The organism is Sphingomonas metalli (assembly GCF_014641735.1).
GTDB classification, from domain to species: domain Bacteria; phylum Pseudomonadota; class Alphaproteobacteria; order Sphingomonadales; family Sphingomonadaceae; genus Sphingomonas; species Sphingomonas metalli.
This window is the reverse complement of record NZ_BMIH01000002.1, coordinates 1-55,033: the sequence shown is the minus strand read 5'-3', so window position 1 is coordinate 55,033 and position 55,033 is coordinate 1. Positions and strand designations below refer to the sequence as shown.

The 55,033-nt window shown below is 68.4% G+C and carries 56 protein-coding genes and 2 tRNA genes; 33 read left to right on the top strand and 25 right to left on the bottom strand.

Annotated features, from left to right (window positions below; genetic code table 11):
• Nucleotides 1-73 precede the first annotated feature (73 nt).
• Both IEX18_RS06430 and IEX18_RS06425 read right to left on the bottom strand, forming a co-directional pair.
• Nucleotides 74-1,375, bottom strand: coding sequence for an Nramp family divalent metal transporter (locus IEX18_RS06430; RefSeq protein WP_188657927.1), 1,302 nt, complete (start codon nt 1,373-1,375; stop codon nt 74-76).
• Between the two features lie 108 nt (nt 1,376-1,483).
• Complete coding sequence (locus tag IEX18_RS06425) at nt 1,484-2,113, bottom strand: DNA-3-methyladenine glycosylase family protein (protein WP_188657926.1); 630 nt, start codon at nt 2,111-2,113, stop codon at nt 1,484-1,486.
• Between the two features lie 60 nt (nt 2,114-2,173).
• Between IEX18_RS06425 and IEX18_RS06420 the strand changes: the two genes are divergently transcribed.
• Nucleotides 2,174-2,491 carry a 2Fe-2S iron-sulfur cluster-binding protein gene (locus tag IEX18_RS06420; protein ID WP_188658613.1) on the top strand — a complete coding sequence of 106 codons (318 nt, stop codon included), beginning with the start codon at nt 2,174-2,176 and terminating at the stop codon, nt 2,489-2,491.
• 53 nt (nt 2,492-2,544) lie between these two features.
• Here the strand turns inward: IEX18_RS06420 and rlmB are convergent, their stop codons facing one another.
• Entirely contained in the window at nt 2,545-3,291 is a 747-nt protein-coding gene (rlmB, locus tag IEX18_RS06415; protein ID WP_188657925.1) for a 23S rRNA (guanosine(2251)-2'-O)-methyltransferase RlmB, read from the bottom strand.
• 138 nt (nt 3,292-3,429) lie between these two features.
• On the opposite strand from rlmB, the gene IEX18_RS06410 reads away from it, so the two are divergent.
• A tRNA-Tyr gene (locus tag IEX18_RS06410) sits at nt 3,430-3,515 on the top strand.
• 44 nt (nt 3,516-3,559) lie between these two features.
• Nucleotides 3,560-3,633, top strand: a tRNA-Gly gene (locus IEX18_RS06405).
• A gap of 27 nt (nt 3,634-3,660) precedes the next feature.
• Here IEX18_RS06405 and IEX18_RS06400 read toward each other — a convergent pair.
• From IEX18_RS06400 to IEX18_RS06390, 3 genes are read right to left on the bottom strand one after another with little or no spacing between them, the layout of a single operon-like run.
• Nucleotides 3,661-5,034 (bottom strand): glutamate--cysteine ligase, encoded by a 1,374-nt coding sequence (locus tag IEX18_RS06400; protein WP_188657924.1) that lies wholly within the window; start codon nt 5,032-5,034, stop codon nt 3,661-3,663.
• Between the two features lie 56 nt (nt 5,035-5,090).
• A complete protein-coding gene (locus tag IEX18_RS06395; RefSeq protein WP_188657923.1) occupies nt 5,091-5,849 on the bottom strand; it encodes a 16S rRNA (uracil(1498)-N(3))-methyltransferase in 759 nt (252 codons plus the stop codon).
• The gene (locus IEX18_RS06390; protein ID WP_188658695.1) at nt 5,846-6,082 is read right to left on the bottom strand and encodes a hypothetical protein; all 237 of its coding nucleotides are present in this window, start codon (nt 6,080-6,082) and stop codon (nt 5,846-5,848) included. Before IEX18_RS06390 ends, IEX18_RS06395 begins: the two co-directional genes overlap by 4 nt.
• A gap of 62 nt (nt 6,083-6,144) precedes the next feature.
• On the opposite strand from IEX18_RS06390, the gene ubiA reads away from it, so the two are divergent.
• Genes ubiA through IEX18_RS06375 form a run of 3 tightly spaced genes read left to right on the top strand, consistent with a single transcriptional unit; the run spans nt 6,145 to nt 9,229 of the window.
• Nucleotides 6,145-7,059, top strand: a complete 915-nt coding sequence (ubiA, locus tag IEX18_RS06385) for a 4-hydroxybenzoate octaprenyltransferase (protein WP_188657922.1) — start codon at nt 6,145-6,147, stop codon at nt 7,057-7,059.
• Between the two features lie 42 nt (nt 7,060-7,101).
• Complete coding sequence (locus IEX18_RS06380; protein WP_188657921.1) at nt 7,102-8,460, top strand: TldD/PmbA family protein; 1,359 nt, start codon at nt 7,102-7,104, stop codon at nt 8,458-8,460.
• Nucleotides 8,447-9,229 (top strand): 3'(2'),5'-bisphosphate nucleotidase CysQ, encoded by a 783-nt coding sequence (locus IEX18_RS06375; RefSeq protein WP_268234941.1) that lies wholly within the window; start codon nt 8,447-8,449, stop codon nt 9,227-9,229. Before IEX18_RS06380 ends, IEX18_RS06375 begins: the two co-directional genes overlap by 14 nt.
• A 52-nt stretch (nt 9,230-9,281) precedes the next feature.
• Here the strand turns inward: IEX18_RS06375 and IEX18_RS06370 are convergent, their stop codons facing one another.
• From IEX18_RS06370 to rpmG, 7 genes are all read right to left on the bottom strand, one after another.
• On the bottom strand, nt 9,282-10,088 hold the full coding sequence (locus IEX18_RS06370) for a LytR/AlgR family response regulator transcription factor (protein WP_188657920.1): 807 nt from the start codon (nt 10,086-10,088) through the stop codon (nt 9,282-9,284).
• Nucleotides 10,085-11,245 (bottom strand): sensor histidine kinase, encoded by a 1,161-nt coding sequence (locus IEX18_RS06365; RefSeq protein ID WP_188657919.1) that lies wholly within the window; start codon nt 11,243-11,245, stop codon nt 10,085-10,087. The genes IEX18_RS06370 and IEX18_RS06365 overlap by 4 nt, the downstream gene beginning before the upstream one ends.
• Before the next feature lie 127 nt (nt 11,246-11,372).
• Entirely contained in the window at nt 11,373-13,994 is a 2,622-nt protein-coding gene (locus IEX18_RS06360; RefSeq protein ID WP_229664412.1) for a TonB-dependent receptor, read from the bottom strand.
• A gap of 164 nt (nt 13,995-14,158) precedes the next feature.
• Nucleotides 14,159-16,294 (bottom strand): NAD-dependent DNA ligase LigA, encoded by a 2,136-nt coding sequence (gene ligA, locus IEX18_RS06355; RefSeq protein ID WP_188657918.1) that lies wholly within the window; start codon nt 16,292-16,294, stop codon nt 14,159-14,161.
• 10 nt (nt 16,295-16,304) lie between these two features.
• Nucleotides 16,305-16,598: a hypothetical protein gene (locus IEX18_RS06350; protein WP_188657917.1), complete on the bottom strand. Its 294-nt coding sequence runs from the start codon at nt 16,596-16,598 to the stop codon at nt 16,305-16,307.
• Between the two features lie 5 nt (nt 16,599-16,603).
• Nucleotides 16,604-17,041, bottom strand: coding sequence for a DMT family transporter (locus tag IEX18_RS06345; protein WP_188657916.1), 438 nt, complete (start codon nt 17,039-17,041; stop codon nt 16,604-16,606).
• Nucleotides 17,042-17,250: 209 nt separating this feature from the next.
• The gene (gene rpmG / locus IEX18_RS06340) at nt 17,251-17,418 is read right to left on the bottom strand and encodes a 50S ribosomal protein L33 (RefSeq protein WP_055844439.1); all 168 of its coding nucleotides are present in this window, start codon (nt 17,416-17,418) and stop codon (nt 17,251-17,253) included.
• Between the two features lie 180 nt (nt 17,419-17,598).
• Here rpmG and IEX18_RS06335 point away from each other — a divergent pair, with 180 nt between their 5' ends.
• The 3 genes from IEX18_RS06335 to IEX18_RS06325 all read left to right on the top strand — a co-directional run bounded on the left by IEX18_RS06335 (nt 17,599) and on the right by IEX18_RS06325 (nt 18,687).
• Nucleotides 17,599-17,907 (top strand): hypothetical protein, encoded by a 309-nt coding sequence (locus IEX18_RS06335; protein ID WP_229664499.1) that lies wholly within the window; start codon nt 17,599-17,601, stop codon nt 17,905-17,907.
• Between the two features lie 69 nt (nt 17,908-17,976).
• On the top strand, nt 17,977-18,474 hold the full coding sequence (locus tag IEX18_RS06330) for a Dps family protein (protein WP_188657914.1): 498 nt from the start codon (nt 17,977-17,979) through the stop codon (nt 18,472-18,474).
• Between the two features lie 27 nt (nt 18,475-18,501).
• A complete protein-coding gene (locus IEX18_RS06325) occupies nt 18,502-18,687 on the top strand; it encodes a DUF1328 family protein (protein ID WP_188657913.1) in 186 nt (61 codons plus the stop codon).
• On the opposite strand, the gene IEX18_RS06320 is transcribed toward IEX18_RS06325, so the two are convergent.
• Nucleotides 18,688-19,545: a metallophosphoesterase gene (locus tag IEX18_RS06320; RefSeq protein WP_188657912.1), complete on the bottom strand. Its 858-nt coding sequence runs from the start codon at nt 19,543-19,545 to the stop codon at nt 18,688-18,690.
• Between the two features lie 101 nt (nt 19,546-19,646).
• On the opposite strand from IEX18_RS06320, the gene IEX18_RS06315 reads away from it, so the two are divergent.
• Nucleotides 19,647-21,239, top strand: coding sequence for a cisplatin damage response ATP-dependent DNA ligase (locus IEX18_RS06315; protein ID WP_188658610.1), 1,593 nt, complete (start codon nt 19,647-19,649; stop codon nt 21,237-21,239).
• 4 nt (nt 21,240-21,243) lie between these two features.
• Here the strand turns inward: IEX18_RS06315 and IEX18_RS06310 are convergent, their stop codons facing one another.
• Both IEX18_RS06310 and IEX18_RS18805 read right to left on the bottom strand, forming a co-directional pair.
• Entirely contained in the window at nt 21,244-22,017 is a 774-nt protein-coding gene (locus IEX18_RS06310) for a glutaminyl-peptide cyclotransferase (RefSeq protein WP_188657911.1), read from the bottom strand.
• A gap of 191 nt (nt 22,018-22,208) precedes the next feature.
• The gene (locus tag IEX18_RS18805; RefSeq protein WP_188657910.1) at nt 22,209-23,033 is read right to left on the bottom strand and encodes a cold-shock protein; all 825 of its coding nucleotides are present in this window, start codon (nt 23,031-23,033) and stop codon (nt 22,209-22,211) included.
• Nucleotides 23,034-23,348: 315 nt separating this feature from the next.
• Here IEX18_RS18805 and IEX18_RS06300 point away from each other — a divergent pair, with 315 nt between their 5' ends.
• The 7 genes from IEX18_RS06300 (at nt 23,349) to IEX18_RS06270 (ending at nt 29,493) form a co-directional block, all read left to right on the top strand.
• Nucleotides 23,349-23,969 carry a ribonuclease D gene (locus IEX18_RS06300; protein WP_188657909.1) on the top strand — a complete coding sequence of 207 codons (621 nt, stop codon included), beginning with the start codon at nt 23,349-23,351 and terminating at the stop codon, nt 23,967-23,969.
• Nucleotides 23,962-24,600, top strand: a complete 639-nt coding sequence (gene lptC, locus IEX18_RS06295) for an LPS export ABC transporter periplasmic protein LptC (protein WP_188657908.1) — start codon at nt 23,962-23,964, stop codon at nt 24,598-24,600. The genes IEX18_RS06300 and lptC overlap by 8 nt, the downstream gene beginning before the upstream one ends.
• A gap of 6 nt (nt 24,601-24,606) precedes the next feature.
• Nucleotides 24,607-25,164, top strand: coding sequence for an LptA/OstA family protein (locus tag IEX18_RS06290; protein ID WP_188657907.1), 558 nt, complete (start codon nt 24,607-24,609; stop codon nt 25,162-25,164).
• Between the two features lie 149 nt (nt 25,165-25,313).
• Nucleotides 25,314-26,093: an LPS export ABC transporter ATP-binding protein gene (gene lptB / locus IEX18_RS06285; RefSeq protein WP_188657906.1), complete on the top strand. Its 780-nt coding sequence runs from the start codon at nt 25,314-25,316 to the stop codon at nt 26,091-26,093.
• Nucleotides 26,094-26,258: 165 nt separating this feature from the next.
• Entirely contained in the window at nt 26,259-27,722 is a 1,464-nt protein-coding gene (gene rpoN, locus IEX18_RS06280) for an RNA polymerase factor sigma-54 (protein WP_188657905.1), read from the top strand.
• Nucleotides 27,719-28,573, top strand: coding sequence for an endonuclease/exonuclease/phosphatase family protein (locus IEX18_RS06275; protein WP_229664411.1), 855 nt, complete (start codon nt 27,719-27,721; stop codon nt 28,571-28,573). The genes rpoN and IEX18_RS06275 overlap by 4 nt, the downstream gene beginning before the upstream one ends.
• A gap of 98 nt (nt 28,574-28,671) precedes the next feature.
• Nucleotides 28,672-29,493 (top strand): PEPxxWA-CTERM sorting domain-containing protein, encoded by an 822-nt coding sequence (locus IEX18_RS06270; RefSeq protein WP_188657904.1) that lies wholly within the window; start codon nt 28,672-28,674, stop codon nt 29,491-29,493.
• 51 nt (nt 29,494-29,544) lie between these two features.
• On the opposite strand, the gene IEX18_RS06265 is transcribed toward IEX18_RS06270, so the two are convergent.
• The 3 genes from IEX18_RS06265 to IEX18_RS06255 all read right to left on the bottom strand — a co-directional run bounded on the left by IEX18_RS06265 (nt 29,545) and on the right by IEX18_RS06255 (nt 32,588).
• Entirely contained in the window at nt 29,545-31,179 is a 1,635-nt protein-coding gene (locus IEX18_RS06265) for a S10 family peptidase (protein WP_188657903.1), read from the bottom strand.
• Nucleotides 31,180-31,249: 70 nt separating this feature from the next.
• Nucleotides 31,250-31,522: a DUF1488 family protein gene (locus IEX18_RS06260; RefSeq protein ID WP_188657902.1), complete on the bottom strand. Its 273-nt coding sequence runs from the start codon at nt 31,520-31,522 to the stop codon at nt 31,250-31,252.
• A 67-nt stretch (nt 31,523-31,589) separates the two neighbouring features.
• Complete coding sequence (locus tag IEX18_RS06255) at nt 31,590-32,588, bottom strand: ligase-associated DNA damage response exonuclease (RefSeq protein ID WP_188658608.1); 999 nt, start codon at nt 32,586-32,588, stop codon at nt 31,590-31,592.
• Between the two features lie 100 nt (nt 32,589-32,688).
• On the opposite strand from IEX18_RS06255, the gene IEX18_RS06250 reads away from it, so the two are divergent.
• The 4 genes from IEX18_RS06250 to IEX18_RS06235 all read left to right on the top strand — a co-directional run bounded on the left by IEX18_RS06250 (nt 32,689) and on the right by IEX18_RS06235 (nt 37,817).
• Nucleotides 32,689-32,901: a hypothetical protein gene (locus IEX18_RS06250; RefSeq protein WP_188658694.1), complete on the top strand. Its 213-nt coding sequence runs from the start codon at nt 32,689-32,691 to the stop codon at nt 32,899-32,901.
• Nucleotides 32,898-35,303, top strand: coding sequence for a ligase-associated DNA damage response DEXH box helicase (locus IEX18_RS06245; RefSeq protein ID WP_188658607.1), 2,406 nt, complete (start codon nt 32,898-32,900; stop codon nt 35,301-35,303). The genes IEX18_RS06250 and IEX18_RS06245 overlap by 4 nt, the downstream gene beginning before the upstream one ends.
• Before the next feature lie 66 nt (nt 35,304-35,369).
• Nucleotides 35,370-36,347: an aspartyl protease family protein gene (locus tag IEX18_RS06240; RefSeq protein ID WP_188657901.1), complete on the top strand. Its 978-nt coding sequence runs from the start codon at nt 35,370-35,372 to the stop codon at nt 36,345-36,347.
• A 72-nt stretch (nt 36,348-36,419) separates the two neighbouring features.
• Nucleotides 36,420-37,817: a M20/M25/M40 family metallo-hydrolase gene (locus tag IEX18_RS06235; RefSeq protein ID WP_188657900.1), complete on the top strand. Its 1,398-nt coding sequence runs from the start codon at nt 36,420-36,422 to the stop codon at nt 37,815-37,817.
• Here the strand turns inward: IEX18_RS06235 and IEX18_RS06230 are convergent.
• The gene (locus tag IEX18_RS06230; protein WP_188657899.1) at nt 37,798-38,145 is read right to left on the bottom strand and encodes a hypothetical protein; all 348 of its coding nucleotides are present in this window, start codon (nt 38,143-38,145) and stop codon (nt 37,798-37,800) included. The genes IEX18_RS06235 and IEX18_RS06230 overlap by 20 nt on opposite strands.
• Nucleotides 38,146-38,253: 108 nt before the next feature.
• On the opposite strand from IEX18_RS06230, the gene pdeM reads away from it, so the two are divergent.
• Entirely contained in the window at nt 38,254-38,916 is a 663-nt protein-coding gene (gene pdeM, locus IEX18_RS06225) for a ligase-associated DNA damage response endonuclease PdeM (protein WP_188657898.1), read from the top strand.
• Between the two features lie 90 nt (nt 38,917-39,006).
• Here the strand turns inward: pdeM and IEX18_RS06220 are convergent, their stop codons facing one another.
• Nucleotides 39,007-39,528, bottom strand: coding sequence for a retropepsin-like aspartic protease family protein (locus IEX18_RS06220; RefSeq protein WP_188657897.1), 522 nt, complete (start codon nt 39,526-39,528; stop codon nt 39,007-39,009).
• Nucleotides 39,529-39,579: 51 nt separating this feature from the next.
• Entirely contained in the window at nt 39,580-40,500 is a 921-nt protein-coding gene (locus tag IEX18_RS06215; protein ID WP_188657896.1) for a hypothetical protein, read from the bottom strand.
• 522 nt (nt 40,501-41,022) lie between these two features.
• Between IEX18_RS06215 and xrtV the strand changes: the two genes are divergently transcribed.
• Both xrtV and epsI read left to right on the top strand, forming a co-directional pair.
• Nucleotides 41,023-41,886 (top strand): exosortase V, encoded by an 864-nt coding sequence (xrtV, locus tag IEX18_RS06210; RefSeq protein ID WP_188657895.1) that lies wholly within the window; start codon nt 41,023-41,025, stop codon nt 41,884-41,886.
• Nucleotides 41,883-42,614, top strand: coding sequence for an exosortase-associated protein EpsI, V-type (gene epsI / locus IEX18_RS06205; RefSeq protein ID WP_188657894.1), 732 nt, complete (start codon nt 41,883-41,885; stop codon nt 42,612-42,614). Before xrtV ends, epsI begins: the two co-directional genes overlap by 4 nt.
• 24 nt (nt 42,615-42,638) lie before the next feature.
• Here epsI and IEX18_RS06200 read toward each other — a convergent pair whose 3' ends face one another.
• The gene (locus IEX18_RS06200) at nt 42,639-42,881 is read right to left on the bottom strand and encodes an XrtV sorting system accessory protein (protein ID WP_188658606.1); all 243 of its coding nucleotides are present in this window, start codon (nt 42,879-42,881) and stop codon (nt 42,639-42,641) included.
• Nucleotides 42,882-43,014: 133 nt separating this feature from the next.
• On the opposite strand from IEX18_RS06200, the gene IEX18_RS06195 reads away from it, so the two are divergent.
• Complete coding sequence (locus IEX18_RS06195) at nt 43,015-43,830, top strand: EpsD family peptidyl-prolyl cis-trans isomerase (RefSeq protein WP_188657893.1); 816 nt, start codon at nt 43,015-43,017, stop codon at nt 43,828-43,830.
• Between the two features lie 237 nt (nt 43,831-44,067).
• Here IEX18_RS06195 and IEX18_RS06190 read toward each other — a convergent pair whose 3' ends face one another.
• Both IEX18_RS06190 and IEX18_RS06185 read right to left on the bottom strand, forming a co-directional pair.
• Nucleotides 44,068-44,832 (bottom strand): WecB/TagA/CpsF family glycosyltransferase, encoded by a 765-nt coding sequence (locus tag IEX18_RS06190; protein WP_188657892.1) that lies wholly within the window; start codon nt 44,830-44,832, stop codon nt 44,068-44,070.
• A complete protein-coding gene (locus IEX18_RS06185; RefSeq protein ID WP_188657891.1) occupies nt 44,829-46,478 on the bottom strand; it encodes a tetratricopeptide repeat protein in 1,650 nt (549 codons plus the stop codon). The genes IEX18_RS06190 and IEX18_RS06185 overlap by 4 nt, the downstream gene beginning before the upstream one ends.
• Nucleotides 46,479-46,599: 121 nt before the next feature.
• On the opposite strand from IEX18_RS06185, the gene IEX18_RS06180 reads away from it, so the two are divergent.
• From IEX18_RS06180 to IEX18_RS06145, 8 genes are all read left to right on the top strand, one after another.
• Nucleotides 46,600-47,250, top strand: coding sequence for a polysaccharide biosynthesis/export family protein (locus tag IEX18_RS06180; RefSeq protein ID WP_229664409.1), 651 nt, complete (start codon nt 46,600-46,602; stop codon nt 47,248-47,250).
• The gene (locus tag IEX18_RS06175; RefSeq protein ID WP_188657890.1) at nt 47,250-48,614 is read left to right on the top strand and encodes a porin family protein; all 1,365 of its coding nucleotides are present in this window, start codon (nt 47,250-47,252) and stop codon (nt 48,612-48,614) included. The genes IEX18_RS06180 and IEX18_RS06175 overlap by 1 nt, the downstream gene beginning before the upstream one ends.
• A complete protein-coding gene (locus IEX18_RS06170; RefSeq protein ID WP_188657889.1) occupies nt 48,611-50,185 on the top strand; it encodes a GumC family protein in 1,575 nt (524 codons plus the stop codon). The genes IEX18_RS06175 and IEX18_RS06170 overlap by 4 nt, the downstream gene beginning before the upstream one ends.
• Before the next feature lie 18 nt (nt 50,186-50,203).
• The gene (locus IEX18_RS06165) at nt 50,204-50,977 is read left to right on the top strand and encodes a CpsD/CapB family tyrosine-protein kinase (protein ID WP_188657888.1); all 774 of its coding nucleotides are present in this window, start codon (nt 50,204-50,206) and stop codon (nt 50,975-50,977) included.
• Complete coding sequence (locus IEX18_RS06160; protein ID WP_188657887.1) at nt 50,974-51,963, top strand: hypothetical protein; 990 nt, start codon at nt 50,974-50,976, stop codon at nt 51,961-51,963. Before IEX18_RS06165 ends, IEX18_RS06160 begins: the two co-directional genes overlap by 4 nt.
• A complete protein-coding gene (locus IEX18_RS06155) occupies nt 51,963-53,219 on the top strand; it encodes a glycosyltransferase family 4 protein (protein WP_188657886.1) in 1,257 nt (418 codons plus the stop codon). Before IEX18_RS06160 ends, IEX18_RS06155 begins: the two co-directional genes overlap by 1 nt.
• 54 nt (nt 53,220-53,273) lie before the next feature.
• Nucleotides 53,274-54,599: an oligosaccharide flippase family protein gene (locus tag IEX18_RS06150; protein ID WP_188657885.1), complete on the top strand. Its 1,326-nt coding sequence runs from the start codon at nt 53,274-53,276 to the stop codon at nt 54,597-54,599.
• 169 nt (nt 54,600-54,768) lie between these two features.
• Nucleotides 54,769-55,033 (top strand): hypothetical protein (locus IEX18_RS06145; RefSeq protein WP_188657884.1); only part of this gene is annotated, 265 nt, incomplete at its 3' end.

Genomic DNA, 55,033 nt, shown 5'->3' with positions numbered 1-55,033 from the left:
CGATGAAGGTTGATGCAAGTGAGGGTGTAACCGCGGCGGGGCCGTTGTCACCCCGGAAAGATAGCGAGGCGGTTCACAACATTCCGTAAAGCAGCGTCGCGTTGAGGACGATGATCACGGCCGCCACCGTCCAGGCGAGCGCCGCCAGCCAGCGCGGGCTGGCGAAATCGCCCATGATCCGGCGCGAGCCGGTGAACCAGACGAGCGGCACGACCGCGAAGGGCAGCTGCAGGCTGAGAATGACCTGGCTCAGGACCAGCAGCCGCGTCGCGCCGCTGTCGCCTGCCGCACCGACCACCAGCACCGCCGGCACGATCGCCAGCATCCGGGTAATGAGACGACGCAGCCAGCTGGGCAGGCGCAGCTCGAGAAAGCCCTCCATCACGATCTGGCCGGCGAGCGTGCCCGTGACCGTGGAATTCTGTCCGGACGCGAGCAGGGCCACGGCGAAGACGACGCTGGCCGCCCCGACCCCGAGCGATGGCGCGAGCAGGCGATAGGCCTCTTCGATCTCCGCCACGTCGGTGCGGCCCGCGGTGTGGAAGGTGGCGGCCGCCAGGATCAGGATCGCCGCGTTGATGAAGAAGGCGAGGCCGAGCGCCACGGTGCCGTCCACGGTCGCCATCCGCGCCGCCTCGCGCCGCCCGATCCCGTCGCGATCGAAGGCGCGGGTCTGGACGATCGAGGAGTGGAGATAGAGATTGTGCGGCATCACCGTCGCGCCGAGAATGCCGATGGCGATGTAGAGCATCGCCGGATTGGTCACGATCTCGCTCGTCGGCACGAGCCCGCGAAGGATCGCGCCCGCGTCCGGCCGAGCCAGCGCCAGCTCGAAGGCGAAGCAGGCGGCGATGATCGCGAGCAGCGCGATGATGAAGGCTTCCAGCCGGCGGAAGCCGAACCGCTGGAGGGCGAGGATCAGGAACACGTCGACCGCGGTGACGATCACGCCCCAGACCAGCGGCAGGCCGAACAGCAGCTTGAGCGCGATCGCGGTGCCCAGCACCTCGGCGAGGTCGCAGGCCACGATCGCAATCTCGCAGAGCAGCCAGAGGACGAGAGACACGGAACGCGGGAAATGAGCGCGGCAGGCTTGGGCGAGGTCCAGCCCCGCCGCCACGCCGAGCCGCGCCGCCAGCGCCTGAAGCACGATGGCCATCAGATTGGACAGGAGGATGACCGACAGAAGCGTGTAGCCGAAGGCCGAACCGCCGGCGATGTCGGTCGCCCAATTGCCCGGATCCATATAGCCGACGGCGACGAGATAGCCCGGCCCGGCAAAGGCGAGGAACCGGCGCCACCGCCCCGCGCCGACCGGCAGGGACACGCTGCTGTGGCTTTCGGCGAGCGAGCGGCGGGTGTCGGTCGGCGGCATCGCTGGCGGTCCTGCCGGAAGCCTGCCGCCGCGACAAGCGCTCAAAGCGGAAGGTTGCGAAGTGCAAGCCCTTGCAGGCGGAGGGCGAAGCCCGAGCGTTATCCTGCGTCAGACCGGTGCGGCGTCGGGTCCCGCGCCATAATGGTGCCAGGTGAAGATCGCGAGCGCCCCCCGATGGGGCCGCCAGGCCTCCGCCAGGGCACGGGTCAGCTTCTCCGACGGTCGCGTATCGTGCCCCAATATGCGGCCGATCTCCAGCTGGACCGCCAGATCGCCCGCCGGCCAGATATCGGGCCGACCTTCGGCAAAGAGCAGATAGACCTCCGCCGACCAGCGGCCGATCCCCTTGACGCGCATCAGCTGGGCGATCGCCTCTTCGTCGTCTTCCGGCAGACGGTCGAGATCCAGCCGCCCGCTCGTAACTTCCTCGGCGAGGCTTCGGGCATAACCGGTCTTCTGGCGGGAAAAGCCGGCGGCGCGCAGCGTCTCGTCGCTGGCCGCGGCGATGACATGCGGATCGGCGGGATCGCCGACCAGCGTCTCCAGCTTGCGCCATACCGCATTGGCGGCGTGGACGCTCACCTGCTGGCCGACGATCGTCCGCAGCAGCGTCGCATAGCCCCGCTCGCGGATGCGCGGATCCGGGTAGCCGACGCGGGCGATCGCCGCGGCGATGGCGGGCTCGTTCGCGGCGAGCGCGTCCAGGCCGGCGCGCAGCTGTTCGGCACTCATCCCCATGATGCTTGATCCGGGCGTCGGTGCCCGCCATGGCGGACGGCAAATAGCGGAGATTGCATGATGCCCAGGCTTATCGTCACGACGCGCGAAGGGGAAGAACGCGAGCTGGAAGGAGAAGCCGGCCTGTCCGTGATGGAGGTGATCCGCGACGGGGGCATCGACGAGCTGCTGGCGCTGTGCGGCGGCTGTTGCAGCTGCGCGACCTGCCATGTCCATGTCGATCCGGCCTTTGTCGACAGCCTGCCGAAGATGGGGCCGGACGAGGACGACCTGCTCGATTCGACCAGCGACCGCGACGCGACCAGCCGCCTGTCGTGCCAGATCCCGTTCGGCCCGGCGCTGGACGGACTGAAGGTCCGCATCGCCGCGGAGGACTGAGGCTCTTTTAGGAGCGAGCTGACTCGAGCTTGAGCCAGCGCGGGCCGCTCGCCCTAGCTCCGCGCCGCCACCGCATAGAGCGCGATCGCGGCGGCATTGGAGACGTTCAGGCTTTCGACCTTCGGGCTGATCGGCAGCTTCGCCAGCTCGTCGCAATGCGCTTCGGTGTTCTGGCGCATGCCTTCACCCTCGGCGCCGAGCACGATGCAGATACGCTGGCTGCCCATCGTCTCGGCCAGGGTCGCGGGGGCATGGCCGGTGAGGCCGATCCGCCAGAAGCCGGCCTCCGCGATCTCGTCGAGTGCGCGCGCGAGATTGACGACCCGCACCCAGGGCACCGTCTCCAACGCGCCCGACGCCGCCCGTGCGACCGTGCCCGACTCGGGCGGGGCATGCCGATCCTGCGTGACGATCCCGAGCGCGTCGAAGGCCGCGGCCGACCGCAGGATCGCGCCGACATTGTGCGGGTCGGTGACCTGGTCCAGCACGACGAGCGGACGACGATCGTCCCGCCCTTCGTCCAGCAGGTCGGCGAGCCAGATCTCCTCCAGCGGCTCGACCTCCGCCACCACGCCCTGATGCGGCGCATCGGAGGGGACCAGCCGACCCAGATCGGCGACGTCGGCATAGGTGACCGGAATGACCGGCGGGATCTCGAGCGCGGCAGCGGCCTCGCGCGTCATCCACAGCTTGCGGACCGTGCGGTTGGGGTTGGCGAGCGCCGCGGTGACCGGGTGGCGACCCCAAAGCCGCGGACGGTTGCTCGTGCCGGTCGAAGGACGGTGGCCGCGCCGCGCCATCAGCGAGCGCTCCGGTTCGGGGAGTCGGGGAAAGCGTTCGTCATGCGCCGCGGGCTATGCGGGCAAAGAGTTGAGCGCAAGCGTTGACACGCCGCCCGCGCTTCGCCATGGAGCCGCCTCGCCGTTGGCGGCCCATCTGGACAGGTGGCCGAGTGGTTAAAGGCAGCAGACTGTAAATCTGCCCGTGCAAGCGTACGCTGGTTCGAATCCAGCCCTGTCCACCATCCTCCGCCGGCCAGGAGGATCAGGCTCCGCTGCGGCAGGGTGCGCGGGTATAGCACAATGGTAGTGCAGCAGCCTTCCAAGCTGAATACACGGGTTCGATTCCCGTTACCCGCTCCATCCCCTTCCCGGTGATACGCCCGCCGGTCAGAAGCTCGCCTCGTCATAGATGCGCGATACGTCGCCGCCCCATGCCCCGTGATAGCGGTCGAGCAGCGCCGCCGCCGGCACCCGTCCGGTCCGGACGATGTCGCGCAGGGGCTCCAGAAAGCCCGTCTCGTCGTCACCGGCCGCGTTCGTCCGCGCCCGTGCGGCCAGGCCCGCATGCGCGATGTCGAGCACGGCGGCGGCGATGTCGGCCAGCCGTCCGCCGCCGGGAATGGGGGCGTCGAGCGCCTGCCGCGGTACGGCGTCGCGCAGCGCCTGCCGCTCGTCCAGCGTCCAGCCCTTCACCAGATCCCAGGCGGCATCGAGCGCGCCCTCGTCGTAGAGCAGGCCGACCCAGAGCGCCGGCAGCGCGCAGATCCGGTTCCAGGGGCCGCCATCGGCGCCGCGCATTTCGAGGAAGGTCTTGAGGCGCACTTCGGGAAAGGCGGTGGAGAGATGGTCGTTCCAGTCGTCCAGAGTCGGCTTCTCGCCGGGCAGGACGCTGAGTTCGCCCTTCAGAAAGTCGCGGAACGACAGGCCGGCGGCGTCGATGTACCGACCGTCGCGGTAGACGAAGTACATCGGCACATCGAGCATGTAGTCGGCATAGCGTTGATAGCCGAAGCCGTCCTCGAACACGAAGGGCAGCATGCCGGTGCGGGCGGCATCGGTGTCCGACCAGATATGGCTGCGGAAGGAGAGGAAGCCGTTGGGCTTGCCCTCGGTGAACGGCGAATTCGCGAACAGCGCGGTCGCGAGCGGCTGGAGCGCGAGACCGACGCGGAACTTCTTCACCATGTCCGCCTCCGACCCATAGTCGAGGTTCACCTGGATGGTGCAGGTCCGCAGCATCATGTCGAGGCCGAGGCTGCCGACGCGCGGCATGTGGCGGCGCATGATGTCGTAGCGACCCTTGGGCATCACCGGCAGTTCGGCACGTGTCTTGTCGGGCCACATGCCGAGGCCGAGAAAGCCGAGGCCGAGCCGTTCGCCCGCTTCCTTGACCTGCCGCAGATGCCGGCCGGTCTCCGCGCAGGTCTGGTGCAGATTCTCGAGCGGCGCGCCCGACAGCTCGAACTGGCCGGCGGGCTCCAGGCTGACGCTGCCGTCCGCGCCCGTCAGCGCGATGACGTGATCGCCCTCGGTCACCGGCTGCCAGCCATGGCGGGTCAGGTCGGCGAGCAGGTCGCGGATGCCGCCCGGTTCGTCATAGCTCGGCGCGCGATGATCGTCGGTGCGGTAGACGAATTTCTCATGCTCCGTGCCGATCCGCCACCGCTCCGCCGGCTTCTCGCCGCGCGCGAAGCTGGCGATCAGCTGGTCGCGCGACTCGATGATCGGGGAGGCGGCCTTGAGGGCGGTCTTGGTGGTCATGGCCGCGCCTTACGCGGGCGGGAACGGCCGCGCCAGCGCAGCGTGGCTGACGCCGGCTAAAGTCCCGTTGCGCTACGCCAGTCGCCGGCCGCCGCCATCCAGAGCGCCACCGCGGCCGCAGCCGCGGTATCGGCCCGCAGGATGCGCGGCCCCAGCGTGATCGCGACGCCCGCGGGATGGGCGCGGATCGCCTCGCGCTCCGCCTCGTCGAATCCACCCTCGGGTCCGATCAGGATCGCGGCGGGGCCCGGGCGCGCGGTCATCGCCGCCAGTGCGTCGCTGCCGCCCTGTTCGTCGGCGAAGAACAGCACGCGATCCGCCGGCCAGTCGCGCAGCAACGCCGGCAGCTTCACCGGCTCGGCCAATTCGGGCAGGGCGGTGCGGTCGCATTGCTCGGCCGCCTCAATCATGTGGGCGCGCAGCCGTTCGCCATTGGGCTTGTCGACCACCGTCCGCCGGGTGACGACGGGCACCAGCCGCGCGACGCCCAGTTCGCAGCCCTTCTCGGCCAGCCAGTCGACCCGACCTTTTTTGAGCGGCGCAGCGCAAAGCCAGAGGTCCGGCACCGGCTCGCGCGGGCGGAGACGTTCGCCGATATCGAGCGAGACGTCCCGCCGGCCCTGCGCCGCCACCGTCGCCAGCCACTCGCCGGTCCGGTCGTCGAACAGCTTGACGGGGTCGCCGGGCTTTGCGCGCATCACCGTGGCGAGATAGTGCGCCGCCGGGCCTTCCAGCGTCAGCGGCCCGGCGGCAAGGGCGCGGTCGACAAAGAGGCGCGGCGTGGAGCGCGGCGGCCAGGCGGGGGTGGCGATCATCGCCGCCTCCTGTGCCGCAGCCAGCGGCGCACGAAAACCCCTACGACGAGCAGGACCGCAAGCCCCAGTATGACGGCGACCGCGACCGTTCCCGCGACACGGAAGATCGCCCAGACCAATGCCTCGACGAAGCGGCCGATCGCGACCGACAGGCCGATCATCGAGGACGTGTTCCGGGCATCCGAACGTGGATAGGCGCTGGCGCCGCGATAGGACAGTGGCGATCGCGGCATGGCGCAGCGGCCGGCCGGGAAAGCGCGTGACCCGCTTCCTGACGGGCGATAGATGCTCGTCCATGACTTCGCCCTCCGACACCATCGTGCCCGACAGCGAGCATCGCGGACTCGTCGCCCGTCTGCCCGGGCGTCTGCGGGGGCTCGCACTGCTGGCGCGGCTGGACCGCCCGATCGGCTGGTGGCTGCTCTTCTGGCCGGGGGCATGGGGCGTGGCGCTGGCCGGCGGAGCGTTCCAGCGCTGGCCGTTGATCCTGTGGCTGCTGGTCGGCAGCATCGCCATGCGCGGTGCGGGATGCGTCTATAACGATATCGTCGATCGCGACCTTGACGCGAAGGTCGCCCGCACCGCGGCCCGTCCGATCCCGGCGGGCCTGATCTCGGTGCGGGGTGCGTGGCTGTGGCTGGTGGCGCTCAGCCTGGTCGGCCTCGTCGTCTTGCTGCAACTCCATTTGCTCGCGGCCGGCGTCGCGCTGGCCAGCCTCGCGCCGGTCGCCGCCTATCCCTTCATGAAGCGCATCACCTGGTGGCCGCAGGCATGGCTCGGCCTCGTCTTCAGCTGGGCCGCGCTGGTGGGATGGAGCGAGACGGCGGGCGACCTCTCCGCGCCGCTCTGGTGGCTCTATGCCGGATCGATCGCCTGGGTGATCGGCTACGACACCATCTATGCGCTGCAGGATCGCGAGGACGATGCGCTGATCGGTGTCCGCTCCTCGGCTTTGGCGCTGGGCGGGCGCGTGCGGGGAGGGGTCGCGGGCTTCTATACGGCGGCGGTGCTGCTGTGGGGCATGGCGATCTGGACGGTGCGCCCGGACCCGCTGGCACTCGCCGCCCTGCTGCCGGCGGCCGTCCATCTGCTGTGGCAGGTCGCGACGTTGCGACCAGACGACGGTGCGGGTGCACTTCACCGGTTTCGGTCCAACCGCTTCACCGGCTTCCTCCTGTTCCTCGGCTTCCTCGTCGTCGGAAACAGCTGACCGGCGTTGTGCCAGCGCGCCGGGCTCCCTAAGTCGACCGCCATGCTGACTGTCGATCAGGCGCGCGAGCGGGCGCAGACCATCGTGGAGCAAGCCCGCCGGGCCGGTGCCGACGCGGCCGACGCGGTTTTCGCCGCCGATGCCGCGCTGGAGGTGTCGGTCAGGCTCGGCAAGCTGGAGGATGTGGGCCGGTCGGAGAGTGCCGATCTCGGCCTGCGGGTGTTCGTCGGCAAACGTTCGGCGAGCGTGTCCACGTCCGACCTGTCCGACACGGCGCTCGCGACCCTGGTCGAGCGAGCCGTCGCGATGGCGCGGGAAGCGCCCGAGGATGACTGGGCCGGCCTCGCCCCGACCGAGCGGCTGCTGCATGGCGCACCGCCGCTGCTCGATCTCGACGACACTGCTTGTGGCACCGCACCGCCGACGCCCGAAGCTTTGCGCGATCTGGCGCTGGCGGCCGAGGCGGCGGCTCTCGACGTTCCGGGCGTGACCAACAGCGAAGGCGGCGGCGCATCGGCGGCGCAGAGCGTCTGGGCGCTGGCGACGTCGCACGGCTTCGCCGGCGCCTATTCGACGACCAGCTATGGCGTGTCGGCGAGTGTCCTGGCGGGCGAGGGCGGGGGCATGCAGCGCGACTATGCGCATCACGCCGCCCGTCGCCGCGACAAGCTCGACGCGGCGGCCGCGATCGGGCGGCAGGCCGGCGAGCGGGCGGTCCGCCGCCTGTCGCCCGGGCGGCTGACCAGCGGATCGATGCCGATCGTCTTCGATCCCCGCGTCGGCGGATCGCTGATCGGGCATCTGGTCGGCGCGATCGGCGGTGGTGCGATCACGCGCCGGACCAGCTTCCTGCTGGATGCGCTCGGCTCCCAGATCCTGCCATCGAACCTGTCCGTCCGCGACGATCCGCACCGTCCCCATGGCCTGCGCTCGCGCCCGTTCGACGGCGAGGGCCTCGCCGTGTCGCCGGCCGCGATCGTCGAGAACGGGATGCTGGAGACCTGGCTGCTCGACTCGGCGGCGGCGCGTCAGCTGGGGCTGGAGCCGACCGGTCACGCGGCGCGGGGTATCGGCGGCGCTCCCGGTGTCACCACCGGCAATCTCTATCTCGACGGCGGCAAGGTGCCGCTGGCGACCCTGCTCGCCGAGGTGGGCGAAGGCGTCTACGTCACCGAGCTGATCGGACAGGGGGTCAACTCCGTGACCGGCGACTATAGCCGCGGCGCTGCCGGTTTCCGCATTGTCGGCGGCGAGATCGCCGAGCCGGTGGCGGAGTTCACCATCGCCGGCAATCTGAAGGACATGTACCGCAACATGACCGCCGCCAACGATCTGGTCTTCCGGTACGGCGTCAACGTACCGACGCTGCGCGTTGATGGGATGACCGTTGCCGGCGGCTGACATCTCCGCCGCCGCCGCGCAGATCGTCGCCGAGGCCGCTCAGATGGCGCTCGCGCGGTGGCGCACCGACTTCCGGCGTTGGGAAAAGGAGGGCGGCAGCCCGGTATGCGAGGTCGATCTCGACGTCAACCGCATGCTCCGTGCGCGCCTATCCGCGCTGTTGCCCGAGGCGGGCTGGCTGTCCGAAGAGACGGCCGACGCCCCGGATCGCCTGCACCATCGCCGGATCTGGGTCGTCGATCCGATCGACGGGACGCGGGACTATATCCGCGGCCGACCCGGCTGGGCCGTCTCCGTCGCGCTCGTCGAGGACGGTGCGGTGGTGCTCGCCCTGCTCGACGCGCCGGCCCGCAAGGAACGCTGGTGGGCGCGGCGGGGAAGCGGGGCTCGGCGCAACGGCGTGGCGCTGCATGCCGGCACCCGCGCCGAGATCGTCGGTGCGCGGGTGCCGGCAGACGTCCTGCCCCGAAGCGATCGCGACTTCGTGGCGGTCGCCAAGCCCAACTCGATCGCGCTGCGCATCGCCATGGTGGCGGCCGACGAGGCCGATCTGGTGGCGACGCTGCGATGGGGCTCCGAATGGGATGTCGCCGCGGCGGTGCTGATCGCAGCGGAGGCGGGCGCCGGGGTAAGCGACGCCTTCGGCCAGCCGCTCGCCTTCAACAAGCCTGATCCGCGGGCCTTCGGCATCCTCGCCACGGCCCCGGCGATCCACGGCGCCGCGGTCTCGCGGCTGGCGGAGCGCGCCCGGGTCTTGGCGGCCGGCTGAACTTGCGAGGCGCGGCATCCGGGATTGCGCCCGGATACCCGCCCCCAGGATATCAGTGCACGAAGCGCGCCACCACGTCGCGATAGGAGCGGCTGACCTTCACCTGCGCGCCCGAGCCGAGCACCAGGAAGCATTCACCGTTGGTGTGCGGCTTGACCTGCTTGACGAGGTCCAGATTGACGATCGTCGAGCGGTGGATGCGCTGGAACCGGCGGGGATCGAGCCGCTTTTCCAGATCCTTCATCGTCTCGCGCAGGATCAGGTTCCGGTCGCCGGTGTAGATGACCATATAGTCGCCGGCGGCATCGATCCGCTCGATCGTGTCGACGTCGACGCGGAAGATCTGCCCCTGATCCTTGATGTTGATGAGCTTTTCGTAGCGATTGGCCGAAAGGTCGGCACCGGCCCCGCCATCGGCGATGTCGGCCGCGGCCTCCGGCGCGACCTCGGCCAGGACTTCCTTCAGCCGGTCGACCTCTTCCACCCCGCGCTTCTCGGCGAGCCGCTGGCGCACGCGGTCGAGCGTGTCGGCCAGCCGGCTCTCCTCGACGGGCTTCATCAGATAGTCGACCGCCTGCGCCTCGAACGCCCGCAGCGCATGGTCCGAATAGGCGGTGACGAAGACGAAGAGCGGCGGCTCGACTTCCATCAGGCCCTGTACGACCGAGAAGCCGTCGAAGCCGGGCATCTGGATGTCGAGGAAGACGAGGTCGGGCTTGTGGGTCTTGATCGCGCGGATCGCCTCGCGTCCGTTGACGCACTTCTCGATGATCTCGACATCGTCATGCGCCTGGAGCCGTAGCTCGAGCCCCTGGATGGCGAGCGGCTCATCGTCGACGAGGATAGTGCGGATGGTCATGCAGCCTCTTTGTTCAAGTCATTCAGCTGGAACGGGATCTCGATCTCGACCGAAAAGCCGCCCGCCGGCGTCGAGCGGGTCTCGAACCGGTGGTCCGGGCCATAGGCCTGGGCCAGCCGCTCCCTGATATTGGTAAGCCCGACGCCGGTTGAAAGGCTTGGACTGATCCGCGCTTCGTTCAAGCCGGGGCCGGTATCCGATACGCCGATCTGCACCCGATCCCCGGCGAACCGCACACGGACGGCGATGTCGGCACCGTCCTCCTGCGGACTCACCGCATATTTGATCGCATTTTCGATCAGTGGCTGGAGCAGCAGCGAGGGCAGCAGTGCCCGTTCCGCACGCGGATCGATGTCGAAGCTGGGCCGCAAACGCTGCTCGAAGCGCATCTTCTCGATCTCGAGATACAGCTTCAGCGTCTCCACCTCCTGCGCGACCGTGACGTGCGCGGTAGGCTCGTTGGCGAGCGTGTAGCGCAGGAACGACGACAGGCGGCTCAGCATCGCGTTGGCCCGCTCCGTCTGCCTCAGCAGCACCAGCGTCGAGATCGAGTTGAGCGTGTTAAACAGGAAATGGGGATTGAGCTGGTAGCGCAGCATCGCCAGCTGCGCCGAGGAGGCCTGGAGTTCCAGTGCGCGCATCTCCGCCAGCTGGTCTTCCACGACCAGATAGAAGTTGATCGCGTAATAGAGCGCCGACCAGCTCGCCAGCATGACGAAGGTCAGGAACAGCGCCGCCGCGACCCCGGTCAGGGTGATGCCCGGCACATTGTTGCGGATGAACGAAAAGGAAAAGGCGATCAGCGCCGCATAGAGAAGCGTCGCCGCGAGCAGCGTCACGATCGCCAGCGGAACTTCGGCAATGCGGGGGAGGCGCCGGTAATAGCCGTAGCAGGCCGACAGGATCAGGGTGATGCAATAGCCGACGATCGCCTCGACGATGATCGGGATGATGACCTCCAGGCGGAAGCCGTTGGAGATCGCGGTGACGCCGCGCAGCAGCAGATAGCCGCCCCAGCCGACCGCCTGGAGCGTCCAGAAGGCGCGGGCCTTGTTCTCGAAGAACGGCCGCACGTTCCAGGGCGGCCGCCGCGCGGAGGGCGTGGTGGCGGTCGGCGCGCGCACGGCGCCGCTGGCGGAGGCAGGAAGCGTGGCCATCGTCCCGCCGCCCTTACACCCGCCCGGCGCCGGGGGCAAAAGCGGAGCGGGCGAGAGCCATGAAAAAGGCCGCCGTTCCCGAGGGAGCGGCGGCCCGTTTCGTGCCAGCGCGGCGGCTGGCGCGGGATCAGAACTCGAAGTGGATCGAGCCGATGAAGGTCCGCGGCGCACCGAAGGTGACGCGCGGGCCGGCCGCGGCCGTGGTGGTCGTGCCGACCACGAACGGGAAGGCGTTGGTCACCGTCGACAGGTTGCCGAAGTAACGCTCCTTCAGCAGGTTGGAGACGTTGAGCTGAAGGAAGGTGCGCTCCAGACCGACGCCACCCAGACCAAGGCGAGCATCGAGGTCGACCAGCGTGTAGCCGGCGGACTTCAGGTCGTTGATGTCGCTGATCCAGCGGTCACCGGTGTGCTTCGCCTGGATGCCGATCGAGATCGGGTTGAAATCGATCTGCGCGCGGCCGCCATACTGCCACTTCGGCGTCTCCACCACGAACTTGCCAGCGGTCGGAGCGAGCACGCGACCCGACAACGGATCGGTCGCATCGTCCTGCAGACGGGCGATCGTGTACGAACCGAAGCCGTAGATGGAGAACCACTGCAGCGGCTTGATGGCGACGCTCGCGTCGACGCCATGGCTCTTCACGCTGCCGACGTTGCGGTCGACGCTGAGCGTGCCACCGCCCTCGAGCAGGACGGTCGAGCTGATGATCCGGTTCTTGAAGCCGATGTACCAGCCACCGATCTGCGCCTGGATCAGACGGTTCGTGTAGCGCAGGCCGAGGTCGAACGAGTCGGTGGACTCGGGCTTCACTGCAGCGACGGGGCTGATCGATACGTCGTCGAACCCGTAGAGATTGTCGGTGCGCGGCAGCGACAGGCCCTTCGAGTAGCTGCCGAACATGCTGATGGCCGGCGTGAAGTTGTAGGTGAAGCCGGCGCTCGGCAGCAGACGGTTATAGGTCTTGATGCGGTTGCGGTACGGCGCGCCGAGGGTGACCGACGTATTGGCGGCGTCGAAGGCGGCAACCTGCGCGGCCGTCTGCGAGGTGCAGTAGGCGTCGTTCGACTGACCGGCGATCGTGTAGCAGAAGTTGTTCAGGTTGCGGCGGAAGAAGGGCGCGCGAACACCGAGCGTCACCTTGAACATGTTCTCGAAGAAGCCGCCGCGATACTCAGCCGAAAGCTGATGGAGGATCGCGTAGGAGAGACGGTTGCGCTTCTGGAAGACGTTGCCGGCCGCGTCGAGGATTGGCGACTTGCCTTCGCCGTCGAGCGCGCTGAACGGCGACTGCGGACGACCGGCATCGGTCAGCAGCGACGCTTCACCGGTCTGGCGATGGCGGGCGCGGTCCCAGGTGTAGGCGACGCGGATCAGGTTGTCCCGATCGATCTGGTAACGCAGGCCGGCGATCGCGGTGAAGCGCTGGGTGCGGGTGTTCGATGGGAAGTAGACGCGGACGAAGTCGCGCAGGTCGCCGTCACCGTTGAGGTCGACGCCAGCCGCGGTGCCCGCGCCGAGCCGGCCCGAGGTCTGCGCATATTGCTGCGTGTAGGCTCCGTTGGCGCTGGTCGCGCTGGCATCCGTCTCCGCCAGCAGGGTCGAGCCGCCGCCGTTGGCGCGGGTCCAGCTATAGGCGCCGTCGAAGGTGAAGAGCAGCTTCTCGGTCAGATCGAAACGCGAGTTGATGCGGACATTGCCCGTGTTCGACGGATTGAAGGCCGTCGCATAGACGTTGTTGCAGCTGTTACGATCGGTCTGCGAACCGGCGCCGCCGGGGTTCGACTGGAGATCGCAGGTATAATCGTAGCGATAGGTCGACGACGTATCGTCGAAGACATAATCGAAGTCGCGATTGTTCAGATCGAGCGTGTAGGGGTTCGCGGCCGAAGCGCTGGTGCCGGTGGTGTTGTTCGGCAGGCTGCTGTTGAGAGCGGCCAGACGCGTGCGGATGTTCGCATAGGTCGGGTTCGAGTAGAAATAGCTGCGATTCTGGTTGTAGTGCGCGGCAACCGAGATGAAGTCGTTGCCGCCACCGATCGGCTGATAGATCTTGCCGTTATACTGCTGCTTGTAGATCGTACCCGGGCCACGGAACTGGTCGTACTTCTGGGTCGAGGCCGAAACCCATGCCTTTGTGCCGAACGAGGTCAGCGTACCGAGGTTCAGCAGCCCGAAGGCGCGGTTCATGCGGTTGGTGCCGTGCGAATAGACACCGATGGCACCCATCTCGTCGGTCGGAACCAGCGAACGATAGTTCACCGTGCCGCCCGAGGCCGCTGCGGTCGGCGAGTCGACGTCGGCCGAGCCGAAGTTGACGTTGACCTGCTCGATCAGCTCCGGGTCGAGCTGCTGGTTCGAATAGATGGCGTAGTTGCCCGAGTCATTCAGCGGGATGCCGTCAAAGGTCAGGGCGATGCGGTTGCCGTCGAAGCCGCGGATGCGGATCTGGCCGCCCGACGAGCCATAGGCGTCCGAGTTGGTGAAGCTGACGCCGGGGATCAGGTTGATGGTGTCGAGGATCGTCTGGCCGGGGGCGCGACGCTCGATCAGCTCCTGGGTCAGCACCGCGCGCGCCTTGGGCGAGTCGGGGATCTGGATGCCGTCGACGGTGGCGGGACCGCGCGCGCCGGTGACGACGATCTCGCTGCCCTCTTCGGCCTCCACGGTACCGGTCGACTGCGCCAGCGCGGCGCCCGGGATCATGAGCGCGGCAAAGGCCACGCCACAGGCAAAGTTCATACGCATCTATCTGGTTCCCCTTGAGCTTCTTACGCTCTGGACTCAGCGGCTCGACGTCCGCTCTGGCAGCGCCCCTGCCGCGAGATTATGTCTGTTCCGTGACAGGTTCCACATCTCGGGCGATTACAAACAAATCTTAATGGTGCGTTGCAAAAGGGCAACGATCCTGCTCAATCCACCGCGCCGACGATCGCCGCCCATCCGGCCTCGTCGATGACGCGGATGCCGAGCTCCGCCGCCTTCTTCAGCTTGGACCCCGCGCCGGGTCCCGCCACGACCAGATCGGTCTTCTTCGACACCGAACCTGAAACATGCACGCCGAGCGATTCGGCCTGCGTCTTGGCCTCGTCGCGGCTCATCGTCTCCAGGGTCCCGGTGAACACCACCGTCTTGCCGGAGACTTCGGAAGTACGCGTCTCGTGCACCACGTCGGTCACGGTCACCTGGCGCAGCAGGTCGTAGACCACATCGCGATTGTGCCGCTCGGCAGCGAAGCCGATCAGCGCATGCCCGACCTCCGGTCCGATCCCGGCGGTGTCGATCCGCGCGACCAGCAGCCGGTCGCGCCGGAGCACGAACTTGCGTTCGGGCTCGCCGATCTGCGGCTGGGTCGTGCGGAACAGATGGACCGCGCTGCGGAGCATCGCGCCCAGTGCCCGCGCCGAGCGGTAGCGGCGCGCCAGATCGCGCGCCGTGACCTCACCGATATGGCGGATGCCGAGCGAGAAGAGGAACCGGTCGAGCGGCACCCGCCGTCGCTCGTCGATCGCGCGCACGAGGTTGCCGGCCCAGACGCGGCCGTCCTTCTTGCGTGCGGCGAGCTGCTCCTCGCTCAGCCGGAAGATGTCGGCCGGCGAGGCGATCAGCCCGTCATGGAAAAAGGCCTCGATCAAGGTCTGGCCGAGACCGCCGATATCGAGCGCATGGCGCGATACGAAGTGGCTCAGCCGCTCGACACGCTGCGCCGGGCAGATCAGCCCGCCGGTGCAGCGATAGACGACCTCGCCCTCCTCGCGATCCGCGGCCGAACCGCAGGCGGGGCAGAGCCAATCGAAGACATAGGGTGGGCGGTCGGCGTCCGGCGTCAGGTTCTCGACGATCTGCGGGATGACGTCGCCGGCGCGCTGCACGAGCACGCGGTCGCCCGGCCGTACCCCCAGCCGCGCGATCTCGTCGAAATTGTGGAGCGTCGCATTGGTGACGACGACGCCGCCGACCGTCACCGGCTCCAGCCGCGCCACCGGGGTCAGCGCGCCGGTACGGCCGACCTGGATGTCGATCGCCTGCAGGCTCGTCTGCGCGCGTTCGGCCGGGAACTTGTGCGCAAGTCCCCAGCGCGGTGCCCGGCCGACGATGCCGAGGCGCGCCTGCCAGTCGAGCCGATCGACCTTGTAGACGACGCCGTCGATGTCGAAGGGCAGGTCGGCGCGCACCGCCTCGATCCGGCGGTAGACGGCCAGCGCATCGTTCACCGTCTCGGCGCGCGCGAACAGGTCGGACACCGGAAAGCCCCAGTGGCGCAGCGCGGCGACGACTTCTGCCTGGGTGTCGCCCGGCACCGCGCTCGTCTCGCCCCAGCCATGCGCCAGGAAGCGGAGCGGCCGGTCGGCGGTCACCGACGCATCCTTCTGGCGCAGCGATCCCGCCGCCGCATTGCGCGGATTGGCGAACTGGCGCGCCTCCTTGCCCACCTCCGCCGCCTCGGCCGCGAGCCGGGCGTTGAGCGCGGCGAAGTCGGCCTTGGCCATATAGACCTCACCGCGCACCTCGAAGATCGCGGGGGCGCCGGCGGGCAGGCGGCGGGGGATGTCGTCGATCGTCAGGACGTTGGCGGTCACGTCCTCGCCGACCTGACCGTCGCCGCGGGTCAGCGCGCGGACCAGTGCGCCCCGTTCGTAGCGCAACGAGCAGGACAGGCCGTCGATCTTCGGTTCCGCGGTCAGGGCGACGACCTCGTCGGCGGACAGGCGCAGGAAGCGACGGATCCGGTCGACGAACTCGGTCACCTCCTCGTCGGCAAAGGCGTTGTCGAGACTGGTCATCGGCCGCGCATGGGCGACCTTGGCGAGGTGCCCCGCCGGCGCGGCCCCGACCTGACGGCTGGGCGAGTCGGTGCGGATCAGTTGCGGAAAGGCCGCCTCGATCGCGGCATTGCGACGGACCAGCGCGTCATAGTCCGCATCGCTGATCTCAGGCGCATCGTCGTGATGATAGAGGTGGTTGTGGTGCGCGATCTCGGCCGCGAGCCGAGCCAGCTCGGCCGCGGCGGCGTCTTCGGTCGCGGGCAGGGCGGATGGGGTGGTCATGAGCTCCGATCTACCACCAGCCGGGCCATGCGACGACCGTCGCCAGCCACAGGGCGAGCGCCAGCGGTAGCGGGCGCCAGTCGAACGCACTCATCACCTCGATGCCGACCACGGTGTTGCGCAGCCCGACCAGCGCCGCGCCGGCATGCCAGGCGACCAGCGGCCAGCCCTGTCCCAGGAACGGACCGAGCAGCGCAAGGACGGCGAACGCGACGGCGGCGACGAACGAGCCGATCGTCAGCGCGATGCCCGTCGGCAGCATCGCCAGCGCGATCCGCGCCTCCTGCCGCTGCGACCGGTCCATGCCGGTCATCCGCGCCGCACCAGCAGGACCCCGCCGATCACCAGCGCCGCGCCGGCCAGCTTGATCGGCGTCAACGGGTCGACCCGCAGCCCGAGGGCGCCGAAATGGTCGAGCGCCAGAGCCGCCGCCAACTGGCTGGCGATCGCGATGGTCAGGGCGGTGGCCAGCCCCAGCCGCGGCGCACCATAGGCCATCGCCGCCACGAAGCCCGCGCCATAGAAGCCGCCGAGCCAGGCTGCCGTGGGTGCGCCCTTCAGCGCGGCGGGCGGGGTCCGGTCGATCGCCAGGTAGAGGATCGCCAGCACGCCGGTGCCGACGACGAACGACACCAGCGCGGCCAGGAGCACCGAGCCGGAGGCCTTGGCAAGCAGGGCATTGGTCGGCGGCTGGACCGCCAGGCCGATGCCGGCCAGCAGAATGACGACGAGAGGCAGGAAGGCCATGGCGCTTGCGGTTAGCCGGGGGCAGGCGGGGGAGCAATGGGCTCTGCGCGGGGCGGGCGGACCTGCGGCTCCGGCGTGGCGTCGCGCTTGCCCGCGCGACGGGCGGCCCGGGACCCCGACACGCGAAAGGCCGCGGGCGTCGCCACCCGCGGCCTTTCGTGCAGGTCGATCGGTCGAGCCGGCGCCAAGGGCGCAGGCTCGCGCGATGCTTACTTGATCTTGGCTTCCTTGAAGTCGACATGCTTGCGCACGACGGGATCATACTTCTTGAAGCTCAGCTTCTCCGTCTTCGTGCGCGGGTTCTTCTTGGTCACGTAGAAGAAGCCGGTATCGGCAGAGCTGACGAGCTTGATCTTGACGGTAGTCGGCTTGGCCATGGCCCTCGGTCCTGAAAAAGAAAGAGAGCGGCCGGCCGCGAGGCCCCCGCTCGATCAGTCGCGGCGCATGGCGCATCGGACGGCCGAAGTCAACCGCCGGTACGCGCGCAACTATGGCTTTACCCGGCATTCACCATCGCTACACCAGGATCGGCGAAGAGGGGGTATGCCTTGGCAGCTGTGGATGACAGGCCGGCGACGCACGCCGCACTGATCGCCCGGATCGCGGCGCTGGATGTGCGTGCGCCCTATTGCGATGCTTCCGTCCTGACGCGCGAGGTCGAGGCGCTCCGCCATGCGTCGCATCTGGCCGGGTTCGACGCCGCCGTCACCGTCGCCCACTTCATCGGCACGGCCTTGTTGCGCGGGGGCAATCCCGGCGTCCACGGCTGGCTGTCGCTGCTGGCGCAGGCGATCGACTGCGAGACGCAGGACCTCGCGGCGTGCGATCTCTGGGCGACTGCCTGTGCGGAGCGGCTGGCGGCGTAGAGGCGGGAGCGAAATCGATCGCGGGTCGTTACGTTGGCGAACCCGAATCTACGCCAACCGGAGCTTGTCATGGCAGACGTCAACCCGAAGCTGTCCACCCCCACCGACCTCAATCGCAACGATACGCGGTCGGCGGCGGACGCGCTCAATATCGCGCTCGCGGACTGCTACGCGCTCTACATCAAGACCAAGAATTTCCACTGGCATGTCTCCGGTCCGCACTTTCGCGACTATCACCTGCTGCTCGACGACCAGGCGACGCAGATCCTCGAAGTGACGGACGCCATCGCGGAGCGGGTGCGCAAGACCGGCAACACCACGCTGCGCTCGATCGGCGACATCGCCCGCCGCCAGCAGATCGCCGACAACGATGCCGACTTCGTCGCGCCCGACCAGATGCTGGCCGAACTGCGCGAGGACAATCTGAAGCTTGTCGAGGCACTGCGCGACGCCCGCGAGCGCGCCGAAGCGGCGAACGACACCGCCACATCGAGCCTGGCTGACGACTGGATCGATCAGGCCGAGGAGCGCGCCTGGTTCCTGTTCGAGGCGAGCCGCAAGGCTTGATCCTCGTCGCGTGAAAGGCGCCGTGCGATGCTTCGGCTTGCGCTCCTTTTCCTGGTTGCCGGACTGATACTCGGCGCCCTGGGGTTCGGGGGCATCGGCGGTGCCTTTGTCGGGATCGCCAAGATCCTGTTCTTCATCGTCGCGGCCCTGTTCGCGATCTTCCTCGTGCTCGGTTTAACGGCAGGGAAAGCGGTGCGCGACCGGCTCGACTGATCAGTCGGGCGAGGTCGCGGCAGGGCTCAGCGTCAGCAGCCAGATGTCCGGCGGCGCACCGATCCGCAGTGGCACGCGGCTTGTGCCGAGCCCGGCGGTGATCACGCTCGTGCGGCCCGGGTCGCGCACGATGCCGCAGCGATAATGGGGTGCGAACAACGGCTCGCCCGTATCGATCGCCCGGTCGAGATAGATGCGGCCGGCGATCACGCCCTGTCCGCAATGCGTGTGGCCCATCAGCAGCAGCGGCGCGGCCCCGGCGGGCAGCAGTGGCACCACATCGGGGCTGTGGCTCACCGTCAGCGGCGCGCCGCCCGACGCCTGTACCCGGCTGAAAGCGGCCGCCGGATCGGCATGGCCGGTATAGGCATCGTCGATGCCGACGACGGTCAGCGGCCCCCGCCTCGTCGAACGATTGCTCAGGACGGTGACGCCTGCCTGCTGTAGCGCGTCCGTTACGGCAGCGGCGCTGACGTGATCGTGATTGCCCAGCACCGCGATGGTCCCGAGCGTCGGTCGAAGGCTGGACAAGGGACGGGTGAGTCGACGCGCGAAGATCGCACCCTCCGCACTGTCATGGCCGTTGATGAAGTCGCCTGCCAGCACCACCAGATCGGGCCTGAGCTCGTTGACCTGCGCGACGATCCGCGTCAGCCGGCCGGCATCCATGGCGGCGCTGCCGATACGGATATCGCTCAGCAGCGCCACCGTTACCGGCGGTGCACCGCGGGGCCAGTGGGGCAGGGCGAAGGCCGCGCGGCGCACCATCGGATCGGAGCGCGCCTCCAGGAAGCCGAACAGCAGCAGGGCGACGATCACCACCGGCAGCAGCGACAGGGCGATCAGGGAGCGGCGCATCGCGCCCCCTCATAGCGTCGGCGGAGGCGCTGTCACCCGGGACGCCCCGCCCTTTCGTCGCGCGCCGGAACCGTAACGACATGTCTGCGCGTTCCGCCTCCATGCACGCCTTCGCCGCGCTTCTCGATTCGCTGATCTACACACGGAGCCGCAACGCGAAGCTCAAGCTGATCGCGGACTATCTGCACGCGACGCCCGACCCGGATCGCGGCTGGGCGATGGCGGCACTGACCGGCGGGCTCGACCTGCCCGGGGTCAAGCCGGCGCTGATCCGCGCGCTGATCGAGGAACGGGTCGATCCCGTGCTCTTCCGCATGAGCCGCGACTATGTCGGCGATACGGCGGAGACGGTGGCGCTGCTCTGGCCGGCGCCGGTGGTGCCGGGCGCGCCGGAGCCGCTCTCGCTGACCGACGCGGTCGAGCGGCTGCGCCATCTCGGGCGGGCGGATGCACCCGCGGAGCTCGCTCGCATGCTCGACCGGCTCGATGCGGAGGAACGCTTCGCCCTGCTCAAGATGGCGACCGGCGCCCTGCGGATCGGCGTGTCCGCGAGGCTGGCCCGCGTGGCCCTGGCCCAGGCCTTCGACGTCGATGTCGAACTGCTCGAGGAGCTGTGGCACGCGCTGCCGCCCCCCTATGCGCCGCTGTTCGACTGGCTGGAGGGGCGCTCGGAACAGCCGACCGCCGCCGACACGCCGGTCTTCCGCCCCTTCATGCTCGCCCACGGGCTGGAGGATGCGCGCGTCGATCTCGCCGACTATGCGGCGGAGTGGAAGTGGGACGGGATCCGAGTCCAGATCGTCCATGTCGCCGGCCAGACGCGCCTCTACAGCCGCACCGGCGACGATGTGACCGGCAGCTTCCCCGATGTCGCCGCCGCCTTCTCCACCCCCGGCGTGGTCGATGGCGAGCTGATGGTGAAGGGGGATTTTCAGGGCGGCGCGCTCGATTCGGGCGGCGGGGCGGCAAGCTTCAATGCCCTTCAGCAGCGGCTGGGGCGCAAGACCGTGTCGGCCAAGATGCTGGCCGACTATCCCGCCTTCGTCCGCCTGTACGACATCCTCGTCGACGGGACGGAAGACCTGCGTGCGTTGCCATGGACGGATCGCCGGGCACGGCTCGAATCCTTCGTGCCGAGGCTCGACCCGGATCGGTTCGACATCAGCCAGCTCATCGCCGCCGACGACTTCACCCATCTGGAAGCGATCCGCGCGGGCGCGCGCGACGCCGCGATCGAGGGCGTGATGCTCAAGCGTCGCGACAGCCCCTATGTCGGCGGGCGCAAGGCCGGGCTGTGGTACAAGTGGAAGCGTGATCCGCTGACCGCCGATTGCGTGATGATGTATGCGCAGCGCGGCAACGGCCGGCGTTCGTCCTATTACAGCGACTACACCTTCGGTTGCTGGACGGACGACGGCGAGCTGCTGCCCGTCGGCAAGGCCTATTCGGGGATCACCGACGAAGAGCTGCGCCAACTCGATCGCTTCGTGCGCAGCCATACCGTCAATCGCTTCGGTCCCGTCCGCGAGGTGGAGAAGACCCTGGTGCTCGAAATCGCCTTCGATTCGATCCATAGCTCCAGCCGCCACAAGTCGGGCGTGGCGATGCGCTTTCCCCGAATCGCCCGGATCCGGCTCGACAAGCCCGCCGAGGAAGCGGACCGCCTCGACACGCTGCAGCGGCTGATCACCTGATCGATCAACGATCCTTCAGCCGGATCTCGAACAGCGTCGGCCACAGCTTGCCGGTGACGAACAGTCGCCGTGACTTGGCGTCATAGGCAATGCCGTTGGCGACCGCCTCCGGGTCGCGCGCGCCAATCTCGGCGACAATCGGCCGCAGATCGATCAGCCGGGTGACGGTGCCGCTCGCGGGATCGATCCGGACGATCCACGGCTGGTGCCAGACATTGGCGAGAATGGCGCCGTCCACCCATTCCAGCTCGTTGATCTGGTCGAGCGGCTGGCCTTTCAGCTTGACGGTGATCCGCCGCTTTTCCTTTAGGGTGCGCGGATCGAGAAAGTAGAGGTTGGCGCTGCCGTCCGACTGGATCAGCGAGCGCCCGTCGCCCGTCAGTCCCCAGCCTTCGCTGGCGAAATGCGACTGGCCGGTCTTCTTGAGGGTTTTCGCGTTCCAGCGATGCGCGACGCCGCCATGCCAGGTCAGGCTGACCAACTCGCTGCCGGCCAGCGCCAGCCCCTCGCCGAACTGGGTGGCCGGGATCGTGGCGCGCCGCTCGACCTTGCCGTTGGCGAGGCGCACGCGGCGCACGTCCGATTCGCCCTCGCGGCCGACGCTCTCGTACAGCGCGCCGTCATGCCAGATCAGGCCTTCGGTAAAGGCGGTGCGGTCATGGGGATAGCGCGCCACCACCTCGACCTGCGCGATCGGCGGCAGGACAGGGGCCTGCGCCCCCGCCGGCGCGACGAGAACGATGAGGGGAAGCGAGGCGATGCTGAGAGGCTTGGACATGGTCCGGCCTTGTGGCGGCAAATTGGCTGCGAAGCCAGCCGGACCGTCCCGCACGGCAACGGCCTGAACCTGGCATTGGCGGCGTTGGCGGTGTCGCGGACGAAAGCCAAGCCCAGTCTCGCCGAAATGCGAAAAGGCCCGCCCGGTCGAAACCGGACGGGCCTTTTCAAACCTTCGGGAAGTCCGAGGCGTCAGCCGGCCTGCGACAGGTTGACGGCAGCATATTTGCCGCGGCGATCGACTTCGAGTTCGAACTGAAGGCGGTCGCCCTCGTTCAGGCTCGACATGCCGGCTCGCTCGACGGCCGAGATGTGGACGAACGCGTCGGGCTGGCCGTCATCGCGCTGGATGAAGCCGAAGCCCTTCATGGCGTTGAAGAACTTGACCGTGCCCGTCGCCTTCTCACCGGTCAGCTGGCGCTGCGGCCCACCGGCGCCGCCGCCGGCACCACCGCGCGGACCGGCACCGAAGCCACCCTCGCGGGGCTCGCGCGGCGCACGATCGGTCACCGGCATCGGCTCGCCGTCGATCTTCAGCTCGGTCGCCGAGATGCGGCCGCCGCGATCGACCAGGGTGAAGCCGAGCGGCTGACCCTCGGCCAGACCGGTCAGGCCGGCCTGCTCGACCGCCGAAATGTGCACGAACACGTCCTCGCCGCCATCGTCACGGACGATGAAGCCGAAGCCCTTCTGGCCGTTGAAGAACTTGACGACACCGGTGCCCTCGCCGACGACCTGGGGAGGCATGCCGCGACCGCCGCCGCCGAAGCCGCCGCCACCACCGCCGAAGCCGCCACCGCCGCCGCCACGGAAACCGCCGCCGCCGCCGCCGAACCGGTCGCCACCGCCGAAGCCGCCGCCGCCACCGCCGAAGCGATCACCGCCGCCGCCGAAGCGGTCGCCACCGCCGAAGCCGCCGCCACCGAAGCCGCCGCCGAAATCGTCGCCGCCGAAGCTGTCGCGCTTGTCGCGCCCGCGCCCGCCACGGTTTCCGCGGCCGCCTTTATCGAAACTCATAAGCCCTGTTCGTCTTCCCGGTTCGCCCGTAAATGCTTCCTCAAGTACCCGAGCTCCGGACGACGTGCTCACGGCCTTCCAGCGCCAAACCTTTCGCGCCTTCCCGGCTGCATAGCCGATTCGTCGCGCCGCTGCGAACGAATTCTGCGCGATGCGGCCGAAACACGTCGCGATGTGTTGCCTGGGAAGCACTTCGGTCCGCATTTCTGGCGCACAATGCTGCCATGTCTTGAACGATGATAACGCTATTCTGTCACGGTCCCCGCGCGTTCACGGGCATTGAGCCGCGATCGGAGGCCCGCTAGGGCCGTGCGCATGACCGTCCATCTGCATGAGGAAGACATCCCCGCCGGCCTGTTCGCCGGGGCGGATTCGATCGCCGTCGACACGGAGACGATGGGGCTGATCACACCGCGTGACCGGCTCTGCGTCGCCCAGCTGTCGGACGGCGGGCCGGACGAGCATCTCGTGCGGTTCGCGGCGGGAAGCGACTATGCCGCGCCGAACCTGAAGGCGCTGCTCGCCGATCCGGCAATTACCAAGCTCTATCATTTCGGACGCTTCGACATCGCAGCGGTGCGCCACTATCTGGGCGTCGTCGCTGGGCCGGCCTGGGATACCAAGATCGCCTCCCGTCTGGTGCGGACCTATACCGACCGGCACGGATTGAAGGAGCTGGTGCGCGAGCTGCTCGGCCTGGAGCTGTCGAAGGCGCAGCAATCGTCGGATTGGGGCAGCCCGGCCCTGACCGAGGCGCAGAAGGAATATGCCGCCTCCGACGTCCGCTATCTCCATCGCCTGCGCCAGGAACTGGAGCGGCGGCTGGTGCGGGAAGGGCGCATGGCGCTGGCCCAGGCCTGCTTCGATTTCCTGCCGACCCGCGCCGAGCTGGATCTTGCCGGCTGGCCCGAGATCGACGTGTTCGCCCATGTCTGACACGGCGGTGCGGATGCGCAGCGATCGCCAGCGCTGGGCGGCGCCCGGCAGCTCGCACGATCGCCTCGTCGCCACCGCGCGAATTGCCCTGCCGATGGCGGTCGGCGTGCTGGCCGCCTTTCTCGTCATGGCGCCGCTCACCTCGACCGGCGACGTGTCCTTCGTGCTCGACAAGAACAAGGTGGAGGTGGCCAAGGAGCGCATGCGGCTCCAGGCCGCTCGGTATCGGGGGCAGGACTCGAACGGCCAGCCCTTCGAACTCGACGCCGGCTCGGCGGTGCAGCGCAGTTCGGCCGAGCCGATCGTCCGGCTGGATCAGCTGGCGGCGCGGATCACGCTGAGCGACGGACCGGCGCGGCTCGTCGCGCCGGGCGGCCGCTACGACATGAACACCGAACGGATGCGCGTGACCGGGCCGGTGGTGTTCGAGGCGACCGGCGGCTACCGGCTCGATACCGGCGATGCGATCGTCGATCTCCAACAACGCCGGCTGGAAAGCGTCGGTGCGGTCACCGGCATGCTGCCGCAGGGCACCTATCGGGCCGACAAGCTGCGGGCGGACCTTGAAAGTCGCACCGTGACGCTGGACGGCAATGCCCGCTTGCGGATTGTGCCGCGCGGTACGAAATAGCCCGCCATGCCAGCGCTCCGCCTCGCCTCCGCTCTTGCAGTCTCCGCCCTCGCGTTCGCATCGGTGGCGGGCGCGCAGCAGCGGCATAACACGGCGGCACCGATCGACTTCAGCGCCGACCGGATCGAACTTCAGGATCGCGCCGATCGCGTCGTGCTGGCCGGCAACGTCTCGGTCAAGCAGACCGAGATGACGCTCAACGCCGCTCGCATGACCGTCGCTTATACGGGCGAGGTGGTGGGCGGCAATCCGCAGGTCTCCCGGCTCGATGCCTCGGGCGGCGTGACGGTGCGGCGGCCGGACCAGACGGCGAAGAGCCAATATGCGATCTACGATCTCAACCGGCGCGTCATCACGATGCTGGGCGCCGTCAGCCTGACCCAGGGTGGCGGGAATACGGTCAATGGCGGGCGGCTGACGATCAATCTCGATACCGGCCGTGCGGTGATCGACGGGTCGTCGGTCGGAAGCGCCGGCGCCGGCACCGGCAGTGTTCCGGGCGTCGTCCAGTCGCGCGCGGGGCGGGTCACCGGCACCTTCTCGGTGCCCCAGCGCCAGCAATGAGCATGCGCGGCCGGCCTGCGGGACGGGCGAGCGGCTCGCGAAATCACTTCCCCTGCGCTTCGCCCTGCGGCAAGCTTCCATGCAGGAATCCTGCCACACCGGGCGCTTTTACGATCCGGTAACCGTTTCTCTGCGAGGCGCCGCTTCCGATGGCTACGACTGTCCTTCCTGCCGACGCGACTGCTCCGATCGTCGAGACACCCGTGGCGAACGGCCTCCAGGTCGTCTCGATCGCCAAGTCCTATGACAAGCGAGTCGTGCTGACCGACGTGTCGGTCACGGTCGGGCGCGGCGAGGTGATCGGGTTGCTCGGGCCGAACGGCGCCGGCAAGACGACCTGCTTCTACTCGGTCATGGGACTGGTAAAGCCCGACTCGGGCCGTATCATGCTCGATGGCGAGGATATCACCGGACTGCCCATGTACCGGCGCGCCATCCTCGGCCTCGGCTACCTGCCGCAGGAGACATCGATCTTCCGCGGCCTGTCGATCGAGAAGAACATCTCCACCGTTCTCGAACTGTCGGAGCCGGACAAGGCGGTTCGCCAACAGAAGCTCGACCGCCTGCTCGAGGAGTTCGGCCTGACACGGCTGCGTGCCGCGCCGGCCATGGCGCTGTCGGGCGGCGAGCGCCGGCGTGCGGAGATCGCGCGCGCCCTCGCGGCCGATCCGTCGATCATGCTGCTGGACGAGCCGTTCGCCGGCATCGACCCGATCTCGATCGCCGACATCCGCGATCTGGTGAAGGACCTGAAGCGCCGCGACATCGGCGTTCTCATCACCGATCACAATGTGCGCGAGACGCTCGACATCGTCGACCGCGCCTACATCATCTATGACGGCCGCGTCCTGTTCACCGGCTCGCCCGAGGAACTGGTCGCCGACGCGAATGTCCGGCGGCTGTACCTCGGCGAGGGCTTCTCGCTGTAGGTCATGGCGGACACCTTCCATAGATCCTCTCCGCAAGCGGGGAGGGGGGACCGCCAGCCGTCAGGCTGGTGGTGGAGGGGGATCGCCACGCACGGTTCGCCCAAGGAGGGCCCCTCCACCAGCCTGCGGCTGGTCCCCCGCCCCGTATCGGGGAGGATCTGAGTCATGAGCCTCGCCCCGCGCCTCGACCTGCGCCAGTCCCAGTCGCTGGTGATGACGCCGCAGCTGCAGCAGGCGATCAAGCTCCTGACCCTGTCGAACCTCGAAATCGAGGCGTTCATTGCCGAGGAGGTGGAGAGAAACCCGCTGCTGGAGGCCGGGCAGGGCGGTGAGATCGTCCGTCCGGAGCCGGTGGCGGCACCCGAGCCCGCGACTGCCGATGCGCTCGTCACCGGCGCGGCCAAGGCCGAGCCGCTCGACATCGACTATGCGACCGAGAGCCATCAGCAGGACTCGGTCGCCGATGGCGGGGTCGCGCGAGACGGAGGGCTGATGCCGGGCGCGGTGCCGGAGGACGGCCCCGATTTCGACAGCTTCGCCAATCCGGATCTCAGCCTCGCCGATCACCTGATCGAGCAGGCGGGGATGGCGATATCGGGACCGGACCTGTTCATCGCGCACCATCTGATCGATCAGATCGACGAGGCGGGGTATCTGCGGGTGTCGCTGCGCGACATCGCCGACCGCCTCGGCGTGCCGATCGCGCGGGTCGAGTCGGTGCTGAGGGTGGTCCAAACCTTCGATCCGACCGGCGTCGGCGCGCGTGACCTGGCGGAGTGCCTCGCCCTCCAGGCGAAGGAGGCGGATCGCTACGACCCCTGCATGGCGCAGCTGATCGATAATCTCGACCTGCTCGCGCGCGGCGATCTGGCCCGGCTGAAGCGGCTCTGCCGCGTCGACGACGAGGACATGGCGGACATGATCCGCGAGTTGCGCGGCTACGACCCCAAACCCGGCTGCCGCTTCGGCGGGGAGCCGCCCCTCGCGGTCGTGCCGGACCTGTTCGTCACCCAGGCCGCCGACGGGACGTGGATGGTCGAGCTGAACGGCAGCACGCTGCCGCGCGTGCTCGTCAACCGCCGCTATCATGCCGAGCTGGCCCAAGGACCGCAGGACAAGACATCGAAGGCCTGGCTCTCCGACTGCCTGGCATCGGCCAACTGGCTGACCAAGGCGCTCGACCAGCGCCAGCGCACGATCGTGCGCGTCGCCGCGGAGATCGTGAAGCAGCAGGAAGCCTTCTTCCTCCGCGGCGTCCAGCATCTCCGGCCGCTAACCCTCGCCCGTGTCGCGGACGCGATCGAGATGCACGAGTCGACCGTCAGTCGGGTCACCAGCAACAAATATCTGTCCTGCGCGCGCGGGACCTTCGAGCTGAAATACTTCTTCACCTCGGCAATTCAGGCGGCCGACGGCGGCGACGCGGTTTCGGCCGAGGCGGTGAAGAGCGCGATACGCGCGCTTATCGCCGGGGAGGGGGCGAAGATCCTGTCCGACGATACGCTGGTCGAACTGCTTCAGGCCAAGGGCTTCGACATCGCCCGGCGCACGGTCGCCAAATATCGCGAGGCCATGGGGATCGGCAGCTCGGTGCAGCGCCGCCGCGCCCGCACGCTCGAAGGGGCATGATGCCGGGCCGGCGGGCGGTGCTGGGCGGGCTGGCCGCGCTGGCGCTGGGCGCCCGCGCGACGGCACGGGCCAAGCCGCCGGAGCTTACCGTCATGTCCTTCAACGTCCGCCTGCCGCTCGCTAGCGACGGCACCAACGACTGGCCGCATCGCCGCGCGCTGATGATCGACACGATCCGCCGCGCCGATCCCGACCTGATCGGCACGCAGGAGCTCTTCAAGATCCAGGGCGACGAGATCGTCGCAGCGCTGCCGCACTATCGCTGGTTCGGGCGCGACCGCCGCGGCGGACAGGCCGACGAGCATATGGGCATCTTCTATCATAGCGGTCGCTGGCTGGTCGAGGAGAGCGGGGACTTCTGGCTGTCGGACACGCCCGACGTGCCGGGCAGCATCAGCTGGGGGAATGTCTATCCCCGGATGGCCGCCTGGGCCCGGTTCCGGCGGGTCGGCGGCGAGGAACGGGTGACGCTGTTCGACACGCATCTGCCCTATCGCATCGACGACGAGGCGGCCCGGGTCCGCGGCGCGCGGATGATCGCGCAGCGCATCGCCGCGGTTCAGGGGCCGATCGTGCTGACCGGCGACTTCAACGCCGAACCCAGTACGCCGCCGCATCAGGTGCTTGCCACCAGCCTGACGGACGTGTGGCAGGTGGCGCCGCGGAAGAAGGGGCCGGCGGCGACCTTCCACGCCTTTACCGGCAAGCCGACCCAGCGGATCGACTGGATCTGGACCCGCGGCCTGATCCCGCTTCGCGTGACGGTGATCGACGCGCATCAGGGGGCGCTCTACCCCTCCGATCACTTTCCCGTACTGGCACAGTTAAGTTGGCCTTTACCAAAGACTTAAATGAGTCATTGAGCCTTCCTCATTCTGACGCATGCGCCCCTTAGCCCCCGCAACAGGCCAGATGGCCTTATCGCATTACGAATCCGGGGGATTTTCTGATGACTTCGACCAAGATCCGCGCGGGGCGGATGATGACGCTAGCCCTGTCGCTCGCCGTGCCGCAGTTAGCGAACGCGGCGGTCGCGCTGACCGGCGCGACCTATAGCGAGAACTTCAACGGGCTGACCACCAGCACCGCGGTCGTCTCCACCAACGGCGGCCTGCTGCCGAACGGCTGGCAGTTCGGTGAGACGGGCGACAATGCCAATAGCAGCTATCGCGCCGGCGACGGCTCGAGCAACACGGGCGACACCTACAGCTTCGGCGCGGCCGGATCGACGGATCGGGCGCTGGGCTCGCTGGCGAGCGGCAGTCTGGAATCGCGCTTCGGGGCGATCTTCACCAACCAGACCGGCAGCACGATCAACGCGCTCGACATCGCCTTCTTCAACGAGCAGTGGCGCAACGGCTCGGCCACCGTCACCTCGGCCACCGCGACGCGCTACGCCTTCTCCTATCTGGTTGGGGCGGCGAACCTCTCCTCGGCCGGGAGCTGGACCACGGTGACGTCGCTCGACCTCATCGATCAGGTCCTCACCGGCACCCCCAGCGGTGGCGCGGTGGACGGCAACACGGTCCGCGCCCAGCGTACCGGCACGATCGCCGGCCTCAACCTGCTGCAGGGTCAGTCGATCGGCATCCGCTGGATCGACCTGGACGACAGCGGTTCGGACGATGCGCTCGCGGTGGACGATTTTCGGATGACGGCGAGCTTCGCATCGGCGGTGCCGGAGCCCTCGACTTGGGCCACGATGTTCGTCGGCCTCGCGCTGGTCGCCGGCCTGATCCGCCGCCGCAAGAGCCGGCCGGTCCTGGCCTGATCCCGGCCGGGCCGCTCCGCCCTCACGGGGCGGGGCGGCCCGATACCCGGCTCAGTTCGGCGACGAAGCCGGTCCCTCCGCGGCGCTGCTCGATGGCGGCACCGGCGGGGTGGCGGAGCGGGCGTCGCTGACCGCCTCGTCGATCCAGCGCGACAGGTCCGCCTTCATCTGATGGAGCGCCTCCGGGTTCAGATAGGTCATGTGCCCGGCGGGATAATAGGTGAAGCGCAGGTTCGCCTGCTGCGGCCGCTCCAGCATCATATGGCCCAGATCGTTCTCGGTCCCGAAGAAGGGCGTGGCCATGTCGTAATAACCGTTCATCGACAGCACCTTCAGATACGGGTTCGCCCGCATCGCGGCGGCAAGGTCGATGGCGGTGTTGGGATTGTTCTGGCTCCCCATGCCGCGTCCCGGCGCATCGTGCTTCCAGTTCCACGTCCAGCCTGCTGCGTCGCGCGCCGACAGGCGATAGGGAAGGTCGGTCTTGTAGCCGAGCGTACCGGTCAGATAATCGGTGAAGGACGCGATATAGGCGCCTGAGATGGCGTCCGAAGATGCGTCGGTCTCGGGTCGCTCGCCCGCCGCATCCGTGTCGATGCCGGTATAGCGCGCGTCGAACCGCCCGATCGTCCGCGCCCGGTCGCGCAGCAGCTCCTTCTGGAAGCGGGGCAGGTCGATCCGCAGGTTCGACCGTCTGATATAATCGGGGCTGATCCCGATCAGCGCGCTCATCTGTCGGGCAACCTGGTCCGCCTCCGCGTCGGAGATCGCCTGCCCCTTGGCGAGCGCGGTGCTGTACGGCCCCAAGGCGAAGGCACGGGCCTGCTCGACGACCGTCGCGACGTCCGCAGGCCGGTTCTGCAGGCGATTGTGATACCAGGCGGTCGCCGCAAAGCTCGGCAGATAGTTGATATAGACCTGATCCAGCCCCGGCTGGCGATAGCCGTAGTTCATGATCGAGGAGAGCAGCACGACGCCGTTCAGCGCCATGCCCCGCTCCTGCAACTCATAGGCCAGCGCGCCCGAACGCAGCGTGCCGTAGCTTTCGCCGAGCAGGAATTTGGGGCTCATCCAGCGGCCATATTTGGTCGTGTAGCGCAGGATGGCCTTGGCGAAGGCGTCCACGTCCTCGTCCACGCCATAGAATTGCTGCGGCCGCATGTCCCCCAGCGGCCGCGAATAGCCGCTGCCCACCGCGTCGATGAAGACGAGGTCGGTCTTGTCGAGCAGCGAGTCCGGGTTCGGCCCGACGTCGTAAGGGGCCGGCCGGATGAATTCGGGATTGGTGGTGCGGATGCGGATCGGCGCGAAGCTGCCCATGCGCAGCCAGAAGGATGGACTGCCCGGTCCGCCATTGTAGAGGAAGGTGATCGGCCGCTTGGTGCCGGGCTTCACGCCCTCCAGCGTATAGGCGGTATAGAAGACCGATGCGGTCGGCTTGCCCTCGATATCGCGGATCGTCAGCGTCCCGGCCGACGCGGTATAGGGATAGCTGCGCCCGCCGATCGTCACCGCGTCGCGATGCCGCGTCTCCGTCTCGACCGCGGACGCCTTGACGGGTGCCAGTTCCTCTTTCTCGCGGTCGGCCGCCGACTTCTCGCGCGGTGGCGCCTTGTCCTGGGCAAGGGCGGGCACGGCGGAGAGGGACAGGGCGGTCGCGGCGGACAGAAGGGAGCGAAGGGTCAAGGCATGATCCTGCAAAAGCGATGGAACGGCAGGAGTGTTGCCGTTCCGCCCCGCCTTCGCAAGAGGTCGATCAGCCCAGGTCGTTTTCGCTGACGATCACCCGCTCCTGATCGATGTCGCGTGCCAGCGCCACCGCCGCCGCTTCCGCGATCCTGTCGGCATGGTGCTGGAACAGGGCGACGGCCCGGTCTGCCGGCTCGTCGCCCGACAAGGCGCGCAGCACGTCATACTGGACGGCGAAGGCGCGCCGCTCCTCATCCACTATCGCGTCGAACTCGACGGTGCGGGCGTCGATATCGTCGAAGACGCTGGCGGGATCGATCGTCAGCCGGTCTGCGGCCATGGTTCATGCTCCTGTGGTGGATGGCTCTAGCGTCGCAGCGGGCGGCCGGTTCCGCCGGGACTCGCCGTCAGTCGTCCTCGTCCTCGAAACCGACCAGCGCCAATGCGCGCGCCTTGATCTGGCGCTGCTGGCACCAGTGGACCAGCGCCTCTTCCCGACCATGCGTCACCCACACTTCGCGCGGCGCGATCTCGGTCAGCGTGTCGGTCAGCTCGTCCCAGTCGGCATGGTCGGACAGGATCAGCGGCAGCTCGACATTCTTCTGCCGCGCCCGCTGGCGCACCCGCATCCAGCCCGACGCCATCGCGGTGATCGGATCGGGCAGCCGCCGCGACCAGCGGTCGTTGAGCGCGGAGGGCGGGCACATCACCACATGGCCGGCCATCGCCGCCTTCGCCGCGGCGGCGACGGGCACGAGCTCGCCCAGCCGGACGCCATGCTCCTCATAGAGGTCGCACAGTCGCTGGAGCGCGCCGTGGATGAAGATCGGTGCCGCGTGCCCGCGTTCGCGCAGTTCTGCGATCACGCGCTGCGCCTTGCCCAGCGCATAGGCGCCGACCAGCACGCACCGATCGGGATTGGCGTGCAGCCGTGCGATCAGCTTGTCGATCTCGTCGCCCGTATCCGGATGCCGGAAGACGGGCAGCGCGAAGGTCGCCTCGGTGACGAAGATGTCGCAGGGGACCGGTTCGAACGGCAGGCATGTCGGGTCGGCTCGGCGCTTGTAGTCGCCCGACACCACCACCCGCTCGCCGCGGAAGTCGAGAACGATCTGCGCCGACCCCAGCACATGGCCCGCGGGCACGAAGCCGATCTCCACCTCCCCCAGCCGGATCGTCTCGCCATAGGCGACCGGCTCGCCCTGTTGCGGTCCGTAGCGGGCTGCCATGATCGCCAGGGTCTCGGGCGTCGCCCACACCCTGCCATGGCCGCCGCGCGCATGATCGGCATGGCCGTGCGTCACCAGCGCCTGGGGCTCCGGTTCGGATGGGTCGATCCACGCATCGGCGGGGCGCACATAGATGCCGTGCGGATGCGGTTCGATCCAGTCGCCGAGCTTTGCCATCGCACCAGATACGCACGAAGCCGGGCCGCGGTGCCGGGACGGATCGTTCGGCTTGCGCGGATCGTTGACCGGACCGACATTCGCGAGAGGATGGCGAGCCATGAATTCGATCGAGACGCAGACGGCGAGCAACTGGGCGAACGGCAGCCTGTGGCTGATCGTGGTCTTCATCGGAGCGTTCGTGCTGGTGGGCGCGATGGCCTGGGCGCGCTCGCGCAATCGGGCGATCCCGCCCGAGCAGGAACGCCGGACCGAACAGGCGACCCGCGACCTGTACCAGAATCCCAAGGGCGACGAGCCGGGGGACCGCTGACCGGACTGACCCCGCCGCTCGCCGAGTGGTTCACCGCACGCGGCTGGCATCCGCGGCGGCACCAGCTCGAAATGCTGGACGAGGCGCGGGCGGGGCGCCACGCGCTTCTCGTCGCGACCACCGGCGCGGGGAAGACGCTGGCCGGCTTTCTGCCGAGCCTCGTCGACCTGATCGAACAGCCGACCGAGGGGCTGCACACCCTCTATGTCTCGCCGCTCAAGGCCCTCGCGGTCGACATCCAGCGCAATCTCGTGACCCCGATCGACGAGATGGGGCTCGACATCCGCGTCGAGACGCGGACCGGCGACACCCCGTCCGACCGCAAGGCCCGGCAACGGGTGCGGCCGCCGCAGATCCTGCTGACCACGCCCGAATCGTTGTCGCTGCTGCTCAGCTATCCCGACGCGGCGATGATGTTCGAGGGGCTGCGGACGATCGTCGTGGACGAGGTCCATGCCTTCGCCACCGGCAAGCGCGGCGATCTGCTGGCGCTGTGCATGGCGCGGCTCCAGCGGCTCGCCCCGCGGATGCGGCGGGTCGCGCTGTCCGCTACCGTGGCCGATCCGGACGGCTATCGCGCCTGGCTCGCGCCCGACGGCGACATCGACATGGTGGGGCTGGTGACGGGCGAGCCGGGCGCCGATCCCGACATCGCCATCCTGCTGCCGCAGGACCGCGTGCCCTGGGCCGGCCACTCCGGCCGCTACGCCGCCGAGCAGGTGATGCGGCTGATCGAGGCGAATCGCACCACCATCGTCTTCTGCAACACCCGCAGCCTCGCCGAGCTGATCTTCCAGGATCTGTGGAAGGCGAATGACAAGGGGCTGCCGATCGGCGTCCACCACGGCAGCCTCTCGCTGGAGGCGCGACGCAAGGTCGAGGGCGCGATGGCGGCGGGCAAGCTGCGCGCGCTGGTCGCGACCGCCAGTCTCGACCTCGGCGTGGACTGGGGCGATGTCGACTGCGTCGTCCAAATGGGCGCGCCCAAGGGCTCGTCGCGGCTGCTGCAACGGATCGGCAGGGCCAACCATCGTCTCGACGAGTCGAGCCGGGCGATCGTCGTGCCCGGCAACCGGTTCGAATATCTGGAGGCGCGCGCCGCGCTCGATGCCGTCGAGGCGGGCGAGCTCGATCCCGACATCTTCCGCCCCGGCGCGCTCGACGTGCTGGCGCAGCACGTCATGGCCTGTGCCTGCGCCGCACCGTTCCGCAAGGAGGCGCTGCTGGACGAGATCCGCTCCGCCTTGCCCTATTCCGCACTGCCGGACGACAGCTTCGACCGCGTGCTCGGCTTCATCCGGGACGGTGGCTATTCGCTGCGCGCCTATGACCGGTTCAAGCGGCTGGTCGAGGATCCCGACGGCACCTGGCGGGTCGCGCATCCCCGCTTCATCGCCCAGCACCGTCTGAACGCCGGGATCATCGTCGAGGCCACGATGCTCAATGTGCGTTTCCGCAATGGCCGGCATCTGGGCAAGGTCGAGGAGAGTTTCGCCGCCACCCTGGCGTCCGGCGATACCTTCTTCTTCGCGGGCCTCAGCCTCGAGGTGGAAAAGATCGACACGGAAGACCTGATCGTCCGCGCCACTAGCCGCCCCGCCCGCATTCCGACCTATGGCGGCTCGCGCATGCCGCTCTCCACCAGCCTCGCCGACCGGGTGCGCGCCTTCCTCGATACGCCCGCCGAATGGGATCGCTTCCCCGACGATGTGCACGAATGGCTGGAGATGCAGCGCCGCCGCTCGACATTGCCACGCCCCGGCCAGCTTCTGGTCGAGACCTTCCCGCGCGAGGGGCGGCACTACATGGTTGCCTATGGCTTCGAGGGTTGGAACGCGCACCAGTCGCTCGGCATGCTCCTCACGCGGCGCATGGAGACACAGGGTCTGAAGCCGACCGGCTTCGTCGCGAACGACTATGCGATCGCCTGCTACGGGCTGGAGCCGGTGACCGATCCGGCGTCGCTCTTCTCGCCCGACATCCTGGAGCATGAGTTCGTCGAATGGGTGCAGCAGTCGCACCTGCTCAAGCGGGCCTTTCGCGAGGTGGCGGTGATCGGCGGTCTCGTCGAACGCCAGCATCCGGGCAAGCGCAAGACCGGGCGGCAAGTCACCTTCTCGACCGATCTCATCTACGACGTGCTGCGCAAGTACGAGCCCACGCATCTGCTGCTCCAGGCGGCATGGGACGATGCGCGCGCGCGCATGACCGATGTCGGCCGCCTCGCGGGGCTGATGGAGCGTGCCGCCGACACGATGCTCCATGTCGAGCTGGAGCGCGTCTCTCCGCTGGCCGTGCCCGTGCTGGTGTTGATCGGGCGCGAGCGCGTCTCGACCAATGCCGGCGACGACGCGCTGCTGATCGAGGCGGAAGCGCTGGCCGCCGAAGCGATGGCGGGGTGATACGATAGTCGTTGCCAAAGGGCCGGATCGGGCGCAGCATCCCGGGCTTTAGAGGAGTCGGAGAGGATGCTTGCCCTGATCGCGGCACTCGCGGCCGCTGCATCGCCCGTTGCCGCGACGGCTTCGCCGCCGGCGCTCGCGCCATCAGCCTTGGGAGGAATGGCGGGACCGGCGGAAGCTTCGGCGGCCGGACCTTCGGACGAATGGCTGCTGGAACAGGCAGAGACGCGGATGACCGTGCCGGTCTCGATCGGCGACAGGGGCGCGTGGCCCTTCGTGATCGACACCGGTGCCGAGCGGACGGTGGTGTCGCACGAACTCGCCGCCTCGCTGGCGCTGGCGCCCGGTCGCACGCTGCGCGTCACGACCATGGCGGGGACGGCGCCGACGCCCACCGCGCTGGTGCCGATGCTGCGGGTGAGCAAGCTGACGCCCTCGAACATCGAGGCGCCCCTTTACGCGCGCCGCAATCTCGGCGCCTCCGGCCTGCTCGGGCTCGACGCGCTGCAGGGTCACAAGGTGGAGATCGACTTCGCCGACGACCGTATGACGCTGATCCCGTCGACGAAGCGGAGCCGGGTCATGGCGCAGGGCCGCGACGAGATCGTGGTCGTGGCGCGCTCGCTCTTCGGCCAGTTGATCGTCACCGACGCACGCTGGCGCGGGCGACGCATATCGGTGGTGATCGACACCGGGTCCGCGGTGACGATCGCCAACAGCGCGTTCCTGAAGCTGATCCGGAGCGGCGGCACCCGCGCCGCCGAGCCGCTGGGGAACTGGAACCTCATTGCCGCCACCGGCGAGGCGGTGCCGGTCGCCGGCTATCGCCTCGACAATCTGGAGATCGGGCGCATGGCGCTCAGCGATCTGCCCGTCGCGGTCGCCGACGTCGCGCCGTTCGCCCGTTTCGGACTGGTGAAGCGCCCGGCCCTGATGCTCGGCATGGACACGTTGCGCTCGTTCAAGGAGGTGGAGATCGATTTTCCCAATCGCGCGATCCGCTTCACCGTGCCCGGCCCGACGCGGATGGCCCGGCTCGACTGATCGACAGGGCAGGCGTGTTGCCTCGCCCGATCCCGCCGCCTACCCCGTGCGGACGACGAGAAGGGGAGAGGCATGGGATTTCGGACGGCAGTGGCAGTGGCATCGCTGATCGGCATGGCGATCCCCGCCGCGGCGCAGGATCGCCCCGATCAGAAGGCCTTTCTCGAGATCTACCGGGAACTCGTCGAGACCGATACGAGCCTGTCCGCGGGCAGCTGCACCCGGGCCGCGACGCAGGTCGCCGCCCGACTGAAGGCAGCGGGGTTCGCCGACGCGGATCTCACGCTGTTCTCGGTGCCGGAACATCCCAAGGATGGCGGCCTCGTCGCGATACTGTCCGGGCGCGACCGCAAGGCGAAGGCGATCCTGCTTCTCGGCCATCTCGACGTGGTCGAGGCGAGCGCCGCGGACTGGGGACGTGACCCGTTCAGCCTGACGGAACAGAACGGCTATTATGTCGGCCGGGGCGCGATCGACGACAAGGCGCAGGCAGCGATCTGGGTCGATACGCTGATCCGCCTGAAACGCGCGGGCACCGCGCCGCGGCGAACGATCCGCATGGCGCTGACCTGTGGCGAGGAGACGACCTTCGCCTGGAACGGTGCGCAATGGCTCGCAGCTCACAGGCCCGATCTGATCGCCGCAGAGTTCGCGCTCAATGAGGGCGGCGGCGGCCGCCTCGACGATGCCGGCAACCGCCAGATGCTGGCCATGCAGGTGGGCGAAAAGGCGGCCCAGAACTACACGATGGTCGCGATAGATCCCGGCGGCCACAGTTCGCAGCCGGGCCCTGGCAATGCGATCTATCGCCTCGCCGACGCGCTGAAGGCCGTCCAAGCCTATCGCTTTCCGATCCGCTTCACGGACACGACCCGCGCCTATTTCGCCGCTGCCGCCGCGCTCAGTCCGGAACCGATGAAGAGCGCACTGCCGCGTCTCGTCGCGGACCCGGCCGATATGGCCGCCGCGGACATCGTGTCGCGGGACGCCGCCTTCAACGCGACGCTGCGTACGACCTGCGTGGCGACGCTGGTCCGGGCCGGCCATGCCGAGAACGCCCTGCCGCAGCGCGCGGCGGCGAACGTCAACTGCCGAATTTTTCCCGGAGAGACCGTGGAGGGCACGCTTGCGCGCCTGAAGGAGATCGTCGGCAGCGACGTGACGGTGATCGCGAACCAGCCGATCCGGCCCGTCGCGGTGCCGCCGCCGCTGACCCCGGCGATCATGGAGCCCTCCAGACGCCTCGCCGCGCGACATTTTCCCGGCGTGCCGGTCGTCCCCTTCATGTCGACCGCGGCGAGCGACGCGGTGTTCATCGGCGGCGTGGGCATTCCGGTCTATGGCGTGCCCGGCCTGTTCATCGATCGCGACGGCGGCGGTGCGCACGGGCTCAACGAGCGTATCCGTATCCGCTCGCTCTACGAGGGACGCGACTATCTCTACGATCTGGTCAGGGCTTACGCGGGCTAGCCGCCGGCCCGGTCGCCGCGGCGAGTGCGCTCAGTTCGCCGCCGCAGCGCTGGCTCTCCTTGACCACATCGGCCTTTTCCGTCTGCGCCCGGTTGGCGGCAGTGTTGAGCGTATCGACCAGATTGATCCCCGGGCGCCGGCCGCGCAGCTTGCCGAGATAATAGGCGGTGCCGGTCTTGACCGCTTCCAGCCTGGCCGCCGGCTGGTTCGGCTGCTTGGCGATGAAGCCGAGGATGACGACGCAACGCGCGTCGGCGGCTTCCGGGGTGAGGGCGGGAGCGGCGGCCGTCTGGGCGAGCGCGGCGGCGATCAGGATCGGCAGGGGCATGGAATGTCATCCTCGTAGCGGTCGACGCACCGTTGGCAGGAAACGTCCGATCGGCAAACCCGATTCCGGCGGCTTGCACCGGACGCGGCTTCGCGGCATGGCGCCGCCATGGTTCCCCTTTCGTTCGGCGGGCATGATTTCAGGGCCTTGGCAGAGGGCGCGCTCTACTGGCCGGCGCGCTCGGCGCTGCTCGTCGCCGACCTGCATCTGGAGAAGGCGAGCTGGTACGCCGCGCGGGGGCAGTTGCTGCCACCCTATGATTCGGAAGCGACCCTCAGCGCGCTCGCCACGCTGGTCGCGCGGACCGGCGCAACGGAAATATGGTGTCTTGGCGACAGCTTCCACGATGTGGGGGGCTGCGATCGCTTGAGCCCGGATGCCCAGATCCTGCTGCGCGGCCTGACGGGCGCAACGCGCTGGACCTGGATCACCGGCAATCACGACCCCGCCATCCTCGACCGTTGCGGCGGTGAGGTGGCGGAGGAGGCGTTGGTCGACGGCCTGGTCCTGAGGCACGAAGCCGATCCGAGCGAGCTGCAGCCGGAGCTGTCGGGGCACTTCCACCCGAAGCTGCGGCTGAAGCTGCGCGGTCGTTCCGTGGCGCGGCGATGCTTCGTCGGCAGCGCGCGCAAGGTGATCCTGCCGGCCTTCGGCGCCTTGACCGGCGGCCTCGATGCCGATCATCCCGCGATCATCCGGGCGATCGGCGGGACGGGGCAGGCGTGGATCCCGGTCGAGGATCGCCTGCTGCGCTTTCCGCTCGCCGCCTGACGGGTTCCCGATCGGGCGAAGACTCCAGCGGTACCGGAGATCGATCGACCGTCTAACTAGCGAGGGACGAGGTGCGCGACGGCGCCGGCGTCAGATCCGCAGCTCGAGCTGATCGCCGCGCAGGGTCACCGATTCGAAGCGGCTGAGCGCCGACTGGCCGAGCAGCGAATGCGGCGGGCCATCGCCCGCGGTGACGACGGCGTCGGTGTTGGGCACGCTATGGCCGCCGATCTTGAGGTTGCGGATGCTGGCCCAGCGCATCGCACGCCGCCCTCCGGCCGTCCGCAGGGCGACCCTGGCAGTCTGCGCGGGGGCGTCGATTCCGGCGGCGCGCGCATCGGCCTTGGTCAGCACCACCACGTTGGCGCCCGTATCGACCACGAAGCGGACCGGGGCGTCGTTGACATGGGCGGTCACGTAGAACAGGCCATCCGATGCGCGCTTCAGGGTCAGCCGGCCATGGGGCAGGGCGATCCGCGCTTCCGCCCCCGGCACCGCCTGGCTCGCGGCGGGACGCGCGAACGATGTGCCGGCGCCCGGATGGGTCATGCCGGTAATGCCGAGCGCGGCTATGGCGACCGGCAGCGACTTCATGGTCAGCGACGAGATCATGGACGCGGAATCTGCCGCTCGAAGGTAAACAAACCTGTCATTCGCAGCGGTTTACGCGGCATTAACGCGCTGCTGCAGAATACGCCGGCGCAGCCTTTCGCGGCGCAGGTGCAGCAGTCCGGCCGCGAGCAGGCAGATCAGGCCGACGATCGCCAGCTGCCCGGCGGCGACGCGATAGGGCCAGCGCAATCCGGCCGTGGACGCGTAGAGCGTGTAATAGGGCTGGGCCAGGTCGTAGCCGGCATAGCGGAACAGCTTTTCGAGCTCGCCGGGCAGGCCGTGGCGCCGCAGGACGCCCTGTCGCAGCCCGTCCGGCCGCAAGGTCGCGGCGTCCTCGTTCGGGCCGATCTCGACGAAGAAGCGGATCGCCTCGCGTCCCGAGCCCGGTCCGATCAGGGGTGCAAAGCGGATCGTCCGGCGGGCGACGAGCAGCTCCTGGTTGAGCCCGGCGGTCCGGTCGCGGACGACCGTGCCGACGAGGATGGTCGGCCCGGTGCGTGGCGGGTTGGCCGCAGCCGGCGTGCCGAGAACGATCCGCTCGGGAACGCCCTGATCATCGGGTAGTGAGACCATCGCGATCAGCACCACGAGGCAGGCGGCGAAACAGCCCGCGCCGACGCCGATGATCGTGCGGATGAACGCCAGCCCCGGAAGCAGCGCGGGCGCGACCGCCGGCTCGCTCTGCGCGGTGCGGCCGCGCAACAGCCACAGGACCGGCGACGCGATCAGCGCGGCGAGCAGGATATAGGTCAGCGAGGGATAATAGCGGCCGAAGGTGTTGAACTGCCACTCCGCCGCCAGCGCGATCAGGCCGCGATAGGTCAGCGTCTGCCAGAGCAGGAAAAGCGCCACGACCACGCCCCAGCCGCCGATCAGGCCCCGGATCCGCTTGCGCCGACGCGCGCGGTCCTCGGGCGACCGGTCCACCTGTGCCGTTCCGGTGCGATCGGCGGGCATGTTGCTGTCCGCCATCAGTCACCTGCTCCCGGCGCAGGCGCACGACGCGCTGCCTTGGTCATGATGATGTGTCTCCCTGTTGGACACAGGATGGCAGCGCACCAAAGTCCGTGCAACGCCTATTGGCCGGGGCCTGTCCCATGATGAGTCGCGCCGCGCCGCCGCCGTTCCACTTGGCGCCGTTGCCAAATCAGGGGGTTGCCGATATGGCGGCCGGGTTGGAGAAGGTGTCTCAAGCCGAGCGATGGGGGACGAGCTGGCTTGCCCTCGATGCTGAAAGCCCAGCGGGCGGGAAACCGGGCGCGCGGGTGGTGGCGGCAATTTCCGGCGACCGGGGCGGTCTGTGCCTTTGCGGCCCCTTAACCTTTGCGATCTAGGCGTGCGGCCACCATGGACCTGAGCGTTTCATCCCATCGAGCCTCGCCGCAGCCGGACTGGCCCGCGGCAGAGGGTGCTGTCACGGTCGAAGCCGCAACAGCCGCTCATGCCGGATCGCCCGTCGCCCGCAAAGGTGGCAGCGGCGGGCACAATCCCTGGGTGAACGGCATCCAGGCTGTCTGGAACGCCTTCCGCCGCGCGCCGATCTTCTGGGTCGGCGTGGTGATGCTTGCCGCGCCGACGCTGATCGACCTGGCGTCGCGCGGGTGGGGCACCGACCAGGCGGCGCATGCGCCGATCGTCTTCGCCACGGCCATCTGGCTGTTTGCGCTGAGCGCCCGCGACGCGATCGCCGCGATGAAGGCGCCCAAGGCGTGGCATGCGGTGCTCGCGCTCGCCCCGGGCTTGCTCCTCTACGTCGCGGCGCGGATCACCGGACTGCTCGAGGTGCGCGGCCTTGCCGCCTATATCTCGCTGATCGCCGTTCTCTACGCGATCGGTGGCAAGCGGGTGCTGGGCGTACTCTGGTTTCCGATCCTCTATTCGATCTTCCTGATCCCGATTCCGGACACCTTCGTCGACATCGCCACCCAGCCGGTGAAGCTTGCCATCAGCAAGTCGGTGGTGGGGCTGCTCGCCGCAGTCGGCTATCCGGTCGCGACTTCGGGCGTGAGCATCTATATCGGCCAGTTCGAGCTGCTGATCGCGGCCGCCTGCGCCGGCCTCAACTCGTTGATCAGCCTGACGGCGATCGGCAGTTTCTATGTCTACCTGCGCCACAACGCGAGCTGGCGGTACACGCTGCTGCTGGTCGCGCTGATCTTCCCGATCGCGGTCTTCGCCAACTTCCTGCGCGTCATGATCCTGGTCCTCCTGACCTATCATGCCGGCGAGGCGGTGGCGCAGGGCTTCCTGCACGAAGCGGCCGGGCTCTTCATGTTCGTCGCCTCGGTGCTGACGATCTTCGCGGTCGACAAGCTGTTCACCGCGGTCGGCCGCCGCATGGGCTGGATGAAGGCATGAGCACGATCGTGACCAAGGGCGCGGTGCCTGTTTCGGATCGCGATCACGATGCGCCCGATCCGCTGTCGCGGCGCAAGCTGCTGATCGGCCTGGCGCTGGCCGGTACGGTCGCCCTGTCGGAGCTCTACGTTCCGCGGCGGAGCGTCGACCGGCAGACCGACAAGAGCTTCGACAAGCTATTCCCGGAGCGGCTCGGCCCCTGGGCCTATGAGTCCGCCTCGGGCCTGATCCTGCCGCCGGAGGACCAGCTTTCGCGCACGCTGTACGAACAGCTGCTGACCCGCGTCTATGACGGCACCGGGGTCGAGCCCGTCATGCTGGTCGTCGCCTATAGCAGCGTCCAGGAAGGGCGCCTTCAGGTCCACCGGCCCGAAGTCTGTTATCCGGCCTCTGGATTCACGATCCTGGAGAATGTCGCGGCCAGCGTGCCGATCGCTCCGGGCTTTGCGATCCCGTGCCGCTTCCTCACCGCCGATCGCGGCGCGCGGCGCGAATATATCATCTACTGGACGCGGGTGGGCGATGCGCTGCCGATCCGCTGGTTCGACCAGCGCCTGGAAATGGCGAAGGCGAATCTGCGCGGCCTGATTCCGGATGGACTGTTGGCCAGGGCCTCGGTGATCGGCGACGATCGAAACGCGGCGCTCGCGACGCTGACGCGGTTCGTCCAGGCGCTGGTCGCGGATTCGGGGAAGGCGGGCCGCAAGCTGCTGATCGGCCCGCACTGATCCGCTAGCGTGGGGGAAGGGGGCTCAAGTCCGTGCGAACGGCTTGAGGAAGTGGAGGGTGTAGGCGATGATGCCGACGAAGACGAGCACGGCGAAAATGTCGTATCCGTTGTTGCCGAGATAGTTGGTGACGGCGCAGCCGCCGGCGGGAACGATGTAGTGAAGCATCGAATCCTGCTTTTCCTCCGGTCCGACCGACCGCTGCAGGAGAAGCACGACCAACCCGGCAAAGAACGCCACCGTAATCCAATCGTAGATAGTCTGCATCACCTATTCCCTTTAGTGGCGGCGTATGGCGTAGTCGGTGAAACGCAAAAAGCGGATCGCCCCGCGCCCCCGGTTAATCGACGTTCTCGAGGAGTGAAAGACTGATATGCGATCGAAAGCCTTAACAATCCTGATGCTGACCTCGGCCATCGCGGTCGCGGGGTGCAAGCGCGAGGCGACCGGTCAGGTCGTCGCCGTCGTGAACGGCGAGGAAGTTTCGCTGTCCGAGCTGAACGGCGAGCTGAAGAACGCGCCCGCCGGCGGCGACAAGGACGTGATCCGCGCTGCGGCCCTGCAGAACCTCATCAACCGCAAGCTGCTGGTGCAGCAGGCGCGCGATCGCGGCATCGACAAGGATCCCGACTTCCTCCAGCGCGAGCGCCGGACGGACGATCAGCTGATGATCGAGATGCTCGGCCAGCAGGTCACGAAGAACATCCCGGTGCCGACGCCGACCGACACGGATCGCTTCATCCAGCAGAATCCGCAGATGTTCGCGCAGCGCGCGGTATACAATCTCGACCAGATCGTCTTCGCGATGCCGTCGGATCGCAACAAGCTGAAGGCGCTGGAGGCGGATCACAGCCTCGACGCGGTCGCCAAGCGCCTCTCGGCGATGAACATCCAGTTCCAGCGCCAGCAGTCGAAGCTCGACACTCTGGCCACCCCGCCCGATCTGCTGAAGCAGGTCACCGCGCTGCCCGCCGGCGAACCCTTCGTGATCGCGACCGGCGGCAACGTCGTCGTCAGCGTGCTCAACGGCAAGTCGGACGCGCCGATCGACGGCGAGAATGCCCGCAAGGTCGCCGCCGAGATGATCCGCCGCAACGCGGTCACCGACATCGCGCAGAAGCAGCTGAAGCAGGCGCGCGACGCGGCGAAGATCGACTATCAGCCGGGCTTCGAGCCGAAGGGCGACGCCGCGGCAGCCGCCAAGGCGAAGAGCTGATCGCGGGGCGGCACACGCGCCGATGGTGAGGGGAACCTCCCACCGGCGCGTGTGCCGTCATCTCATCCTGTCGCCTCGGCGCAGGGCGGAGCCTCGTCCGGTTCCCCTCACGTCTGCGGCCTTCGGTTCGCTCGAGCGGGACGGATCGTCTTTCCGGCAGGGCCTGTACTCCGCCGACGATGTCATTCGATCCGTTCTGGACCAATTTCGGCCCGAACCGGCATCGCTTTCCCGGCATCACGCGTCTGCATCAGCCTCCCGCCGATGGCGGCGTGCGATGGCGAATATCCGCGGCCCCGTGACCAGATAGCGCTTCCACAAGCGGCGCGGGTCAGACAGGAGGCGGAACGCCCATTCGACGTGGAGCTTCTGCACGATTCGCGGTGCGCGCCGGCTTTCGCCTACCACGAACTCGATCGACGCGCCGATGCACAGGCCGATGCCGCCCGCGTCCCCGCGCGCGACGATGCGGGCGGCGAGCAGCTCCTGCTGGGGCGACCCGACCGCCAGAAAGACGAACCGGGCCCGCGCTTCCGCAACGAACGCCGCCGCCGCCTCGATCGCGGCCGGATTGCGGCGCATGCCCATGGGCGGGCAATGCTGGACGATGGCAAGCGCCGGGTACCGCGCGGACAGGGCGCGGCAGGTCTCGGGCGTGCCGCCGATCACCGCGATCCGGTCGCCGGGGCGGCAGGCGCGATCGAGCACCATCGGCGTCATGTCGCTGCCCGGCACGACCGGCAGCCCGATGCCCTGTCGACGAGCGAGCACCGCCAATATGCGACTGTCGCAGCTGCACCACTCCGCTGCCCGATACGCCGCCCACACCGCATCCCCGTCAGGCGCGTCCTCGGTATGCAGGCGCACGACGTGATCGACATTGGGCGTCACCCAATAGGCGAAGGGGGCTGTCGGATCGCGCTCGGCGAGCACCGCCAGCATCGCGTCCGGCTCCAGCGGATCGAAGTCGAGGCCGAGAAAGGAAATCCGACCGTCACTCATTGCGCGTTCCCCGCAGCGGCGGTCGCGGCCGTCCCGTCGTCGCCATCGTCGCCCGCATCGCCATAGACGTCGCGCAGATCGCGGGCGCTCTCCAGCTCGTCATCCGGTATCCTGGGGGCCGGTCCGTCACCGCCCCGCAGCCGCGCCAGGACCGCCGTCGCGCGCTGCACGCAGGCCGCATCGCCGGTGCTGCGGCACAGTGCCTGCCGCATCGTCCATCCGGCCGGAACGTCCCGATTTTCGATGGTGTAGCGTCGGACATAGCTCAGCGCATCGCCGCTCCGGCCGCGGGCGACCAGCAGCATGACCAGCTGGCGGAGCGCCAACGGATTGGCCTTGTCGCCGTTATTGCCGTCGAACAGCGTCTTGTCGGCCAGGATCCGGTCTCCGCGCGCGTTGAGCACGCGGGCGAGAAATGCATAGCCGGTGGCGAACTGCTGGTTCTGGCTGACCACCAGCCGCGCGTCGCGCAGCGCGGCATCAAGGTTTCTGCCTGCCAGCTCCACCTGGGAGCGCGCCATCAAGGCATAGGGTTCGCCCGAATCGATCGCGAGCACCGCGTCGGCGCGGCGGCTGGCGTCCTGCATCTGGCCGCCTGCGGCAGCGATGAAGGCGCGCAGGCCTTCCTGGTCGGTGCGGTCCTCGCCATTGCCGGCGGGCAGACGCGCGACCAGTGCGGCGGCGGCACGATAGTCGCCGCGGGCTATCGCATATTCGGCGAGCGCGGTGACGAGATCGACCTGTGGAGAGACGAGTCCGGATGCGGCAGCGACGATGGCAGCGGGCGCGACGTCCGCGCGCGCCAGCGTCAAAACCGTTTCGGCCCGCATCGCATCGCCGGGCTTCACGGTGTGCGCGGTGTTGAGCGCGTCCAGGGCGGCGGCGATTCCGCCGACGGTTGCCTGCCGCTGCGCGAGCGTCTGCATCACCTTGGGGTCGCGCGGCCGATCCGCCGCGTCGCGCTGGGCGATCGCGAGAAGTCCCTTCCCGTCGGCCTGGTCGCCATAGATCTTGGCGAGCAGCGCGCGCAGCTCGTCGCCACCGCCCCGCTGCTTGAAGATCGGTTCGACCAGGGCCGCGGCTTCCTGCAATCGTCCGCGCCGCTCCTCCAGCCGACCGAGCAGGACCAGGCCGCGCTCATTGTCGGGCGCCACCTTCAGCAGCTGGCGTACGGTATCGGACGCCGCCTGGAAGCGCCCCATCTCGAACGCGACGCTGGCGGTCACGAGCAGGCCGGTAGGGTCCTGCGGCGCCAGCGCCAGGATCTGTTCGCCATAGTCGCGGGCATCGTCGAAGCGCTTGGAGGCGAGCGACAGCTGCGCCATCGCGTCCAGCGCCTCCCGGTTCGTGCGATCCTGATCGAGCGCGTTGCGATAGGAGGCATAGGCGCCCGAATAGTCGCCCAGCGCGATCTGGTTGCGCGCGCGCATCATCCACAGGTCCGGCAGATCGTCGCGCGCCTGCACGGCGATGTCGAACTGCTGCTGCGCGGCGGCATATTGGCCGGCCGCCGCCAGCTGCTGCCCCTGCGCCATCGCGGCGGCGGCGCGTTCGGCGGCGGACTTGCAGCCCCCGAGCAGCGACGCGCCCGCCAGCAGGATCGCGAGCAGGGTCGTTCGACCGTGAAGATGGACCTTCGCCGTCACGCATTCGCCTTTGATCGTTGGACCCGAGACAGGGCGGCAGGCCCTGATCGCTTATGGCTTTTTCAAGGTTCTGGGGCTAAGGCAACCCCGATCCATTACACGCCCGAGGGGTTTTCCGACGATGATGAAGGTTCTGGTGCGGGTTCTGGCAGTTGCCGGCATGACCGCGGCATCGGCGTTGCCCGCGGCCGCTCAGACCGGAACGACCGCGCGATCGGCGCCGTCGGCGGCGCGAACGGCTCCGTCGCCCGCGCGCACATCGCAGTTCGCGGCCTATCGCATCAATCCGGGCGACGAGATCGAAGTCTATGTCTGGGGCGAGGAGCGGTTGCAGCGCACGATCCGCGTCCTGCCGGACGGCACCTTCAGCTTCCCGCTCGTCGGACGGGTCGATGCCGCCGGCAAGCTGCCGGCCGAGCTGGAGGCGACCATCTCGCGCGGGCTGGCCAGCCAATTCCGGGACCAGGTACCGCAGGTGACTGTCTCGATCCGGACGCCGAGCGGCTATCAGATCTCTGTGATCGGCAAGGTCCGCTCTCCCGGTTCGCTCACCCCGGGCCGCTACATCAACGTGCTCGACGCGATCTTCCTCGCCGGCGGCCCGACCGACTTCGCCAATACCAACGACGTCGTCATCATGCGCAAGCAGCCCGGTGGCGCAATGACCCCGATCCGCGTTCGCCTGACCGACTGGATCCGCGGCAATGTCGGCAAGGGCGATCTCAGCAGCCTGCCGGAGATGCAGAGCGGCGACACGGTGGTGGTCCCCTGATGTCGCGGTGTGTCATGCTGGTCGCGCCGCTGCTCGGCAGCGCGGCATCGCTGGTGCTGGCGGGCGGCGCGTCGGCCCAGGTGGAGACGGTTCCGTCGCTGACGGTCACGGCCGGCGGCGCCTATTCGAGCAGCCCGTTCCTCCAGCCCGATTCGAACGGCAACAGCCGGAGCAGCGGCGCCGCATCGACCCAGCTCGACGTGCGTCCGTCCGTGAACTTCTCCCAGGGTACGGACTCGGCGACGGTTTCGGCCAACTACAATCGCGCGGACTATTTCTCGCGGTACGGCAGCAACAGCGGTTATGGCGTCAGCGCGTCCGGGCGGACGGAGCCGAACGCGCGCACCTCGCTGGGGGTCAGCGTCGCCTTCGACAGCCAGATCCTGGGTGGCGGTGCCGGCTTCATCACGCCGCTGACGCCGCCGGCGGCGCTGCCCGGCACCATCTCGGGCTCGCCGAGCGTGATCGGCGGCGTCACGCAGGGCGCAAGCCCGGTCGTCGACGGCAACGCGCCGGCCTTCACGCCCGTCACGGTCACGCCGGTCAACCTGATCGGCGTCGACGGCGATGTCGGCCTGATCGGCTTGCGCCAGCGGCGCAACCTTCTGTCCGCCGAAGCCAATGGCAGCTACCGGACGGATCCGCGGTCGACATGGAACGGCGGACTCAACATTTCCCGGTCGAGCTATCCGGGCGTTGCCAGCACCTCGCCCTTCGTCAACAACTTCAACAGCTATGGCGGCAGCCTCGGCTATTCGCGCGCGCTGACGGAGATCTCGACCGTCGGCTTCCAGGTCGCGGCGAGCTATGTCGACTATGACAACGGCTTTGCGTCGCAGATCTATACGCCGCGTGCGACCTACTCGACTTCGCTGTCGGAACGCCTGAATCTCAGCCTTGCGGCGGGCGCGGCCATTTCGCGCCAGACCGGAACGCAGGCGGGAGTCACCCAGGACGGGCGCAGGCGGGTGACCGTTTCGGTCAACGGATCGCTATGCCGTACCGGTGAGCGGTCGAACGGCTGCGTCACGGTATCGCGCACCCCGACCGTCACCGGTTTCGGCGGCGTGCGGACCCAGACCGATATCGGCGCGAGCTTCTCCTATCGCTTCAACCCGGATCTCAGCGGCGCGCTGTCCGCCAATTACAGCCGGGTCGGCGCCGTGCAGGGCGAGGTGCTCTTCCCGGTGCCCGCGCAGGACATCATCTTCACCGATGCGTCGCTGCAACGTCGGCTCGGTCGCCGCCTCTCGGCGGTCGGCTCGGTCAGCTATCGCCGCGGCGGGGGCGGCATCGTCGGCAACAACATCAATGACGTCACGGGCCGTCTCGGCTTGTCGTTCTCGATAGGCAGGTTCCAATGAGCGACGGTTACGGCGGAGAGCTCGAGAATGAACAGGGCGGCGGCGGCGGCCTGATCGCCTATCTTCCGTCGATCATCTGGCAGCGTCGCTGGTGGATCATCCTGCCGCTGATCGCCGGCACCGCGGTCGGCGCGGCGGCCGCGTTCCTGCTGCCGGCCAGCTACCGTTCCAGCGCTCTCATGCTGGTCGAATCGCCCCAGCTTTCCGCGGATCTGGTCGGCGGCGACCAGGGCGCGCAGCAGGGCAGTCCGATCGACCGGCGTATCGCCAAGATCCGCCAGCAGATCCTCAGCCGACCCGACCTCATCGAGCTGATCGAGGGCAACAACCTCTATCCGGACGAGCGCCAGCGCCAGCCCCTGTCGGCGGTGCTCGACAAGATGCGCGCCTCGACCAGCATCGCGCCGGTGTCGGCCGATATCGGCGGCGGCGGGCCCGGATCGAACACCATCGCCTTCTCTCTCAGCTTCGAATATCCCGAGGCGCAGAAGGCGCAGCTGGTCGCGCAGGACTTCGTCGAGCGCCTCGTCAAGCTCGACGCCACGCAGACCGCGGAGCAGGCGACCGGCACCGTCGAGTTCCTGGAAGAGCAGGCGAACAACCTGACCGGCCAGATCAACGCGATCGAGCGCCAGATCGAATCGATCAAGCTGGCCAACGGCATGACCCTTTCGAACAGCAGCGGCATGCTGCTGATGACCGGCGGCGGCAACTACCAGGCGCAGATCGCCTCGCTCCAGCGCGAGAATTCGCAGCTTCAGCAGCAGCTGCAACTGCAGGCGACCGCGACCGACCGCGATCAGGGCGTGATCGCGGCAGAGGCGGCGCTGGCCTCCGCGCGGGCGGTATATTCGGACAGCCATCCCGACGTGCTGTCCGCGCAGAAGCGCCTGGACCTGGCGAAGAAGTTCGCCCAGCAGAACAAGACCCGGTTCGACACCAATCCCATGATCCGCTCGCAGATCGCGTCGAACAACGCGGCGATCGCGAATCTGGAAGCTGCCTCGAACCGCGAGACGGCGCGTGCCAGTGCGGTCGCGGCCGCCCAGGCGCGGGGGCCGGCGGTCCAGGAGCAGATCTCGCAGCTGGAGGCGAAGGCCGATGGCCTGCGCACCAACTTCCAGAAGATCCAGAGCAACCTTCTTGCCGCGCGCGGCAGTGCGCGAATCAGCGAGCAGCAGCGCGGCGAACGTCTGACGGTGATCGATCCGCCGGTCGCGCCCGACCGGCCCAGCTCGCCGAACCGGCCGATGCTCCTCGCCAGCGGCATCGCGGGCGGCGGCGGCTTCGGCGTGGCGATGGTGCTGCTGCTCGAGCTGATCGCGCGTCCGATCCGTGGCGTCGCGCCGCTTCAGGCGCTGACCGGCGAACCTCCGCTCGTGATCGTTCCCAAATTGTCGAAGACGGGCAAGCGTGCCTCTGGCGGCCGGGGGCGGCTGTTCGGACGCAAGTCCTCCGACGAGGCGATCGAGGAAGAGCTGGACGAGCCGGCAGAGCGCAGTCCGCGTCGACGCCGCTTCCGCCTGCCATTCGGCCGTCGTCGCGACGCATCCGCTGCCACGCTGGGCTAGCATAGGACATCACTGCGCATGAATTATCAGCAGCCTGGCCGCGGCGCGGGGATCATCATCCCGACGACGCCGCGACACCATATCCCCCAAGAGGCGCTCGGCGACGCGATCGTCGGCTTCCGCAGCCGCGACGAGCGCTCGCGATCGTTCAACCTGCTGCGCACGCAGATCGTGCGCATGGTCGGAACGGGCGTCCGGGTCATCGGTATCACCTCGGCCACCCCGCGCGTCGGCAAGACCTTCGTCGCGTGCAATCTCGCCGCCTCCATGGCCCGCCTGCCGGAGTTGCAGACGGTCCTGTTCGATCTCGACCTGCGCCGCGGCTCGGTCGCCGAGCGCTTCAACATGCCGGTCGAGGTCGGCATGACGGAATTTCTGGGCGGTCAGATCACCGATCTGTCGCAGATCGCCTGGGGGATCGAGGGCCAGTCGCTTACGGTCTTCCCGGCTGCCGTCCGCCGCGTATTGTCGTCCGAGCTCCTCGCGAGCAGCCGGTTCCAGGACCTGATCGCCGGCATGCGCGCGATGCCCGGGCAATCGGTCGTGCTGCTCGACCTGCCGCCGGTCTTCGCCAATGACGATGCGATGATCGTCGGCGAACTGATCGACGGCTATATCATGGTCGTCGAGGACGGCGTCACCACCGCCAAGCAGGTGCGCGATTCGATGCGGCTGCTCAAGTCCGTCCGCTGCCTCGGCACCGTCCTGAACAATTACGTCAAGGGCTTCTCCGGCGGCGACTATGGCTATGGCTATGGCAAGGGCAGCGGCTACGCGGACTATTACAATTGAGCACCGCGACCGGTCATGAGGCGGCGCGTGGTGCGCGCAAGGTCTATTGCGTCATGGGTGCGCGCTCGCTGCGCTATGCGAAGGCGTGCATCGCCAGCCTGCTCGCCCATTCGGACGAACCGCTCGATCTCGCGCTGCTGACCGACGCTGCCGCCGATGCCGAGGCGTTGCAGGCGGCGATCGGTCCGCTCGTCGAGGGAACGGTGCACCGGCTTGCCGTGCACGACCAGGCCGATGCCGACCGGCGGGCCGAGACGGTCTTCGCCGACTATCCGGCGATCCGCACCTTCCGCGGCGGCCATCCCTGCTGGCGCAAGATCACCGATCCGGTGCTGTATGCGGCCGACGGCGAAGAGGTCGTGATCATCGACCCCGACGTCTATTTCCCGAACCGCTTCCGCTTCGAACCGACGCCGGCCACCGGCCTGTTGCTGATGTGGCAGCGGCCCAACTGCCTGCTCCCGGAGCCGCTGGTACGCGAAGCCTATGACCGGCACGTGCCGATGGCCGATCACACCGATATCGGCGTCTGCCAGTTCCGCGCGCCGCTGCCCTATGCGGTGCTGGAGGAATTGCTCGAAACGCTCGATACCGCCCCCCATGCCCATTCGATGCACGTCGAGTCGATCGTCTGGGCCGCGCTCGCCGAGCGGATGGGCGGGGGCTATCTCGATCCGACCGCCTGGCACTGTTTCGGCAATTCGGTCGCCGGCCGCATGGCGCGCCGCTTCGGCCTGCGGGACGGCGTCGCGACGCTGCGCGGGCTCGGCCTCGGCAACGTCAAGGCGCTGCATGCCGGCGGCATCGCCAAGGATTGGCTGGTCGATGCCGAGAAGGCCGGGCTCTTCGCCGAGACACGCAACCTGACCGATCCGACGCCGGTCCGGCCCTTTGTCGGCTATCCCCAGACCAAGTTCGACCGCAAGATGCGCAATCGCCGCATCGCCCGGCAACTCGGTCTCTACGCGGTGCTGGGCGGCGGCTGATGACCGGGGCCGCGGCGACGGCTGCGTCGGCGGAGGAGGGGGCGCCGCGACGCATCCTGCTCGTCGCGCCGAATATCTCGCGCCGAATGGGCGGGGAGGGGCTGAAGGCCCTGCAGATTCACTTGGAACTGCGCGCCCTCGGCCATGACGTCCGCCAGGTCGCCCATGCCCGTGTCCGCGAGGAGATGGCCGTCGCCTATCCGGATCTGGCGATCGACTATGTCGAGGATGGCCCGGCACAGATCTGGTTCCACCGGCTCAAGCTGAAGCCGCTGCTGGCGCTCTTGAACGCCTGGCAGCTGCACGCGCTAGCCCGCAGCGTGGCGCGCGACTTCCGACCCTGGGTGGTGCATTTCACCTCGCCGATCTCGCCCGTGCTGCCCTATTTCCACATGCCGGAGCAGCGGGTCGTGATCGGACCGCTCAACGGCAACGTCGCCCATCCGCCTGCTTTCAAGATGCGCGAGCCGCGTGGAAAGCGGCTCGGTCGCCTGATCCTCGCGCCGATGCAGGCGGTGCTCGGCCGGCTGTTCCGCGGCAAGCGCGACGCGCTGCTGCTGATTTCGGGCGGGGAACGCACGATGCAGGCGCTCGAACTGGGCGGCTGCGCGCGCGCGCAGATGGTCGAGACACTCGACTGCGGCATCCCCGACGCGCTGGTCGACCACGCCCGGTTCGTCCAGCAAGGCGTCAATCATCGCTTCGTTCAGCTTGGCAGATTGACCGGCTACAAGGCCTGTGATCTGTCGATCCGCGCGGTGGCGCAGGCCGATCCGGCGACCACGCTCGACATCATCGGAGACGGGGAAGAGCGCGATGCGCTCGAGGCGCTGGCTGCGCGCCTCGGCCTTGCCGACCGGGTGCGCTTCGTCGGTTGGGTTCCGGCCGGGCCCAATCTCTATGCGCGGCTCTCTCAGTATCGCGCGCTCGTCCTGCCTTCATTGGCCGAAGCGAACGGCATCGCCTTTCAGGAGGCGATGGTGCTGGGCCTGCCGATCGTCTGCGTCGACTGGGCCGGGCCCCAGCAGCTTCTCGGACCCGGCGAGGCGATCATGTTGCCGCCCGACGGCGAAGCGCAGGTCGTGGCGGGCATCGCCGCGGCCATGGACCGGCTTGCCCGCGATCCGGCCTATGCCGAAAGTCTGTCCCGGGCGGCGCATGCGCGCGCCGCGGCGCTGGGCTTTCGCTGGCGTGACCTCCTCGCCCGCTGGCTGCCGCTTTATCGGCGCGCCGCGGCGGGCGGCATATCCTCCTGACGTCGGGAATCGGTACAGCTTATGGCGCTCACTCTCACCCGTCCGTCCTGGGCCATGATCCGTCGCGCCGTCTTCGGCGATACGAGCCTCATCGTCTGGCAGATGGTCTTCCAGAACCTGCTGCGCATCGTCAGCTCGATGGTGCTGACGCGCCTGCTCAGCGCCGACGACTTTGCCGTAGTTGGCGTCATCACCTCGGTCCTCGTCACCGTCGCGCTCGTGTCCGATATCGGTGTCGGCGCCTTCATCGTCCGTGACGAGCGCACCGTCGAGCGCCGGTTTCGCGACGAGGTCTGGACGCTACGGCTCGCCCGCGGAATCATCCTGTCGGTCCTGACCGCCGTCTTTGCCGGTCCGCTCGCCAACTTCATGGAGAAGCCGGCTCTGGCTCCGGTCATCGCCGTAGCGGGCCTGACCTCGCTGATCGACGGGCTGGGGTCGCTGGCGCCGATCGTGGCGCTGCGCAGTCGCAAGGTGCGAAAGCTGATCGGGATCGATGTCGGCGCACAGATCCTGGGTCTCGCCATCTCGATCGGCCTAGCGGCGGTGATCGGCTCCTATTGGGCGATCATCCTGTCGAATCTCATATCGCAGGCGCTCGGCGTGGTCTTCAGCTATGTGCTGTACGACGATTCCTCGCAGCGCTGGCGCCTATCGATGCAGCGGTCCGCGGAGCTGTGGCGCTTTTCGCGGTTCATCACCGGCTCGACCATCCTCACGCTCGCCATCACGCAGGGCGACAAGCTGATCCTGTCGCGGCTGCTGCCACTCGATGTGTTGGGCCTCTACGTCATCGCCGGAGGGCTCGCGATGGCGCCGATGGCGCTCGTGTCGGGCTATGCAGGCCGCATCCTCTATCCGCTGCTGGCCGAGGTGCGCCGGGAGGCCCCCGAGACGCTGGCGTGGCGCTTCTATCACGACCGGATGGTCCCGACGCTGCTCTACGCCTTCGCGGCCGGCGGGCTGATCGGCTTCGGACCGTCCCTGATCGTCCTGCTCTACGATCCCCGTTACACCGGCGCCGGCGCCTATCTCCAGATCATGGCGATCGCGCCTTTCTTCATGATGGGAAACTATGCCGCCAACGAGGTGATGATCGCGCTTGGCCACCCGCGCTTCACCTTCACGGTCAACGTCGTGCGCCTAATATACCTGCTAGTCGCGGGATGGCTCGGCTGGACCTTTCTGGGCGTGATCGGGATCGTCTGGGCAGTCGGTACCGTTGAGGTCGTGGCGCAACTCTATGGCTGGATCGCACTGCGCCGGCAGGCCATCCTTGATCTGCGGTACGAGATGCTGTTCCTGCTCGTCGGCGGGGCGGGTTTGTCGGTCGGAGCGGCGGCGGACTTCGTAATCAGGCATGTGCTGAAGATCGCCTGATGTTTGCGTCGAAGGGGGGTGGCTTATGGGCGGACGGCAACGCGGTCTTCTGATATGGGCCGGCACGCCGCTCATCCTGGCGCTGCTGGCATCCTGCGGCAAAGCGCCCGAGCCCCACAGCCCTTCGGTCGCGTCTCCCGGATACCGGCTGGGGATCAATGTGGCCAGCATGGCCTATTATTCTGGCGAGCCGACGTTGGCGAATCTGGCGACGGGGGACAATTGGCGGAATGCGGCCAATTGGGACGGCACGTATGATGCGGGCGGGTATCCGAAGCTGGCGGCGGGCGACCGGGTGTGGCGTGTTCTGACGCCGCCTTCATCGGTGATGTCGGGCCAGGGGACGACGATCGTGTGTACCTGGGAGGGTACGGCGGACGTTCAGGTCGGCGGCGAGCGGGGACCGGGCAAGGCGCTGGACCATGGCTATGAGT

Bases quoted from the DNA above. Each gene is read 5' to 3' on its own strand.
- rlmB (WP_188657925.1), bottom strand. From the start codon at position 3,291: ATGGCGCGGCGCGGCCACCGTCCTTCGACCGGCACGAGCAACCGTCCG.
- IEX18_RS06380 (WP_188657921.1), top strand. From the start codon at position 7,102: ATGCTGACTGTCGATCAGGCGCGCGAGCGGGCGCAGACCATCGTGGAG.
- IEX18_RS06165 (WP_188657888.1), top strand. From the start codon at position 50,204: ATGAATTATCAGCAGCCTGGCCGCGGCGCGGGGATCATCATCCCGACG.
- IEX18_RS06400 (WP_188657924.1), bottom strand. From the start codon at position 5,034: ATGACCACCAAGACCGCCCTCAAGGCCGCCTCCCCGATCATCGAGTCG.
- IEX18_RS06425 (WP_188657926.1), bottom strand. From the start codon at position 2,113: ATGGGGATGAGTGCCGAACAGCTGCGCGCCGGCCTGGACGCGCTCGCC.
- IEX18_RS06365 (WP_188657919.1), bottom strand. From the start codon at position 11,245: ATGGCCACGCTTCCTGCCTCCGCCAGCGGCGCCGTGCGCGCGCCGACC.
- IEX18_RS06300 (WP_188657909.1), top strand. From the start codon at position 23,349: ATGACCGTCCATCTGCATGAGGAAGACATCCCCGCCGGCCTGTTCGCC.
- IEX18_RS06390 (WP_188658695.1), bottom strand. From the start codon at position 6,082: ATGCCGCGATCGCCACTGTCCTATCGCGGCGCCAGCGCCTATCCACGT.
- IEX18_RS06430 (WP_188657927.1), bottom strand. From the start codon at position 1,375: ATGCCGCCGACCGACACCCGCCGCTCGCTCGCCGAAAGCCACAGCAGC.
- IEX18_RS06320 (WP_188657912.1), bottom strand. From the start codon at position 19,545: ATGCGCCGCTCCCTGATCGCCCTGTCGCTGCTGCCGGTGGTGATCGTC.
- IEX18_RS06150 (WP_188657885.1), top strand. From the start codon at position 53,274: ATGATCCGTCGCGCCGTCTTCGGCGATACGAGCCTCATCGTCTGGCAG.
- IEX18_RS06290 (WP_188657907.1), top strand. From the start codon at position 24,607: ATGCCAGCGCTCCGCCTCGCCTCCGCTCTTGCAGTCTCCGCCCTCGCG.
- IEX18_RS06370 (WP_188657920.1), bottom strand. From the start codon at position 10,088: ATGACCATCCGCACTATCCTCGTCGACGATGAGCCGCTCGCCATCCAG.
- IEX18_RS06270 (WP_188657904.1), top strand. From the start codon at position 28,672: ATGACTTCGACCAAGATCCGCGCGGGGCGGATGATGACGCTAGCCCTG.
- IEX18_RS06255 (WP_188658608.1), bottom strand. From the start codon at position 32,588: ATGGCAAAGCTCGGCGACTGGATCGAACCGCATCCGCACGGCATCTAT.
- IEX18_RS06240 (WP_188657901.1), top strand. From the start codon at position 35,370: ATGCTTGCCCTGATCGCGGCACTCGCGGCCGCTGCATCGCCCGTTGCC.
- IEX18_RS06315 (WP_188658610.1), top strand. From the start codon at position 19,647: ATGCACGCCTTCGCCGCGCTTCTCGATTCGCTGATCTACACACGGAGC.
- IEX18_RS06250 (WP_188658694.1), top strand. From the start codon at position 32,689: ATGAATTCGATCGAGACGCAGACGGCGAGCAACTGGGCGAACGGCAGC.
- IEX18_RS06170 (WP_188657889.1), top strand. From the start codon at position 48,611: ATGAGCGACGGTTACGGCGGAGAGCTCGAGAATGAACAGGGCGGCGGC.
- lptB (WP_188657906.1), top strand. From the start codon at position 25,314: ATGGCTACGACTGTCCTTCCTGCCGACGCGACTGCTCCGATCGTCGAG.
- pdeM (WP_188657898.1), top strand. From the start codon at position 38,254: ATGGTTCCCCTTTCGTTCGGCGGGCATGATTTCAGGGCCTTGGCAGAG.
- IEX18_RS06310 (WP_188657911.1), bottom strand. From the start codon at position 22,017: ATGTCCAAGCCTCTCAGCATCGCCTCGCTTCCCCTCATCGTTCTCGTC.
- IEX18_RS06330 (WP_188657914.1), top strand. From the start codon at position 17,977: ATGGCAGACGTCAACCCGAAGCTGTCCACCCCCACCGACCTCAATCGC.
- IEX18_RS06325 (WP_188657913.1), top strand. From the start codon at position 18,502: ATGCTTCGGCTTGCGCTCCTTTTCCTGGTTGCCGGACTGATACTCGGC.
- IEX18_RS06235 (WP_188657900.1), top strand. From the start codon at position 36,420: ATGGGATTTCGGACGGCAGTGGCAGTGGCATCGCTGATCGGCATGGCG.
- rpoN (WP_188657905.1), top strand. From the start codon at position 26,259: ATGAGCCTCGCCCCGCGCCTCGACCTGCGCCAGTCCCAGTCGCTGGTG.
- IEX18_RS06155 (WP_188657886.1), top strand. From the start codon at position 51,963: ATGACCGGGGCCGCGGCGACGGCTGCGTCGGCGGAGGAGGGGGCGCCG.
- IEX18_RS06230 (WP_188657899.1), bottom strand. From the start codon at position 38,145: ATGCCCCTGCCGATCCTGATCGCCGCCGCGCTCGCCCAGACGGCCGCC.
- ligA (WP_188657918.1), bottom strand. From the start codon at position 16,294: ATGACCACCCCATCCGCCCTGCCCGCGACCGAAGACGCCGCCGCGGCC.
- IEX18_RS06275 (WP_229664411.1), top strand. From the start codon at position 27,719: ATGATGCCGGGCCGGCGGGCGGTGCTGGGCGGGCTGGCCGCGCTGGCG.
- rpmG (WP_055844439.1), bottom strand. From the start codon at position 17,418: ATGGCCAAGCCGACTACCGTCAAGATCAAGCTCGTCAGCTCTGCCGAT.
- ubiA (WP_188657922.1), top strand. From the start codon at position 6,145: ATGACTTCGCCCTCCGACACCATCGTGCCCGACAGCGAGCATCGCGGA.
- IEX18_RS06345 (WP_188657916.1), bottom strand. From the start codon at position 17,041: ATGGCCTTCCTGCCTCTCGTCGTCATTCTGCTGGCCGGCATCGGCCTG.
- IEX18_RS18805 (WP_188657910.1), bottom strand. From the start codon at position 23,033: ATGAGTTTCGATAAAGGCGGCCGCGGAAACCGTGGCGGGCGCGGGCGC.
- IEX18_RS06180 (WP_229664409.1), top strand. From the start codon at position 46,600: ATGATGAAGGTTCTGGTGCGGGTTCTGGCAGTTGCCGGCATGACCGCG.
- IEX18_RS06360 (WP_229664412.1), bottom strand. From the start codon at position 13,994: ATGCGTATGAACTTTGCCTGTGGCGTGGCCTTTGCCGCGCTCATGATC.
- epsI (WP_188657894.1), top strand. From the start codon at position 41,883: ATGAGCACGATCGTGACCAAGGGCGCGGTGCCTGTTTCGGATCGCGAT.
- IEX18_RS06220 (WP_188657897.1), bottom strand. From the start codon at position 39,528: ATGATCTCGTCGCTGACCATGAAGTCGCTGCCGGTCGCCATAGCCGCG.
- IEX18_RS06175 (WP_188657890.1), top strand. From the start codon at position 47,250: ATGTCGCGGTGTGTCATGCTGGTCGCGCCGCTGCTCGGCAGCGCGGCA.
- IEX18_RS06395 (WP_188657923.1), bottom strand. From the start codon at position 5,849: ATGATCGCCACCCCCGCCTGGCCGCCGCGCTCCACGCCGCGCCTCTTT.
- IEX18_RS06420 (WP_188658613.1), top strand. From the start codon at position 2,174: ATGCCCAGGCTTATCGTCACGACGCGCGAAGGGGAAGAACGCGAGCTG.
- IEX18_RS06190 (WP_188657892.1), bottom strand. From the start codon at position 44,832: ATGAGTGACGGTCGGATTTCCTTTCTCGGCCTCGACTTCGATCCGCTG.
- IEX18_RS06350 (WP_188657917.1), bottom strand. From the start codon at position 16,598: ATGGACCGGTCGCAGCGGCAGGAGGCGCGGATCGCGCTGGCGATGCTG.
- IEX18_RS06260 (WP_188657902.1), bottom strand. From the start codon at position 31,522: ATGGCCGCAGACCGGCTGACGATCGATCCCGCCAGCGTCTTCGACGAT.
- lptC (WP_188657908.1), top strand. From the start codon at position 23,962: ATGTCTGACACGGCGGTGCGGATGCGCAGCGATCGCCAGCGCTGGGCG.
- IEX18_RS06215 (WP_188657896.1), bottom strand. From the start codon at position 40,500: ATGGCGGACAGCAACATGCCCGCCGATCGCACCGGAACGGCACAGGTG.
- IEX18_RS06200 (WP_188658606.1), bottom strand. From the start codon at position 42,881: ATGCAGACTATCTACGATTGGATTACGGTGGCGTTCTTTGCCGGGTTG.
- IEX18_RS06195 (WP_188657893.1), top strand. From the start codon at position 43,015: ATGCTGACCTCGGCCATCGCGGTCGCGGGGTGCAAGCGCGAGGCGACC.